Origin of the sequence: Vibrio panuliri, from assembly GCF_009938205.1 — a bacterium.
In the GTDB taxonomy this organism is placed as follows: Bacteria; Pseudomonadota; Gammaproteobacteria; order Enterobacterales; family Vibrionaceae; genus Vibrio; species Vibrio panuliri.
Window position 1 is genome coordinate 3114102 of the sequence record NZ_AP019654.1, and the last position, 57671, is coordinate 3171772.

42 protein-coding genes and 5 tRNA genes (2 of these 47 cut by a window edge) are annotated in these 57671 nt (G+C 44.8%); 20 read left to right on the plus strand and 27 right to left on the minus strand.

What is annotated here, in order from left to right; all coding sequences use genetic code 11:
• The 3 genes from GZK95_RS14355 to recQ all read right to left on the minus strand — a co-directional run.
• On the minus strand, nucleotides 1–555 hold the 5' portion of the coding sequence (locus GZK95_RS14355) for a 7-cyano-7-deazaguanine/7-aminomethyl-7-deazaguanine transporter (protein ID WP_075706358.1). It extends 114 nt beyond the left edge of the window; 555 of the gene's 669 nt are visible here — the first part of the coding sequence; it begins with the start codon at nucleotides 553–555; its stop codon lies beyond the left edge, outside the window.
• Between the two features lie 207 nt (nucleotides 556–762).
• The gene (locus GZK95_RS14360) at nucleotides 763–1083 is read right to left on the minus strand and encodes a DUF3630 family protein (protein ID WP_075714793.1); all 321 of its coding nucleotides are present in this window, start codon (nucleotides 1081–1083) and stop codon (nucleotides 763–765) included.
• On the minus strand, nucleotides 1076–2914 hold the full coding sequence (gene recQ / locus GZK95_RS14365; RefSeq protein WP_075714795.1) for an ATP-dependent DNA helicase RecQ: 1839 nt from the start codon (nucleotides 2912–2914) through the stop codon (nucleotides 1076–1078). The genes GZK95_RS14360 and recQ overlap by 8 nt, the downstream gene beginning before the upstream one ends.
• A 136-nt stretch (nucleotides 2915–3050) precedes the next feature.
• Between recQ and rarD the strand changes: the two genes are divergently transcribed.
• The 3 genes from rarD to GZK95_RS14380 all read left to right on the plus strand — a co-directional run bounded on the left by rarD (nucleotide 3051) and on the right by GZK95_RS14380 (nucleotide 5640).
• Entirely contained in the window at nucleotides 3051–3974 is a 924-nt protein-coding gene (rarD, locus tag GZK95_RS14370; RefSeq protein ID WP_075714797.1) for an EamA family transporter RarD, read from the plus strand.
• A gap of 84 nt (nucleotides 3975–4058) precedes the next feature.
• Complete coding sequence (locus GZK95_RS14375; protein ID WP_075714830.1) at nucleotides 4059–4856, plus strand: helix-turn-helix transcriptional regulator; 798 nt, start codon at nucleotides 4059–4061, stop codon at nucleotides 4854–4856.
• A gap of 106 nt (nucleotides 4857–4962) precedes the next feature.
• Entirely contained in the window at nucleotides 4963–5640 is a 678-nt protein-coding gene (locus GZK95_RS14380; protein WP_075706363.1) for a LysE family translocator, read from the plus strand.
• Between the two features lie 905 nt (nucleotides 5641–6545).
• On the opposite strand, the gene uvrD is transcribed toward GZK95_RS14380, so the two are convergent.
• Nucleotides 6546–8720: a DNA helicase II gene (gene uvrD, locus GZK95_RS14385; RefSeq protein ID WP_151148782.1), complete on the minus strand. Its 2175-nt coding sequence runs from the start codon at nucleotides 8718–8720 to the stop codon at nucleotides 6546–6548.
• Nucleotides 8721–8975: 255 nt separating this feature from the next.
• Between uvrD and GZK95_RS14390 the strand changes: the two genes are divergently transcribed.
• From GZK95_RS14390 to GZK95_RS14405, 4 genes are all read left to right on the plus strand, one after another.
• Nucleotides 8976–9230, plus strand: coding sequence for a BufA1 family periplasmic bufferin-type metallophore (locus tag GZK95_RS14390; protein WP_075647746.1), 255 nt, complete (start codon nucleotides 8976–8978; stop codon nucleotides 9228–9230).
• A 76-nt stretch (nucleotides 9231–9306) separates the two neighbouring features.
• Nucleotides 9307–10164 carry an MNIO family bufferin maturase gene (gene bufB / locus GZK95_RS14395; RefSeq protein ID WP_075714832.1) on the plus strand — a complete coding sequence of 286 codons (858 nt, stop codon included), beginning with the start codon at nucleotides 9307–9309 and terminating at the stop codon, nucleotides 10162–10164.
• A complete protein-coding gene (locus tag GZK95_RS14400) occupies nucleotides 10161–10934 on the plus strand; it encodes an HvfC/BufC N-terminal domain-containing protein (RefSeq protein ID WP_075714802.1) in 774 nt (257 codons plus the stop codon). The genes bufB and GZK95_RS14400 overlap by 4 nt, the downstream gene beginning before the upstream one ends.
• A gap of 10 nt (nucleotides 10935–10944) precedes the next feature.
• Nucleotides 10945–11394: a DoxX family protein gene (locus tag GZK95_RS14405; RefSeq protein WP_075706367.1), complete on the plus strand. Its 450-nt coding sequence runs from the start codon at nucleotides 10945–10947 to the stop codon at nucleotides 11392–11394.
• Between the two features lie 256 nt (nucleotides 11395–11650).
• Here GZK95_RS14405 and prlC read toward each other — a convergent pair whose 3' ends face one another.
• Nucleotides 11651–13693 (minus strand): oligopeptidase A, encoded by a 2043-nt coding sequence (gene prlC, locus GZK95_RS14410; protein WP_075706368.1) that lies wholly within the window; start codon nucleotides 13691–13693, stop codon nucleotides 11651–11653.
• A 258-nt stretch (nucleotides 13694–13951) separates the two neighbouring features.
• On the opposite strand from prlC, the gene GZK95_RS14415 reads away from it, so the two are divergent.
• The 5 genes from GZK95_RS14415 (at nucleotide 13952) to GZK95_RS14435 (ending at nucleotide 23389) form a co-directional block, all read left to right on the plus strand.
• On the plus strand, nucleotides 13952–14791 hold the full coding sequence (locus tag GZK95_RS14415) for a 23S rRNA (adenine(2030)-N(6))-methyltransferase RlmJ (RefSeq protein ID WP_075714804.1): 840 nt from the start codon (nucleotides 13952–13954) through the stop codon (nucleotides 14789–14791).
• Nucleotides 14792–15033: 242 nt separating this feature from the next.
• Entirely contained in the window at nucleotides 15034–16389 is a 1356-nt protein-coding gene (gene gorA / locus GZK95_RS14420) for a glutathione-disulfide reductase (protein WP_075706370.1), read from the plus strand.
• Between the two features lie 282 nt (nucleotides 16390–16671).
• Entirely contained in the window at nucleotides 16672–18618 is a 1947-nt protein-coding gene (locus GZK95_RS14425; protein WP_075714806.1) for a methyl-accepting chemotaxis protein, read from the plus strand.
• Between the two features lie 149 nt (nucleotides 18619–18767).
• On the plus strand, nucleotides 18768–20243 hold the full coding sequence (locus tag GZK95_RS14430; protein WP_075714808.1) for a hypothetical protein: 1476 nt from the start codon (nucleotides 18768–18770) through the stop codon (nucleotides 20241–20243).
• A gap of 380 nt (nucleotides 20244–20623) precedes the next feature.
• On the plus strand, nucleotides 20624–23389 hold the full coding sequence (locus GZK95_RS14435; protein WP_075714810.1) for a hypothetical protein: 2766 nt from the start codon (nucleotides 20624–20626) through the stop codon (nucleotides 23387–23389).
• Nucleotides 23390–23441: 52 nt separating this feature from the next.
• On the opposite strand, the gene GZK95_RS14440 is transcribed toward GZK95_RS14435, so the two are convergent.
• The 11 genes from GZK95_RS14440 to GZK95_RS14490 all read right to left on the minus strand — a co-directional run bounded on the left by GZK95_RS14440 (nucleotide 23442) and on the right by GZK95_RS14490 (nucleotide 33551).
• A complete protein-coding gene (locus GZK95_RS14440; protein WP_225623931.1) occupies nucleotides 23442–24494 on the minus strand; it encodes an SPOR domain-containing protein in 1053 nt (350 codons plus the stop codon).
• Nucleotides 24495–24670: 176 nt separating this feature from the next.
• The gene (locus GZK95_RS14445; RefSeq protein WP_075714812.1) at nucleotides 24671–26317 is read right to left on the minus strand and encodes a phosphoethanolamine transferase; all 1647 of its coding nucleotides are present in this window, start codon (nucleotides 26315–26317) and stop codon (nucleotides 24671–24673) included.
• Between the two features lie 350 nt (nucleotides 26318–26667).
• Nucleotides 26668–27606, minus strand: coding sequence for an ABC transporter permease (locus tag GZK95_RS14450; protein WP_075706376.1), 939 nt, complete (start codon nucleotides 27604–27606; stop codon nucleotides 26668–26670).
• 2 nt (nucleotides 27607–27608) lie between these two features.
• Complete coding sequence (locus tag GZK95_RS14455) at nucleotides 27609–28586, minus strand: ABC transporter permease (protein WP_075706377.1); 978 nt, start codon at nucleotides 28584–28586, stop codon at nucleotides 27609–27611.
• Between the two features lie 151 nt (nucleotides 28587–28737).
• Nucleotides 28738–30288, minus strand: coding sequence for an ABC transporter substrate-binding protein (locus tag GZK95_RS14460; protein ID WP_075714816.1), 1551 nt, complete (start codon nucleotides 30286–30288; stop codon nucleotides 28738–28740).
• Between the two features lie 85 nt (nucleotides 30289–30373).
• Nucleotides 30374–32089, minus strand: coding sequence for a dipeptide ABC transporter ATP-binding protein (locus GZK95_RS14465; protein ID WP_075714818.1), 1716 nt, complete (start codon nucleotides 32087–32089; stop codon nucleotides 30374–30376).
• A gap of 768 nt (nucleotides 32090–32857) precedes the next feature.
• A tRNA-Pro gene (locus GZK95_RS14470) sits at nucleotides 32858–32934 on the minus strand.
• Nucleotides 32935–33004: 70 nt separating this feature from the next.
• Nucleotides 33005–33080: transfer RNA gene (locus GZK95_RS14475), tRNA-His, on the minus strand.
• Nucleotides 33081–33125: 45 nt separating this feature from the next.
• A tRNA-Pro gene (locus tag GZK95_RS14480) sits at nucleotides 33126–33202 on the minus strand.
• 164 nt (nucleotides 33203–33366) lie between these two features.
• A tRNA-His gene (locus GZK95_RS14485) sits at nucleotides 33367–33442 on the minus strand.
• Nucleotides 33443–33474: 32 nt separating this feature from the next.
• A tRNA-Arg gene (locus GZK95_RS14490) sits at nucleotides 33475–33551 on the minus strand.
• Nucleotides 33552–33842: 291 nt separating this feature from the next.
• On the opposite strand from GZK95_RS14490, the gene GZK95_RS14495 reads away from it, so the two are divergent.
• Nucleotides 33843–34256, plus strand: a complete 414-nt coding sequence (locus GZK95_RS14495; RefSeq protein WP_075706380.1) for a c-type cytochrome — start codon at nucleotides 33843–33845, stop codon at nucleotides 34254–34256.
• A gap of 62 nt (nucleotides 34257–34318) precedes the next feature.
• Here GZK95_RS14495 and rep read toward each other — a convergent pair whose 3' ends face one another.
• The gene (gene rep / locus GZK95_RS14500) at nucleotides 34319–36334 is read right to left on the minus strand and encodes a DNA helicase Rep (RefSeq protein WP_075706381.1); all 2016 of its coding nucleotides are present in this window, start codon (nucleotides 36332–36334) and stop codon (nucleotides 34319–34321) included.
• Between the two features lie 219 nt (nucleotides 36335–36553).
• On the opposite strand from rep, the gene GZK95_RS14505 reads away from it, so the two are divergent.
• The 4 genes from GZK95_RS14505 to ubiK all read left to right on the plus strand — a co-directional run bounded on the left by GZK95_RS14505 (nucleotide 36554) and on the right by ubiK (nucleotide 41810).
• Entirely contained in the window at nucleotides 36554–37132 is a 579-nt protein-coding gene (locus GZK95_RS14505) for a TetR/AcrR family transcriptional regulator (protein WP_075706431.1), read from the plus strand.
• Between the two features lie 18 nt (nucleotides 37133–37150).
• A complete protein-coding gene (locus GZK95_RS14510) occupies nucleotides 37151–38257 on the plus strand; it encodes an efflux RND transporter periplasmic adaptor subunit (protein ID WP_075706382.1) in 1107 nt (368 codons plus the stop codon).
• An 11-nt stretch (nucleotides 38258–38268) separates the two neighbouring features.
• On the plus strand, nucleotides 38269–41391 hold the full coding sequence (locus GZK95_RS14515; RefSeq protein WP_075714820.1) for a multidrug efflux RND transporter permease subunit: 3123 nt from the start codon (nucleotides 38269–38271) through the stop codon (nucleotides 41389–41391).
• A 167-nt stretch (nucleotides 41392–41558) separates the two neighbouring features.
• Nucleotides 41559–41810 carry a ubiquinone biosynthesis accessory factor UbiK gene (ubiK, locus tag GZK95_RS14520; protein ID WP_075647726.1) on the plus strand — a complete coding sequence of 84 codons (252 nt, stop codon included), beginning with the start codon at nucleotides 41559–41561 and terminating at the stop codon, nucleotides 41808–41810.
• A gap of 722 nt (nucleotides 41811–42532) precedes the next feature.
• On the opposite strand, the gene ilvC is transcribed toward ubiK, so the two are convergent.
• Nucleotides 42533–44017 (minus strand): ketol-acid reductoisomerase, encoded by a 1485-nt coding sequence (gene ilvC, locus GZK95_RS14525; RefSeq protein ID WP_075714822.1) that lies wholly within the window; start codon nucleotides 44015–44017, stop codon nucleotides 42533–42535.
• A gap of 145 nt (nucleotides 44018–44162) precedes the next feature.
• Between ilvC and ilvY the strand changes: the two genes are divergently transcribed.
• Nucleotides 44163–45053 (plus strand): HTH-type transcriptional activator IlvY, encoded by an 891-nt coding sequence (gene ilvY, locus GZK95_RS14530; RefSeq protein WP_075714824.1) that lies wholly within the window; start codon nucleotides 44163–44165, stop codon nucleotides 45051–45053.
• Nucleotides 45054–45115: 62 nt separating this feature from the next.
• Here the strand turns inward: ilvY and hemN are convergent, their stop codons facing one another.
• From hemN to GZK95_RS14555, 5 genes are all read right to left on the minus strand, one after another.
• Nucleotides 45116–46504 carry an oxygen-independent coproporphyrinogen III oxidase gene (gene hemN / locus GZK95_RS14535; RefSeq protein WP_075706386.1) on the minus strand — a complete coding sequence of 463 codons (1389 nt, stop codon included), beginning with the start codon at nucleotides 46502–46504 and terminating at the stop codon, nucleotides 45116–45118.
• 222 nt (nucleotides 46505–46726) lie between these two features.
• On the minus strand, nucleotides 46727–47215 hold the full coding sequence (locus GZK95_RS14540; protein ID WP_075714826.1) for a DUF2489 domain-containing protein: 489 nt from the start codon (nucleotides 47213–47215) through the stop codon (nucleotides 46727–46729).
• Nucleotides 47216–47231: 16 nt separating this feature from the next.
• The gene (yihI, locus tag GZK95_RS14545; protein WP_075714828.1) at nucleotides 47232–47804 is read right to left on the minus strand and encodes a Der GTPase-activating protein YihI; all 573 of its coding nucleotides are present in this window, start codon (nucleotides 47802–47804) and stop codon (nucleotides 47232–47234) included.
• Complete coding sequence (locus GZK95_RS14550) at nucleotides 47804–48442, minus strand: class I SAM-dependent methyltransferase (RefSeq protein ID WP_075706389.1); 639 nt, start codon at nucleotides 48440–48442, stop codon at nucleotides 47804–47806. Before GZK95_RS14550 ends, yihI begins: the two co-directional genes overlap by 1 nt.
• A gap of 755 nt (nucleotides 48443–49197) precedes the next feature.
• Nucleotides 49198–49815: a c-type cytochrome gene (locus GZK95_RS14555; RefSeq protein ID WP_075706390.1), complete on the minus strand. Its 618-nt coding sequence runs from the start codon at nucleotides 49813–49815 to the stop codon at nucleotides 49198–49200.
• 148 nt (nucleotides 49816–49963) lie between these two features.
• On the opposite strand from GZK95_RS14555, the gene yihA reads away from it, so the two are divergent.
• The gene (gene yihA / locus GZK95_RS14560; RefSeq protein WP_075706391.1) at nucleotides 49964–50629 is read left to right on the plus strand and encodes a ribosome biogenesis GTP-binding protein YihA/YsxC; all 666 of its coding nucleotides are present in this window, start codon (nucleotides 49964–49966) and stop codon (nucleotides 50627–50629) included.
• A 474-nt stretch (nucleotides 50630–51103) separates the two neighbouring features.
• Here yihA and GZK95_RS22555 read toward each other — a convergent pair whose 3' ends face one another.
• From GZK95_RS22555 to hemB, 3 genes are all read right to left on the minus strand, one after another.
• The gene (locus GZK95_RS22555; protein ID WP_438356636.1) at nucleotides 51104–51151 is read right to left on the minus strand and encodes a hypothetical protein; all 48 of its coding nucleotides are present in this window, start codon (nucleotides 51149–51151) and stop codon (nucleotides 51104–51106) included.
• A gap of 192 nt (nucleotides 51152–51343) precedes the next feature.
• Entirely contained in the window at nucleotides 51344–54139 is a 2796-nt protein-coding gene (gene polA, locus GZK95_RS14565; protein WP_075715996.1) for a DNA polymerase I, read from the minus strand.
• A 799-nt stretch (nucleotides 54140–54938) separates the two neighbouring features.
• Entirely contained in the window at nucleotides 54939–55985 is a 1047-nt protein-coding gene (gene hemB / locus GZK95_RS14570; RefSeq protein WP_075706393.1) for a porphobilinogen synthase, read from the minus strand.
• Nucleotides 55986–56133: 148 nt separating this feature from the next.
• Between hemB and GZK95_RS14575 the strand changes: the two genes are divergently transcribed.
• Entirely contained in the window at nucleotides 56134–56895 is a 762-nt protein-coding gene (locus GZK95_RS14575) for a TatD family hydrolase (RefSeq protein ID WP_075715997.1), read from the plus strand.
• Between the two features lie 40 nt (nucleotides 56896–56935).
• Here the strand turns inward: GZK95_RS14575 and tatC are convergent, their stop codons facing one another.
• A protein-coding gene (gene tatC / locus GZK95_RS14580; protein ID WP_075706395.1) for a twin-arginine translocase subunit TatC crosses the window boundary here: on the minus strand, nucleotides 56936–57671 show its 3' portion. 17 nt of this gene lie beyond the right edge of the window; the window shows 736 of its 753 coding nt (coding positions 18–753); its start codon lies off the right edge, out of view; the stop codon is at nucleotides 56936–56938.

Genomic DNA, 57671 nt, shown 5'->3' on the forward strand with positions numbered 1-57671 from the left:
GAATCCGTAATCCACTAACGCAATTTCCATCCAGTGCTCTGCCATAAATGGATCTGGGCTCTGGTAAAAAGCAATGGCAAAGAAGGCAATGGTATCAAGTGCATTACCAAACAAGGTTGAACAGGTTGGCGCGACCCACCATTGCTTCATTTGGCGCAGGCGGTTAAATACGTGAACATCCATAATCTGACCAAGCAGATACGCCATAAAGCTTGCGGCGGCAATACGCGCAACAAACAAGTTAAACTCACCTAAGTGTGCAAAACCTTGGAACTGACCTTCAAAAAACAGCACGGATAAGCCATAAGAGACAGCTAAAGCAGGAAGCATCACTAAGAAAATGATTCTACGCGCCAACTGAGCACCAAAAATACGTACGGTTAAGTCAGTTGCCAAGAAAATAAACGGGAAAGTGAATGCACCCCATGTGGTATGAAAACCCATGATGGTAAAAGGAAGCTGAACTAGGTAGTTACTTGATGCAATAATGATCAGGTGGAACAGAACTAGATAGATAAGGGCGTTGCGCTGCTGCGCAGGGGTAAAGTTACTCATGCGATACCTTTTTAGTTTGGTTTGGGGGTGAGGGAACCCAAATCGAATCAACTCAGTCGCGTCTCTGCGACAAGCAACTAAGTGAACTCTTACCAACAATGTTAAAAAAATGGCTTAATCCGCATCTATGTGCGTCATCAAGCAAGGCGGGCGATTATACATTAACCAAATTGTGCTGCAAGATGGTTTTTCGTCCTCGTCCCAGAGTTAATGCAAGTCAAAGCCTGCATTAAACAAACCGGCTAAATAATCGAGTTCTTCACTGCTTGTCGAACCAGCCAGTGACTCTAGCCAGATACTTTCCGAGTAATGCTCTGCTTTTAAAAACAGCTGATAGCCTTCAAAGTCGATTAACCAAGAGTGGATATCTGCATCACATTGCTTTTCAATTACACTGGCCGACAACGTCGCCAGTAGACGCTCACCCAGTAAAGGGAACGTGTCAAAGTCGAAGCGAGGGGCTCGTAATATGATTCTTCCTTGTGCCACTTGATACTCAATCAAACCAAAATCCTTTTGCTTAGCCATGATGCGTAATGTGCTCCTGAATTAAATCTAAGAATGGATCTGCGTATTTTTCTAACTTACGTTGCCCTACACCATTAACAGCCAGCATTTCTCCGTAAGAGGTCGGCAAAATTTCAGCCATATCAATCAGGGTGGCATCACTGAACACCACATAAGGTGGCAAACCATCTTCATCCGCAATCGACTTACGCAATTTGCGTAACTTCGCGAAAAGCTTTTTATCGTAGTTTTTACTGGTGAGTTTATCTGATCTCGCTGCTCTAACCGCGGTATCCAAACGTGGGACAGCTAACTCTAAGCTCATATCCCCACGTAGAAGTGGGCGCGCTTCTTCCGTTAACTGCAACGTTGAGTTACGAGTGATGTTTTGAAACAACATGCCTTTGTGGATCAACTGACGGAAAATACTCACCCAGTAGTCGTGGCTGTGGTCTCGACCTAGTCCATACGTCGAGATTTTGTCATGACCGTGCTCGCGAATGCGGATGTTCTGCATACCGCGCAGAACTTCCACCACGTAACCAATACCAAAACTTTGATTAACACGGTAAACGCAAGAGAGTGCCTTTTGTGCCTCTTGTGTCGCATCAAAGTGCTTTGGCGGGTCTAAACAGATATCGCAGTTCCCACAAGGTTTGTCGCGATACTCACCAAAATAGTTCAATAACACCTGTCGACGACAAGTCTGAGCTTCAGCAAAGGCGCTCATTGCATTGAGTTTATGCGCTTCAACTTGCTTCTGCGGCCCTTCATCTTTTTCATCAAGCATACGGCGCAACCAGCCAATGTCCGCAGGGTCATAGAGCATCATCGCTTCAGCGGGCAAACCATCACGCCCTGCTCGCCCTGTTTCTTGATAGTAAGATTCAATATTACGCGGAATATCAAAGTGCACCACAAAACGTACGTTTGGCTTATTAATCCCCATGCCGAAGGCGACTGTTGCCACGACAATTTGAATATCATCACGCTGAAATGCTTCTTGAACATAGGCACGTTCATCTGCTTCCATACCTGCGTGGTAACTGGCTGCACGAATATGGTTGTTACACAGTTTCTCCGTCAACATTTCCACTTTCTTGCGGCTACCACAATAGATAATGCCGCAATGACCTTTCTGCGTATCAAGGTAGCGGATAATTTGTGAAACTGGCTTATGCTTTTCCAGCAAGGTGTAACGAATGTTTGGACGATCAAAGCTGCCCAAATAGATATGCGGTTCAGCCAATTGTAAGCGACTGGTGATATCAATACGTGTTGCATCATCCGCTGTCGCTGTCAGCGCCATTACCGGCACATGAGGGAAATATTGCTTAAGTTGCCCGAGAGCGGCGTACTCCGGACGAAAATCGTGTCCCCATTGAGAAATACAGTGCGCTTCATCAACCGCAATCATACTCAGCGGCAAACTCTCAAGACGCTCAATAAAATCTCGCATGAGTACACGCTCTGGCGAGACATAAACCAGCTTCAGCTTACCTGTGTGCATACGGTTATAGACCGAAATCAGTTCTTCGCGAGGCATTGTCGAGTTAACGCACTCAGCCGCGACCCCATTCGCCTTAAGTTGGTCAACTTGGTCTTTCATTAATGAGATAAGCGGTGAAATCACTAGCGTAATACCACTACGTACCAACGCCGGGATTTGATAACAGAGAGATTTACCACCACCTGTCGGCATAATGACCAGGCTGTCACGCCCAGCAATGGCTGCATCAATCACTTGCTCTTGCCCAATTCGGAATGTTTGATAGCCGAACACTTGCTCAAGTACACTTTGTGCAGTGATTGGCGACTGTTCGTCAGTTTGGGCAAGCAATGTTGAGCTCATTGATTCTCTCTATTTTCTCATAATGAGGTTGGGGGCACATTGTAGAGGGGAATGGTGGTGAATTAAACTGCAAATTAACTAACCGGATCTTATACTGCCCAATCCTTTCTTATCTTTTCCAACTAGTGATCTTTGTATGACAACCGAAGAAGAACAACAACGATCGCGCCAAGGCGTTTTACTGGCGATCGGTGCCTACACCATGTGGGGAATTGCACCGATATACTTCAAAGCCTTAGGTGCCGTTCCCGCATTAGAAATTTTGAGCCATCGTGTTATTTGGTCGTTTTTTTTACTGGCTGCGTTACTCCATTTTGGTCGCCATTGGCGATCGGTTCGAGACATTTTTAGCGACAAACGTAAGCTAATTTATTTAACTACATCCGCGATTTTAATTGGCACTAACTGGCTGATTTTTATCTGGGCCGTCAATGCCAACCATATGCTTGATGCCAGTCTCGGTTACTACATTAACCCATTGATTAATGTTTTATTGGGGATGTTATTTCTTGGCGAAAGGCTAAGAAAACTGCAATGGGTCGCTGTTGCACTGGCTGCCACTGGCGTAATCATCCAACTGGTTGCCTTTGGCTCGGTTCCATTAGTTGCTATGGCGTTGGCCGGCACATTTGGCTTTTATGGTCTATTGCGTAAAAAAGTCAGTGTTAATGCCCAAACAGGCCTGTTTGTCGAAACTTTAGTATTGATGCCTGCCGCTCTGATTTATGTGTTATGGATCGCCAACTCTGCCACATCAAACTTTGCCGACAATGCGACAAGCTTAAACTTGCTACTGGTTGCCGCAGGTGTGATCACCACCTTGCCATTACTCTGTTTCACTGGTGCTGCGAATCGCTTGAAACTATCGACGTTAGGTTTTTTCCAGTATATCGGACCAAGCTTAATGTTTTTACTTGCAGTGGCGGTGTACGGCGAAGCGTTCTCACTCGATAAAGCCATGACCTTTGTCTTTATTTGGGGTGCATTAGTTGTCTTCAGCTTTGACGGCTTACGCAATAATCGCCGCAACAAAAAACACTCACAGACCAGCAGCAAATAACTGTCTTAATGGTTGATCGTTTTTTACAAGACAAACCAAACCTTCAACGTTAAGCTTGGTGAAACATTCACCAAGCTTTTTGTTATGGAACACGCCAATTATCGCAACACCATCAGTGAGTCGATAAACCTAATTGACGCACATTACCAACGCTTTAGCTTTCAACGTCATTATCATCTCGACTTTCATATTGGCTTGATCACTCAAGGCGAACAAAAGTTCCAGCACAAAGGCAGCACGCATCACGTGCAACAGGGTCATGTTGTGATCATGCAGCCCGACGAGTTGCATGATGGCCACTCAGTACTTGCCAGTGGTTATCAAACCAAAGTGTTCTCTCTTAACCCACAATGGTTATCAAGTCTCGCCAATGAAAGCAACTCGCATAATATGGTTAGTTTTCGTCAGCCGGTACTTAGTGACCCAGTAATTTTCAGACAGCTTTATCAACTGCACCAACTGCTCGCAGGGCAAAATCTCAGTCAACTCGCAAAAGATTGCTTACCTTTGGAGGGCTTTGAGCGACTATTCAAACACTATGGTCAAACGCAAGCTCCCACGATACATAACTTAGGAACCCAATCGACAGAAATACTTAAAGAGTTTATTTGGCACAATATTGATCTGCCAATTAGGCTCGAGCAGTTGGCGAGCTTGTGCGATCTTACTCCGACTCAGTTCCAACGCCATTTCAAAGCGACTATGGGAATGAGCCCTTACGCATGGCTCAGTCGACTGCGTCTTGAATACGCAATGAAGTTGTTGCGTGAAGGTCATAGTGCCACACAAGTCGCGTATCAAGTTGGCTTCTACGATCAGGCTCATTTCACTAAAGCATTTAAAATCAACTTCGGTATTACGCCGAAGCAAGCCTCGCTTTAATCTCACCAGTGATCAAAATTTACAATGATTCCACTCCCTAGCGCTCAATAATAGTTTGGTATTTACTTCACCAAGCAGCACAGACTGCAGACTAAGAATCATTGCTATGAACGAATTAACAATACTTGCCACACTGGCTTCTATTCACTGGGTTGCGCTGATGAGCCCAGGTCCTGATTTTGCTTTGGTGGTGCAAAACACCACACGCTATGGTCGACAAACTGGTCTTTACATAGCATTAGGGCTTTCTTGCGGTATTTTGCTGCATTCCATATTAAGCCTTACCGGTGTTAGTTACCTTGTTCATCAACACCCAGGACTATTTGCCATGGTACAACTGTTGGGCGGCAGCTATTTACTTTATTTGGGGATTGGTGCTTTGCGCGGGTTATGGTTGCGCCGGTATGCCGACCATTCTGATAAAAATGCCACTCAACAAACTGGTGATTTCCTACTGGCAAGCAAACGCCAAGCATTCTCTCGCGGTTTCGCCACCAACATACTCAACCCCAAGGCACTGGTCTTTTTTATCAGTTTGATGTCGAGTTTGGTGCCTGCAGGTATGTCACTTGGGGGCAAAGGCGCAGCTTTAGTCATTTTGTGGGCGCTGTCGTTTCTCTGGTTTGCTCTATTGGCTTGGCTACTTTCGAGCTCAAAACTACAAAGCAAACTGCATAATGCAGCAAAATATATCGATGCCGCGTGTGGATTTATCTTTTCGCTGATTGGTTTTACTATTTTATTAAGCTCATTAGCAGATATCACCATGATGCTGCTTGAATAGACGATCATCGATCATCCCGAACGCTTGTGAGAGATCTCTTACAAAAGGATACGGATATTTCGTATAGTCGCGCAGAAAAGAGAAAACAGCCACACGTAAGCTATTGTTATAATTACACTTGGTCTAAATTTGAACAATTATTAAGAAAAATAAGCGATTTTGCTAGATTGTTCTAAAGTGAGAAAGACGTAATATTAAACCTGTCGGAAGGATACTGACATGGAACAGGAAATTACCACGGATTAGGTAATCTTCAGGAAGAAGATACGGTTATTCAGGATGAATAGTCGGCATGGAAAGCAAATTGGACATTGAACGGACGCAATAGTAACTAGGATGGTTGCTACTAAGGATGGGAAATGGACACCTCTGGACGAGGCAAGGACTGAACATCAGGATGATGTCATGGACACCGCTCAGGGACCAAGTGATGAGAGCTAACGAGGATTGTTAGTGGACCAGGATAAGGTCAAGGACACCGCTAGGATGGCGACGAAAGGAATACGCTGAAGGAATACAGCACACTATCATGGATTTGATGCATGGAGCACTTTTAGTAGCCGGATTGCTGCGAGTAAGACTATAACCCCGAAGGGCCTTGGCCCTCGGGGTTTTTCTTTTCCTTCTGCATAGAGCACAACTCAAACTCTCTCTACTCTGAATAGTCATCTTCTGCCATAAACCGTCTCGATACGACATGCCTAGTCTGTACAGCTAACAATATTCTTGTGCAAAATAAGCGGATTCACACCGCTAGAAGCAAAGATAATTAATTTATAAATAACAATGCCTTATTTGACACTAACTATCTAATGTACAGCTTTTTAAGCTTTTGGACACCGATAGGCCAAATACTAAAAAGGCGTACCAAAGCACGCCTTTTGAACTCAGTTTTTATTGGCTAATTAGAGTTTTTCTAATCGCGCATAAGCGGTGACGAGCCACTTGATACCTTCACCATTAAAAGCAACTTGTACTCGGCTTTGTGGACCACTACCTTCAAAGTTGATAATAGTGCCCTCACCAAATTTTGGATGCAGTACGCGAGAGCCTAAAGTGAAACCTGTTTCGTTAAAGTTTTCCTTTACGACCGTTTGACTAAAGCGACCTGCGCTGGTTGGACGGCTCACTTGCGCTTTCATACGCACCTCATCCAAACAAGCTTCTGGCAACTCTTTAATAAAACGCGACGGTTTGTGGTACTTATCCTGACCATACAAGCGACGCATCTCTGCATAGGTGATATAAAGCTTTTCCATCGCACGCGTCATGCCTACATAGCAAAGACGACGTTCTTCTTCCAAGCGGCCTGCTTCTTCAGCAGACATTTGGCTTGGGAACATGCCCTCTTCGACGCCCACCATAAACACCAGTGGGAACTCCAGACCTTTTGCACTGTGTAGCGTCATTAGCTGCACCGCATCTTCAAACTCGTCCGCCTGACCCTCGCCAGCTTCTAATGCAGCGTGAGTCAAGAAAGCGGTTAGCTCACTCATTTCATCCGCTTCTTCCGGCTTTTCAAACTGACGCGTTGCGGTAACCAGTTCTTCCAAGTTCTCAATGCGCGCCTTAGATTTTTCGCCTTTCTCTTGCTCATACATTGCAAACAAACCCGAGGATTTGATCACATGGTCTGTTTGTTGATGCATTGGCATTTCACAAGTGTCATCTTCCAAGGCATTGATTAGCTCAATAAAACGACTTAACGCTCCCGCAGCACGCCCCGTCAGCACCTGCTCGTCAATCAGTGCGATACTCGCTTCCCACAAAGTGCAACCACGATCACGAGCGGCAAAACGCACTGTTTCCAAGGTCTTATCACCTAAGCCACGCGTTGGAGTATTCACGATACGTTCAAATGCCGCATCATTGTCACGGTTATTTATCAAGCGCATATAACCTAACGCATCACGGATCTCTTGGCGCTCGAAGAATCGCATCCCGCCATAAATTCGATATGGCAAGCCCGCTTGCAGCAACGCTTCTTCCAACACACGTGATTGGGCGTTATTGCGGTACAGCATGGCAGTATCGTTCAGCGCGCCACCTTTGTCTTGCCACTCTTTAATTTTGCCAACCGCAAAACGCGCTTCATCCAACTCATTGTAAGCGGCATAAACAGAAATAGGCTCACCCACATTACCATCAGTCCATAGCTCTTTACCCATACGCTCTGTATTGTTGGCAATCAGCGTGTTAGAGGCTTCTAGAATGGTTTTAGTCGAGCGGTAGTTTTGCTCCAAACGAATCGTATTAACACTAGGAAACTCGAGGGTAAATTTCTCAATGTTTTCAATTTTAGCGCCACGCCAACCATAAATTGATTGGTCATCATCACCGACGATCATTACGCGCGTATCAACCCCTGCCATCATACGAAGCCAAGCGTATTGGATATTGTTGGTATCTTGAAATTCGTCAACCAAGATGTGTTTAAAGCGAGCTTGGTAATGCTCTCGAATCGCCGCTTTATCACGCAACAATTCATGTGCTCTTAATAAAATTTCAGCAAAATCGACTAAACCTGCTCGGTCACAAGCTTCTTGATAAGCGCTATAAAGCTGCAAATAAGTTTTGGTAACTGGATCATGGTAAGCATCTATGTGCTGCGGGCGCAGACCTTCATCTTTCTTGCCGTTAATCCACCAGCAAACTTGGCGAGGTGGCCACTGTTTTTCATCAAGATTCTGTGCTTTGATCAAACGTTTGAGCAAACGCTGCTGATCATCGCTATCAATGATTTGAAAATCTTCCGGCAGCTTAGCATCAAGATAATGTGCACGCAGAATACGGTGACAGATACCATGGAAAGTCCCGTTCCACATTCCTGACGCACTGCCCATCATCAACTCTTCGATACGACCTCGCATCTCTGCTGCCGCTTTGTTGGTAAAGGTAACCGACATAATTGAAAAAGGTGACGCTTGTTCTACGGACATCAGCCATGCGATGCGGTGCACTAGCACGCGAGTTTTACCACTCCCTGCCCCAGCAAGAACGAGCAGGTTTTCAATTGGAGCAGCAACGGCTTCACGCTGTTTATCGTTAAGACCGTCGAGGAGTAAAGAGGGATCCATCATGACTAAGCTACTGGTTATTTATACATAAAAGTTGATTATAACCTAAACAGCTTGGTGATATGAGCAGAAAACCGAGAATTTTTTACCAATTTTTATCGCTTACACATCAAACAATTACATAACAAATAAGCATCATTTTTCGATCAAATTCAGATTTTATGAAATTTTCTCTGCTGCTTTTCTATCCTATTAAGTGAGCAAACTGTTGAACAGTCTGCCAAATTTAATCAAGGAAATCAGTCTGAGGAATCTACTATGAAAAAATCTAATCTAGCTGTAACTGCTGCAATCACGGGTCTACTGGCTATGGGTACGCTAACGGCAGCACCAGCAGTCGCTGCTGAAAAAGAGAAATGCTATGGCGTGTCTAAAGCAGGTAAAAATGACTGCGCAACCAAAACGAGCTCATGTGCTGGTACTGCTAAAGAAGATGGTCAGAAAGATGCATTCGTGGTGGTTCCGAAAGGTCTATGCGAAAAACTGGTTGGTGGTAGCACTGAGTCAGCTTAAGTCTTGTATGACGCGCTGAGCTCAACAGCGCGTCATCTCTTTTTCACGACATTTCTGCTAGGGATCAACCGTGACGATTAAACACTTTCACCCATCAATCGGGGTTGGATTACGCTCACCACATATCGACTATTTTCTAACTGAGCCTACACCACTATCTTGGTTAGAAATCCACAGCGAAAATTACTTTAAACCCGACTCGATTGCTCGCCAGCAACTGCGCCAAATCCGTCAGAATTATCAAGTTAGCTGTCATGGCATTGGTTTATCACTGGGTAGTGTTGAACGTGTAAATCCGCTGCATATCAAACAGCTATGCAATTTAGTTGATGACGTGGAACCTATCTTAATCTCTGATCATTTGAGTTGGAGTGAAAACGGTGGGCACTATTTTAACGACCTACTTCCTCTTCCATACACAGAAGAAGCCTTAACCGTGTTCTGTCGGAATGTGCTTGAAGTGCAAGACGCACTTAAGCGCCCATTGTTGGTCGAGAACCCATCGAGCTATGTAAAATTCGCCCACTCCACCATTACTGAATGGGAGTTTCTCGCCGAAGTGCAACGCAGAACCGATTGCCGATTGCTGCTCGATTTCAACAATATCTATGTCTCCGCATTCAACCACGGCTTCGACTGTAAGGAGTATTTACAAGGTATTCCAAGCCATAAAGTCGATGAAATTCACTTGGCAGGTTTTACCGTAAAACAACTCGAGCAAGGTGAGATTTGGATTGATACTCATAGTCGCCCAGTGAGTGATGAGGTATGGCAGCTGTTTCACGAGTGGGTGACAAAAAATGGTACACGACACACATTAATTGAATGGGATTTAGATATTCCGGCTCCAGATGTTCTACTCGGCGAGGCAAGTAAAGCGAGCCAAATCCTAACTGGTGGCGAGGTTAAATACTCAGTCAAGGAGGCATTATGAAGCTTGCGGAGTTGCAACATCAATTTGCCAGCGCCCTGCACTACCATGCGAAAGGTGAAGAGTGCCACATTGTCAGTGACCACTTTAGTGCTGACGAACGCATGCAGATCTACCGCAATAACTTTGTCATCAGCTTGAGCGAAGTCCTTGAGGCGACTTACCCCATGGTGAAAGCACTTTTAGGGGATGAATGCTTTGCGCCAATCGCGCGCCACCATGTGCTTAACCACCCTTTGACCAGTGGTGATGTTACCCATTATGGCGAACATTTTGACCAGTCACTCAATGCATTTCCTGCGGTGATTCAAGCCGCCCCTTACATTGAAGATGTCGCTCGCTTTGAATGGGCATTGGATTTAACGCAGCAACGTTACTCACGCCGACCGCTTGGCAGTCACACTCTCGACCAACTGGCCACGTTACCTGTTGAGCAGCATGGTCAAATACGCTTTCAGCTCTATCCCGATGTCGTGCTATTTGCTAGTGGTTATGCCACTTACGCTTTACATCAAGCCATCAACGAAAACCCAAGTGCACTCTCCCATCTGGATATTCAACAGCCACAACAAGGTGTGTGTGCATGCAATCACGCTGGAGAAACTTGGTGCCTTGCACTTGAAGAAGAGGTTTATCAGTTGCTTAGCAACATCGGCAAAGGGCTCACCTTACAAGAAATCGCCCCCTCTTATCTCACCGCCCTCAATCAACTAATTGAACTTAATTTGATTGCTGGATTTAGCTTAAAACAATCGCAGCCGGAAGACAGATAAGGAGAATATTATGACAACCAAAACCATGCTTGATACCTATGACGCTCTGATCGGCAAATTGCAATGTGTGTTTGTCCCTCTTCTGCTGTTGTTTTGTCGTTTGTGGGTCGCTTGGGTATTTTTCAACTCTGGTCTGATCAAAATCAGCTCATGGGATAGCACTCTCTACCTGTTTGAACTGGAATACCAAGTACCTTTATTGCCTTGGGAGCTAGCCGCATACATGGGTACTGCCGCAGAGCTTATCTTGCCAGTATTTCTTGCATTCGGTTTAGTCACTCGCCCCATGGCAGCCATCCTGTTTGTCTTCAATATTATCGCGGTAGTTTCTTACCCATTGCTATGGGAGAAAGGATTTTATGACCACCAGCTCTGGGGGCTAATGATCTTAATTGTCATCGTTTGGGGGCCTGGTCCAATATCCCTCGATAAGCTGATCAAATCCAAGCTACAAAGCTAATTCCCTAACCACCAAATACAACAAAGCCTTCCAACCGGAAGGCTTTAATATTTCTGCAAGATAAATCTCTTCCAACCCTTCTCAATGCAATTGAGCGTTTCTGCTAGGCACTCACTCTGCTATGTACCTTGTACAAACCCAAACTAGTTGGCGTTGTAGCTAGGCGTCCAAGGAGCAAAGCCTCTGAACATAGACAAACTATGTGATGAGGTTTGCGAGCGCAGGACAACAACGCTACAGCGCCAAATAGGCAGGATTAGGCTAGGATGCCAGAATGACGTAACAACGCATCAATCTCTGGCTCTCTCCCACGAAAACGCTTAAACAGCTCCATCGGCTCTTCACTGCCGCCCATCTCTAGGATGTTATTAAGGAAGCTTTGTCCGGTTTCTTTGTTAAAGATACCTTCCTCTTCAAAGCGTGAGAACGCATCTGAAGAAAGCACTTCTGCCCATAGGTAGCTGTAGTAACCTGCGCTGTAACCACCTGCAAAAATATGGCTAAAGCTGTGAGAGAAACGGTTCCACTCTAGGCCTGGTAGTACGGCGACTTTCGACTTCACTTCGGCTAGGGTTTCTAGCACGCGAGGGCCCACTTCTGGGTCATACTCTGTGTGTAACGTGAAATCAAACAAGCCAAACTCTAGCTGACGCAGAATAAACATCGCGGATTGGAAGTTCTTCGCCGCAAGCATTTTATCGAGCATCTCTTTTGGTAGTGGCTCGCCAGTCTCGTAATGACCTGAGATAAACGCCAGCGCTTCTTCTTCCCAGCACCAGTTTTCGAGGAACTGACTTGGTAGCTCTACCGCATCCCATGGCACACCATTGATACCTGATACTGCACCAGTATTTACTTGAGTCAGCATATGATGAATACCATGACCAAATTCATGGAATAGCGTCACTAGCTCATCATGGGTAAATAGCGCGGGCTTATCACCGACTGGTTTATTGAAATTACAGGTTAGGTAAGCCACTGGGGTCTGTAGTTCACCATCCAAAGTAATTCGGCGACCACGACAGTCATCCATCCACGCACCACCGCGTTTATGTTCACGCGCGTACAAATCAAGATAAAAACTACCACGCAGCGTACCTTCGCTATCAAAGATATCGAAGAAACGCACTGACTCATGCCAAGTGTCGACACCTTGACGCTCAGTCACTGTCATACCAAAGACGCGATTTAATACTTCAAACAGACCACTAACGGCTTTTTGCTCAGGAAAGTAAGGACGTAGCTCTTCATCAGAAATTTGGAATAAGTGCTGCTTCTGTTTTTCGCTGTAGTAAGCAATGTCCCAAAGGTTAAGCTCGGAAACACCAAACTCACTTTGAGCAAATTGACGCAACTCTTCCACTTCACGCTCGCCTTGTGGCTTGGCTTTGGTGGCTAGGTCATTGAGGAAGCCCAAAACTTGATCGGGTGTCTCTGCCATTTTTGTTGCCAGAGACTTTTCGCTGTAAGTGCCAAAACCCAGCATACGAGCGACTTCGTGGCGCAGTTTCAGTTTCTCTGCAATGATTTCACTGTTATCCCACTTGCCGGCGTTTGGACCACGATCTGAAGCGCGCGTTACATACGCTTCGTACAACTCTTGGCGTAGTGCTTGGTTGTCACAGTAGGTCATGACTGGCAGGTAAGAGGGAATATCAAGGGTTAGCAAATAACCATCAAGCTCTTTGGCTTGAGCCGCGGCTTGAGCTGCTGCCAAAGCAGATTCTGGCATACCGGCTAAATCTTTTTCGTCTGTGATGTGCTTGGTCCAACCCATGGTTGCATCCAATACATTATTTGAGAATTGCGAACCTAGCTCTGACATGCGCTTACTGATTTCGCCATAGCGACGTTGCTCTTCTGCAGGCAAACCGATACCTGACAACTCAAAGTCACGTAGAGAATCGGTAATGGTTTTTTGCTGCGCTTGAGTGAGTTCCGCAAATGCCTGACTACTCTTAATGGCTTTATAGGCTTCAAATAGGCCTTTATGTTGACCTACCCAAGTACCGTACTCAGATAGAATTGGCAGGCAGCTCTCATACGCTTCGCGCAGTTCATCACTGTTTACCACAGAGTTCATATGGCTCACTGGTGACCAAATACGACTTAGGCGATCATCCACCTCTTCGATTGGTGCAACGATAGTTTCCCATGTAGGCTCAGCACTTGTAGCCAATACTTGTTCAATTTTATCGCGACAATCACTAATCGCTTGCTCGACTGCAGGCTTAATATGCTCAGGTTTAATCTGAGAGAACGGCGGTAAGTCGGAAAAGGTAAGAAGCGGATTAGACATAATGCATTCCTTATGTTTGCACAAAGCGAACTGACGAGCTCGACACTGAATTCAGAGTTATCTCCCAGTTAAATATAGGTAAGTTAAGTGATTTTCAATAGTCATCTCGATGATTATGCTCACAAGCCAAGCGAAATAAGGGCGCTAACTCAATAAAAAACCATCCTAGGTCGATTCGCCAATACTGCCCCTCTCTCTCACTTAGGTATATACTAACCCCAATTGTAATCCCTAGTATGACCGTATAGAGAGTATCCCTTGCTGAGTTATCGTCACAGTTTTCACGCTGGCAACCATGCCGATGTCGTTAAGCACATTGTGCAAAGCCTTATCCTTGATGCCCTAAAGCAAAAAGATAAGCCTTTTGTTTACCACGATACCCACTCGGGTGTGGGTCGTTATGATCTAACCCACGAATGGTCAGAAAAAACTGGCGAATACAAACAAGGTATCGCACGCATTTGGGACAACCCAAATATCCCTGAAGATATCAAAAGCTACATTGAGTCAATCAAAACGCTTAATAACGGGGAAACTCTGCGTTACTACCCTGGCTCACCGCGAGTCGCACGTGCTCAGATCCGTCAACAAGACCGTATGGTGTTAACCGAGCTTCACCCAAGTGATCATCCATTGCTTGAACAAGAGTTCGAACGCGATCGCCAAGTCAGCATCTACAAAGAAGATGGCTTTAAGCGTCTAAAAGCGAGCTTGCCGCCACAAGAACGTCGCGGCTTAGTACTGATCGACCCACCGTATGAGCTAGCAAAAGAATACCGCGATGTGGTTCAAGCGATTTATCAAAGCCACAAGCGCTGGGCGACTGGCATTTACGCGATTTGGTATCCAGTGGTCAATCGCTGTGATATCGAAGATATGATTGAAGGTTTAGAAGGACTTGGCATTCGCAAGATCCTACAAATTGAACTGGGTGTATCACCAGATACCAACGAGCGTGGTATGACCGCATCAGGCATGATTGTGATTAACCCACCTTGGAAGCTAGAGAGCCAAATGCAAGAAATCTTGCCATTCCTGCAAGAAGCAATTGCTCCCGTGACTGGTCATTGGAAAGTAGACTGGATAGTTCCTGAGTAAAGATAACGCCGAAACAGATAGAGTAACGCAGCGACAATTCTCGCTGCGTTTTTGTTTGCCTTATTCCGCTTTGCTATCCTTTCATCGCTATTTGTCATAAGCAAAGTCACTTTTTCCCATTTAGCAAATTGCTAGACTCGATTTATGATAGGGGCATAGGATAGGCATGGTGATCGTGTTGAGTTGTTCACTCGTCACCCCAATGTATCTGTTATTAGATTAATAAGCTTTTGGAGAAAGTAATGGCGACTCATTTTGACTATATCTGTATCGGTGGCGGCAGCGGCGGCATTGCATCAGCAAACCGTGCAGCTATGTACGGCGCAAAAGTAGCTCTAATTGAAGCGAAAGACCTAGGTGGTACCTGTGTAAACGTAGGTTGCGTACCGAAGAAAGTGATGTGGCATGGTGCACAAATTGCGGAAGCCATGAACTTATACGCTCCAGATTACGGCTTCGATATCGATGTGAAAGGCTTCGATTGGAGTAAACTGGTTGAAAATCGCCAAGCGTATATTGGTCGTATTCACCAATCTTACGATCGCGTGTTAGGTAACAACAAAGTCAATGTCATCAAAGGCTTTGCTAAGTTTATTGACGAGAAAACGGTTGAAGTTAACGGCGAACTATACACAGCCGATCACATTCTTATCGCAGTGGGTGGTCGCCCTACTATTCCAAACATTCCAGGTGCAGAATACGGCATTGATTCAAATGGCTTCTTTGATCTCGCAGAGCAACCAAAACGTGTAGCGGTCGTTGGTGCAGGTTATATCGCGGTTGAAATTGCGGGAGTACTGAGCGCACTTGGCACTGATACGCACCTATTCTGTCGTAAAGAATCTCCTCTGCGTAGCTTTGATCCAATGATTATCGAAACATTGGTAGAAGTGATGAACGCAGAAGGCCCTACACTGCATACCCACTCTGTACCAAAAGAAGTGGTTAAAGAAGCAGATGGCAGCCTGACACTACACCTAGAAAACGGTGAGAGCCAAAACGTTGACCAGCTAATTTGGGCAATTGGTCGTCATCCCGCAACCGATGCGATTAATCTAAGCGCTACTGGCGTTGAAACCAATGAACGCGGCTACATCAAAGTAGATGAGTTCCAAGCAACTAACGTAGCGGGTATCTACTGTGTTGGCGATATTATGGAAGGCGGTATTGAGCTAACGCCTGTTGCGGTTAAAGCAGGCCGTCAGCTTTCTGAGCGTTTGTTCAACAATAAACCAAATGCGAAGATGGACTACGCACTCGTCCCTACCGTGGTATTTAGCCATCCACCTATTGGCACTATCGGTCTAACTGAGCCAGAAGCGATTGCACAATATGGTGAAGGGAACGTGAAAGTCTATACGTCTGGCTTTACTGCGATGTACACGGCGGTTACGCAACATCGTCAACCATGCAAAATGAAACTGGTTTGTGCGGGCGAAGATGAGAAAGTCGTCGGCCTACATGGTATCGGTTTTGCTGTTGATGAAATGATTCAGGGCTTTGGTGTGGCAATGAAGATGGGCGCAACAAAAGCAGACTTTGACTCTGTTGTCGCCATCCACCCAACGGGCTCAGAAGAGTTCGTGACAATGCGTTAATTCGCGCTCGATAAGCAGATAAAACTAGCCACGCTTTCAATGAGATAGCGTGGCTTTTTTGTTCAACACCTTCACTTTTGACTGATCATTTACTTCCTTCTGAATTTCGAACTGCAAATATGCAACACGACTAGTACTTTAGTGCGAGTTATTTCATGTATCCACTCTAAAGTCTCAACTTGTCATATTCTCGCAAGCTCTCCGTTCTTAAACTAATAAGCACTCATTTACATATCAAATATTAATGATATGTCGCGTATACATTTGCTTAGGGAGAGCTTTATGCGTAATTGGAGTCACGTGTCGATTCGAATTCGGATATTCGTAACATTTTCTTTGCTGACGCTGCTCAGTATTGCCAGCGTATCTTTATACCTAGCTAATCACGATTTCAAGCAACAAAAACAAACCCTACTTCGAGAAACCATTCCTGCACACCTAGACAGTCTTGGCGCAAAAATATCAACCTCACTGTTACCCTCTATCAATCATGCACAAGCATTAACAGAATCACTCGAGATCGTTCGCTGGCTCAACTCGCCAAGTTCAGTTGCGGATACCTCTGCGCTACAAAATGGATTTACTCAAATCAAAAATCTTTCTGATGCTGACATTCTCTTTCTAAGCGCAGAAAGCGCATATGGTCAAGAGTACTTTGTTGAGGCCGGTGGTCAGTTTAAACGAATGCTACTGGCAGACTATGTTAATGGTTACTTCTATCAGGAGTTTGTTGATACGAATCAAGAGTATGAGCTCAACCTCGACGAGGTCAATGGCAATAAATTTATGTTTATCAACTACCGAAGCAAGCAAACAAAAGCGGACGGCAAAGAGCCGTTGGTCGTTGCTGGGCTTGGAGTCAATGTCAACAATATGGTAGCGATTGTTGAGCAGCAAGTGATAGGACAAAGCGGTAAAGCGATGTTAGTTGATGAACACGGTCATCTAGACGTGCTTCCTAAAAATACCATTATTAACTCGGAGTCAAGCCAGCAAGCTCTACAAGATATGTTGGATAAAGAACAGCCCTACCAGATTACCACTCGCACCGTAAATGGAACGGAACTGTTCATTGCTAGTAAATGGGTTCCAACTATCAAACGCTTCGTTGTTTTGGAAACCCCTACAGCCGAACTGATGGCACCAATGAAGACTATGGCTTGGAAAGTTCTCGCAGTTTCTTTGATCGTTGGTTCTATAGCGATGGTCATCATGTACTGGCTGGTCAATGCGCTAGTACGACCACTACGTCAACTCACTGAAGGGATAGAACATACCGCAAGCCAATTGCACTTAGGGAAACATGTAGACGTTGATGACAACGCCGAAATCGGTGATGTCGCAAAGCAGTTCAACCATTTTATCGACTGTTTACAAAGCGCCATGCAAAAAGTCAAAAACACCACAGAAAACTCGACCCAAGAAGCCCTAACTCTTAAAAGTAACTCCGAACAAGTTAACCGCGCTTCACACGATCAGCAAGATTCTATCGACAACATTGCCACAAGTACTCAGCAAATTAATGTTGCTTTAGATGGACTTGCGCATTTTTGCGACGAGATAAAATCGGTGTCTGAAAACGGCCAGACCTCTTTAAGGCAAACCGAAAACATTATGGGTCACAGTGTCTCAAGTACTCAAGCATTGCAAAATGACATGATAAAAAGTCAGAAGGACCTCCATGATCTTCACACTCATACAGAGCGTATCTTGAAAGTCCTTGAGGTGATCAGTGCAATTTCAGAACAAACCAATTTATTAGCCCTCAATGCAGCAATTGAGGCGGCTCGCGCTGGTGAGCATGGTCGAGGGTTTGCCGTCGTTGCCGATGAAGTCCGAAGCCTATCCCAACGAACCCATGATTCGACTACTGAAATCCAAGAGATCATCAATAATCTGATGACTGCTTCCACCAATGTCACCGAGCAGATGACATCTATCCACCAAAGCAGTGAAAGTAGCCTACTTGAGCAAAATCAAGCAGCAGAGTCACTCGCCATATTGAGAACGGAGTTAATTAAGCTGTTTGATATGAATGCAAAAATAGCCCAGGAAACACGTTCGAGCAGCGACAGCCTCAATGATATTAGCGGTCACATCAAGAACATCGCAGTACAAGGCCGAGAAAGGGAAGCGTTGTTAGCCAATAGCCAGCAAGCATGCAACACCATCGTCAGTTCGATGCAAGGGTTAACACAAGATGTCGCCAGATTTAAAGGTATCGGATAAGTACTCACTACTTTTCTAACCCGTTTACACCTAAAACCGCAAAATAATTTGCGGTTTTTTATCGCCTTAACGTCCCTAACACCACTAGCGATTCCAGCGCACACTGCTCACAAACCTCAGAGGTAAAATACTTAAGGGATGATTCCAGAATGAAAAAACTGAGTTTACTTGCAGCGTCAATTGTCATCGGCCTTACTGGATGTGGTGGCGATGGTGAAGAGTCCGGCTCTTCAAGCGCCTCTTTTACCTTAACAGCCTTTGACGGCTATTTAAGCAACGCAATTGTATTTATTGATAGTAACGACGACAGTTCTTGGAGCCGTGGTGAAACCATTCTTGGTCTTACCAACCAAGCAGGACAACTGTCACTCGCTACGCGCCCTGAAGGCGTTATTGCGGTGCAAACGCTCACTCCAAATGGTGTCGTGCAACAACGCTTAGTCAGTGATCATCCCGAGTACGAAGGCATCTATACGATTGATATGGATAGACCCGCTCAACCAATGCAACAAGAGGTTGTTTTAAAAACCACAGCCTCCGCTAACGTGGTATCACCTCTTACAGATTGGATTGTCATTGCAATGGAGTCGGGTCAAAGTGAGCAGCAAGCGATAGAGAGCCTGACTACAGCGCTGGGTAAACCTGTCTCGCCATTTGATAACTATTTATCAGGCAATACCACCGACTCTGAACTGCATAAACTGGCACAAATATTAACCGAGACCAAAGCCAACAACGATATTGCTCAGTACAAACAAAATCGTGAGGCTGTGGTAACTAAGGCTCAAGATTTGGTGGATACCATCATCAGCGATCCCAACCTAGACGTCGACAATAGCCATTATATTCCAACAATAGAGATTGCATTGGACAATACATTAAGCAGCAAATCTAACCACCTTATCGTAGTCAACCAACACGTTGCGGGCGCAGTACAACAGACACTATCGTCACTGATGATTAATGACAGCTTTTCAGGGGTAACCATCCCATTAACCAAGTCAATCGATGGCATTGATACTGAGCTGTTCCAAGATGCCGATCAAACAGGCAGCATTGTCCCATCATTAGCTAACTCAGCGGAGCTGAGTGCAAAAGGGCTTAATGCGGTTATCGTCGCGGGGGCGTTAGAGATTACGCCAAATGGAACTTCACTGGTTTCTGGTGAGTATCAAATCAACTTGCAAGCAAGCGACCTAGATAGTGGCGGTAACTTAGTCACGCATGGTCAAGCCTTGTTTCCTGTCACCATTCAAGCTGCCAGTAATAACCAGTTACCCATCGCTGATGATAAGGTAAGTCAATCCCTTCAGGGGCAAATCACCGCCGATTGGAGCTTCCAAGTTGGCACTCCAATTAGCAATATGACACTCGATATTAGTAACCTATTTAATGATCCGGAAGGTGATAAACTGAAGTTTGGCACCCGACCAAGGCTCAGTTATCACTATTTGGAGCGTGGGATTGATGTGGCTTACTCTGCAGATTTTTCAACCTTGACCCTTTCGGGGACACCAACCGGTACTGCCAGTGATGGCACTATGTCGATTGATGTGCAAGATCACTTCCATGGTTACGGCGAATGGACAACGGTGGAACTTAAGTTGCCCGATATTACTCAGTAAAATCACCATACAAAAAGCCAGTCGAGAATCGACTGGCTTTTTCTTTAAATTTTCGCGACTTAGTTCTTTTGCATTGTGATGGGTGAAACTCCGAGGCGAAGTCGCTTGAACAGCCATTCACCTTCATACGTTTAATGACGAAAAGGCCAACTCTATACATAGCTTGTTCAAAACTACCCTTCAAAAATGAGACTTACATTCCACTTTAATCGGAAAAGAGCATAAATAATCATCTATTTGTCAGAAAAAATTGACTTTTTTGTGATTTAAAACACGTTTCAATTAAACTCAGATATACAAACCATACACCATTCCGTGAAAATGCGCCGCCTTTCGGCAAATTTTATAAATAAAACAAATAATAAGAAGGAATTTGTGTAATGAATAAAAAGTTGACCCTTTTGGCAACTTCAGTTGCACTAGCTCTAGCTGGTTGTGGTGGTTCAGATGGCTCTGCTGATAAAACGGCTCAAGCAGACAGTGTCGTTATCACTGGTTTTGATGGCTACTTTAAGAATGCTGTTGTATTTGAAGATCGTACACCCAATGGCAAACTCGACACAGATGAGCAAATTTTCGGTTTTACTGACAGCAAAGGTAATCTCGCGATCAATAAAGCAGATTTACCTCAAAATGCTGTACTTGCCCTGCAAACAATTATTCCTGGCGGTAACGTACAAAAGGCACTTATTGCTCGCGATCCCGTCATGTTTAGTGGGCAGTTTACTACGGATATGGATCATCCAACTCAAGCAATGAGCCATGAGGTTGTTTTACGCACACTCCCTGGCGAATCGATTATTTCTCCATTGACCGACCTTGTTGTCGTTCAGGCTGGGGCAAATCCCACACCTCAAGCCATTGAGGCCGCTAAAGACAAAGTAAACGAAAAGCTAGGTATTGAAGGCGATACGGCATTCAGTGATGTAATTGCATCACAAAACCATGCCTTGCATAAAACCGCACAAATTCTTACCGAATCAAAAGCAAAAGCTGGTGATAAATACGATGCCAATACGGCAATGACTATCGCTCAAGAAGCGACAGAGATCGTCAACAAACCAGAAAATAAAGAGTTACTCGATAAACCCGACTTTAAACCTTCGGTAGAAGTTTCAAGTGATGGTAGCGCTACGGTCAAGGTCAACAATAAACTAGAAATCAACAGTTCCGTTGTTGATGCAATCAAACTTTCACTTGAGCCAGTACTAGAGTCTCACGACATTCAGCTAACCATCGATCTATCGGCTGAGGAAAATGGCAAAAATGTCATGTTATTCAGTGATAAAGACAATAATCTTATCAACGTCACTGCCGAAATTATTGATATCCCAACGAATGCAATCATCATGACTGCGCGCGTCGACAATGGTGGTCAACTTGTCTTGAATGGCGATCTAACCGAAAACGGTAAGTTTGCTAAGCGTCAATCATACATGCTCAAAGTTAGCGCAGATGATCTAGATACTGAGAAAACGTCTGTTGGTGCGGTAGCCTCAATATTTACCTTACGCGTTGAGCTACCAAATACTGCACCGCAAGTTGTTTCACAACAACAAGCACTGCTACAAGACTGGATTGGTAGCATTGAGTTATTTGCCAATGTAGACGTTGACGCTCACGAAAAAATGTCAATTGCAGACCTGTTCATTGATGAAGAACAGACCAACTTGCAATACTATGCAAAAACCTCTGTTAGTGGTTTAAAGGCTGTTATTAACGAGCAAAATGAGCTGGTAATTTCTGGCAAACCAAACAAAGAATATGCCGGTGGTGAAACCATCACGATTACTGCATTTGATGGAATTGAGTATGCTGAGCAAGAATTCACACTAGCAGCAATCGAAAAGGCACCACTACCAAGCTTTAGTGTCGATACCCAGGCTTTAAGCAAACTGCAAAGCGAAATCAACAGCCAACTTGGTCAATTAAAAGTGAATCAGCCGATTGGCTCAGTACAGTTTGAAACCACTCTGGCAAGTATTTTCCCAGCTCACAACCCACATGGTCCAATTGAATACTTTGCTGGTTTAAAAGGCTCTGACTCTAACGGCCAAACGTCTATTCCAGGTCTTATGGTAAACGTCGACGACTCTACTGGCACTCTAACTATTTCTGGAACTCCAACTCAAGCTGTCAATAATGGTGATTTCTACGTTGCAGCCGGCATCACCCCTGATGCAGTCGACGGCATCACTTCGGAAATGAAGCGTATTACATTACCTAACGTACAAGGTGATGAGACTACGGCTCCAGTGGAACTGAGCTTTACTGAAGAGCACTTTAATAACCAGCTCTGGAAAATGGGTAGTTTTGCCCGTAATGACGGTGAAATTGCTTACGCCATGCTACGTAACTTAAATGGCACTCTAGCAATCTGCTGGGGACTAGACTTTGAAGAAGGTTCATCTCAAGACCCGTACAAAACCAATATCAGTCATCAAGGTAGCGATAAAATCCTGTCTATTTTACAGAACCTAGATAATCAAAGTGATTATGATAAGCAGGAGAATAAAGATTGTTGGGATGTCACCATTAACCCAAATGGTACATTAACTGAAGTAACGGCATCAGAGGATGGTCATCGCTACTCTTACCAGATGCTATATCAAAACAAAATAACATCGGGTGAAACACCTCAATACCAAATTATCTTAAAAACGGATGACGAGTTATTCTGGCTAGATTCAACAGACACTCCTTTTGCAGAAGTTGGAGCAATCGAAAACAAAGTGACTCTTGGCGCTAAAGAGTATGAGCTTGGTGTGGAAAGTCATAGATTCGGGGATGACACGATTCTAAGCTATACATCAGGTGAGTATCACTACACCAGCGAAGACCAATATTCGTTTACTTCTATTGCACCTGAAGGCTTATATACTCTAGGTTCATGGCTAGTAGAAGATAACAACGGTTACTCAAAACTTAAGGTTGTTGAAGCCGCAGGCGATCCTGAACTAGGTACTGAGTCAGATGAAAAAACGCGTTACCGCTATGTTCAGCGTGATTTCGGAGACTTCTACATTGGCATAAACTGGGACATCGCTAAGTCGAGCAACAGTGCAAATATTCAATATGCACTTTACTCAGACAAGGCTGAATCAATGAAACAGATTACTGACAATCTACCGATTGCCGAAGACTAAGCTACCTCACCATACCCCAGTTCAATACTGGGGTATGTTTTATAAGTCACTCTTACTTCACACACATCACATTCAGTAGCGATTTACCGGATGTTTGAGTGACTCTTCCACTTGTAAACAACGCAGAGTTATCAGCCCCCCAATATGGTAAATACATTGGCCATTGGTGACTCTTCATCACATCAGCAGCCAGTAATGTTTGCCATTGCTGTGGATTTGGCACTTCCATACCTAACACCTGACAAACATGGTTCGCTCTGGCAAAGTCAAGGCGATTCCACGGAATGTCGTATTCCATGTAGAACTGATCATCACTAAACGGTAGATATGGTACTTTGAAATGTAGGTTGCCTACTTTAAGTTCACGACGAATCGAAATTTCCAACTTATCGGACTTAGCAGCAGCCTTTTCTGGCACTGTTTTTATTGGTTCGATCTTCGCTGAACTGGCGGGCGGAATGATAGTTGTAGATTGACGAGCAGGCGTCGCGGCTTTAGGTGTAGACGACTTACTTACCACCGCTGGCGCGAGCTTGGTTTTCTCAACAACCGGAGGAGCACCTTTGACGACTTCACGCACAAAGGCTTCTTTGTATGGTTGCAGTTTCTTAACCGCTTTAAGCTCTTTATTTGCAGTACTAAAATCCTGATAAGGTCCGATCAAGCAACGCGCATTTTTACCTTCAATTTTCGCCCATACATCCGTCGATATGTGCTGATAAATTAACTTCGCTTCATCTACTGATAAGGGCTTGGACAACACACCACACTGAATCCAAAACGTAGACTGATCGCCTCGTGGTTGCTGCTTACCCCATAGGCCTTTGCCGATCGGGCAAGAAGAAGCCAGCAGCGGCAATTCTTGAGCAGATGCCTGAGTTGCGTCACACAGAAATGCCTCTGCACTGACAGGCAAAGTAAAGCAAGCGCCACCCAGCGCCATCATCGTCAGTAATTTGGCGCGTGTAGCAGAAATCGGCAGCATTTTAATATCCATATAGGTTGATTGACCTTTGTTGTATTGTATCTGGCGTTGGCGATTGACGAACGGAAAAGCGCCAAAATTAGAGCGACTTATTAGCCATAATTTGCTAATCAAACTCATCCACACCTCCACCAACAGTACCGCTAAAGCAAGAATCACAATCCTACTAGGGTAATTTAATCTGTGTTGAGAAAATGTGGATGCAAAAAAAGAGCCGCTTTAATAAGCGGCTGTTAGTTTAGGAAGTTTGCACTGTGTAAATCTTAGGTATAGATCACTATTTGGAGTCTAAATAACTAATTTGCGACCCGACAGCGAGAGAAAATATCCAACTTAGGTTGATAAACCTGCGTGCTAACATCCATGATTCCCAGTAAAGAGTGGAATAAGTTGTCATGCGAGTGCGTTTTCTTCCGTTTAGCGACTTGCTTTAAACAATCGTAGTCTATCTGTTTTACTGCTTGAAACTCTGGGGACAACCAAACAATGAACGGCACTGTCGTTTGATAGTCAGGGGCAATCGCATATGGCGCACCATGCAAAAATATGCCGCCCTCACCCAGTGACTCACCATGATCAGATAAATATATTAGGGCTGTGTTGTACTTATCTTCTAACTGACTCAAGCGTTCAATCAATTGACTCAACACATAGTCAGTGTAGCGAATCGTATTGTCGTAACTATTCAGAATCTGCTCTTCTGTACAGTTTTCAATATCAGCACGAGGGCAGTCAGGTTGAAAAACGGCCATTTCTGGAGGATAACGCTTATAATAGGTGGGTCCGTGACTGCCGATTAAATGTAAAGCAATCATACGATTGCCCGATAACTTAGCGACATTCTCATCGAAGTTTTCCAATAAAACCATGTCATAGCAAGTATCCCCATCGCACGTTGCGTCAACTCGATGACGATTCATCATCTGACGAGCAATATGGTCGGCAACGGTCTTATCTCCGCCATCATCATCTTCCCATACCATGCCAATCCCTGCTCGTTTAAGGATATCGATAACGTTATCTTGGTTTACTGCCACATCATGATCATAGTTATCATGAGTCAATATCGAGAACATGCAAGGCAGTGAAACTGCAGTTGCCGTACCACACGAACGTACGTCTTGAAATGACACAACATCCAATTTATCGGTATACGGGTTGGTAGGTCGTGAATAGCCATTTAATTGATAGTTTTGCGAGCGCGCCGTCTCTCCAACCACCAACACCAGCAGCGTCGGTTTGTCCTTTGCTTGGGTTAGTGCTTGAGACGATTGATGCGCATCCAAGCCAATATTCTTATAGACGATTGGGGTATTAAAATACGTCTGCTTAACATATTTTACTGTCGCCCCTACAAACTGAGTTGGGATAATCACATGCTTTAAGTAGCTATTATTTCGACCAACTGAGGCGTAATCCTGAAAATATAACCCTGCAATCGCGACAATAACCAAGACTGAAATCAGTATTGAAACTAACTTTAGACCAATCAACTTTAACCAAGACTGAGCTTTGATAGGCACCGACATCAGCCCAATAGCAGGTAATACTCCTAAGACAAGCAACCAAACGACCGAATAGACACTTAAGTAAGCACTTGCCTCACCACTATCCGTTTGCATGATATTGGTGATCATGTTGGTATCAAAGATAGTACCGTAGTTAAACCCAGCGTAGCTGACTAACGCAGATAGAATCAGCAAGATAGAAAAAAACGGCTTGGTGATGTAAGGCCAACTAAACAGAGTAAAAATAAGGTTAAGCGCCGCCCAGAAGAAAAAAGGAATGGAAATGATAAACCCCAGTTTCACCGTTTCCATCTGACTAAATATATGCTCTAACTCTTTGTAAATTGGTAGGTTAAGCACAACAGCAAAGTAGAATGCGAGCAAACATGTCACGGAAAAATATGAAAAAGATAAGCGACTTATACGTTTCTTCATTTATTTCTCTCCGATAAAGACAGCTCAAGCAATGCTTGTAATACACCCTCTTGGCCAAATTCAGCTTGGCTTGACCACACTTCATTGGTCCCTTTCCATACAGAACCGTCTGCGTGGATTGCTCTTATTGAGCCTGATTTTTCTAATTTCACGTCATACCTTTGGTTCAAGTTGCACACTAGCGCTCAATTTAAAAGCTGCCTATAAGACAACAATTTTTACAACTTTTCGAAACAAGACGGCAAAAACAAAGATTCCATATTTACAGCATAAACAATAGACGCAAAAAAACCGCGTAATTACGCGGTTTTCTTGTGGAAGACTAACTTGTGCTGGTTAAGCGTGAATTATTAACCCTTATAGATTTTGGGGTTAAATACATCTCGTAGCCAATCGCCTAATAAGTTAATCACCAATACTAACGTCACCAACACAATTCCTGGGAAGGCAGTAATCCACCACGCCCCCGAGAAGATATAGTTAAAGCCGATACTGATTAGCGCCCCCAAAGATGGTTGGTCAACAGGTAAACCTAACCCGAGGAAAGAGAGTGCCGCTTCCGACATAATGGCATTTGCCACCTGAACGGTAGAGATAACTAAAATCGGCGATAAGCAGTTAGGTAAAATATGGCGGAACATAATACGTGGTGCTTTAAAGCCCATCACTCGAGCGGCTTCAACGTACTCTTTTTTCTTTTCTGCTAATACTGACGCTCGAATTGTTCGCGCATATTGTGGCCATTCAGCGATACCGATGATCACTACCAACATGACCACCGCATATTGGCTGTAAAACTCACTACCAAAACTGGCTTTAAATATCGCCGAAACAATAATCGCCACCATCATAGTAGAAAAAGACAACTGCACATCGGCGAAACGCATTAAGAAGCTATCTATTCTTCCGCCAAAGTATCCTGCGGATAGTCCAATCACAATTCCCAGAATCAGTTGTAAGCCAACGGCTAAAAAGCCAATCGTCAATGACAGACGTGAACCATAAAGAATCGTTGATAGAATATCGCGCCCTTGCTCATCGGTTCCGAGCACAAAACGTTCATCGCCCTCTTCCATCCATGATGGGGGCAACTCGGAGTCCATAATATCGATGGAGCTCAGATCGTATGGGTCAGTCGGAGAAATGATCGGTGCCGCAAGTGCTAACACCAAAAACATCATAAACACCGCAAAACTAACCATCGCGACCTTATCGCGAAGGAAGTAGTAAAGAAAATCTGATTGCTTAAATCGCTCCCAACGAGAAGGAGCAGTGACTGTTTGATCCATGGTTATGCTCCTTTTCCTGTTAAGTTAACCGTCGGGTTAATCAATCCATACAGCAGATCGACAATAGTATTGGTCACCACAAAGATTAAACCGACAAAAATAACGTAAGCGGTAATCAGTGGTGTATCGACACGGTTAATCGCCTCAAGGAACAAAAAGCCCATACCCGGCCATTGGAACACGGTTTCCGTAAGAATGGTGTATGCCACCATAGTACCGATTTGCACACCGCCGACAGTGAGAACTGGTAGCATGGTGTTCTTCAATGCGTGCTGATAGTAAATTTTCTGCAGATTCAGTCCTTTCGCTTTAGCAAATTTAATGTACTCAGAGCTTAAAACTTCCAGCATTTCTGAACGCACTAAACGGATAAACAGCGGCAGCATAATCGATGCGAGAGAGATACATGGCAGCACTAAATGAGCGAGACCATCAACAGTAAAGTAACCGGACTCCCAGCCCAGTACATTGGCGGTTTCCCCACGCCCATACGAAGGCAACCAACCTAACTCAATCGAAAAAACGTACATCAGCATGATGGCCGTCAAAAACACAGGAATGGAGATCCCTACACTACTCATCGCCATCACCACTTTTGTAAAGAAGCTCTTAGGATGAATAGCTGAATAGACCCCGAGCGGTATAGAGAGCGCGACAATAATCACAGCAGCACCAAATACCAGTTCAAGGGTAGGAACTAACTTATCGAGAATAACGTCCGCGGCAGGACGTTTAAAAAAATAGGATGTACCCAAATCGCCCTGTAGTGCATTACCAACAAAGCGGGTGTATTTTGTAATGAAGGGATCGTTCAAGCCGAGCTCGTCACGTAAGGCTTGGCGTTCGGTCTCTGAAACCGATTGACCGACAAGCTCACGTAGCGGATCACCCAAGTTATCTTGAATGGCAAACGCCACTAAACTGATCACAAACATCACTATCAGTGCCTGAAACAGGCGCTTGACCAGAAACGAAAACATTCCTTGCCCCTTTCTCTTTCCATAGAAATCTAACTGCGCTTATGGCAGTTAAATAATCAGTCTGTTAGCCAGTACCTAGCCCGACTGATGCAAAGCTAGGTACCTGCAAGGCTGAGCATCAGTGCTCAGTCTTATCTCATCATCGACAGATCTACTTAACCACTAGGTCGCCGAAGTAAGGGAAGTTCATACCATTGATAATTGGTTGAATATCCACGTTGCTCTTAGCTGCCCATGATGGATCTTGCCAATGTAGAGGAACAAATGCCGCCTCATCATACAACGTCGCTTCTACCTGTTTTAGCATCTCACCACGTTTCACTAGATCCGTTTCTGTGTTCGAATCTTCAACCAATTTGTCCACTGCTGGGTTTGAATAGTAACCACAGTTGTATTGCCCTTTACCAGTCTCCGCATTGCGTGTCATAGTCAAGAACTCGGTGAAGTTACCTGAATCTTCAGTATCTGGGTGCCAACCAATCATCAGCATGTCAGCCGCACACTTATCAAACTCAGGCCAGTATTGCGCTTTTGGCATGGTTTTTAGGTCAACCTTAATACCAATTTTCGATAGCATTGCTGCTGATGCTTGAGCAATCTTGTCATCGTTCACGTAGCGGTTATTCGGTGCCATCATCGTTAGCGTAAAGCCATCTTCGTAACCAGCTTCTTTCATTAACTGTTTGGCTTTCTTCAAGTCATAACGTGGTTTTAATTCCTCGTTATAACCAGCATAACCAACTGGACTCTGTTGAGAAGCAGCGGTCGCAGCTCCCTTCATGATTTTCTTAACAATACCTTCGTTATTGATCGCGTAGACAATCGCTTGACGCACTCGAACATCTTTCAAAGCAGGGTTGCTGTTTTGGTTCATTTGGAAGGTAATCACACGCGTGCCCGGCATGGTGTAAAGATCGACACTTTTCGCATCCTGAATGCGCTTGTAATCATTGGGTGAAACTGGAGCAATCATATCTACATCACCGGACAGCAAAGCTGCAACTCGAGTGGCGTCTTCTTTGATTGGCACTAACGTAATTTTGTCGACATTGCCGGCGTCTTTGTCCCAGTAATCCGCGAAACGCTCAAATTCGACCTTAACGCCTTGCTCACGCGATGTAATAACAAACGGACCAGTACCTGATACATTCGTCGATGCAAACGAGTTACCGTGTTTGACTAGCTCTGCTTTGTCTTTGCCGTCTGCTGTTTTGCCTGAGTAAAACTTGCTATCCATTGGGAAGATGTAAGTTGCGACGTTTTCAATCAGTGGATAAGTGCCATCTGTCTTAACTTCTACTGTGTAATCATCAACTTTGGTTAGCGAGACCAATGGACCAAAAATACCTTTGAAATCTGGTGAGCTTTTCAGGCGGTTAAATGTCCAAACAACATCATCAGCGGTTAGCTCATTACCTGAATGGAACTTCACCCCTTTACGTAGGTTAAAGCGCATTGTTTCATTATCCACACGCTGCCAAGACTCAGCCAAACGCGGCTCAAATTTCATCTCTTGGGTAAAGCGTACCAGTGGATCAAACACCATGTGTGACATTTGCAGTGTACCGCCTGACAATTGCTCATGTGGATCCAAGGATACTGGATCAGCGTCATAAGCGACTGTGATGTCCGCTGCGGCTGCACTAAAGCTCAAGCCAGCAGCCATTAAAGCGACTGCGATTTTGCTCTTCATGGTTTTCATTGCATAACTCCTTATGCGGGATTTCAATCCCTCGTTGTGTTGTGTTTGCATCTAATAAGTAACCAACAGCTTGGTTACCCACGACTTATGCCGTTTTTACTTCTTCTCTTAGGCCAGTAAACTCCGGCATTAATGAAATAAGTTGTTTGCTGTACTCATGCTGAGGACGAGTAAAGAGTTGTTCTGTTGGCGCGACTTCCAATAGCGTTCCCATTTGCATCACCCCGACTCGGTCGCACATTTGACGAATCACTGGTAAGTCGTGGCTGATAAACAACATGGTCAGATTTAACTCATCTTGCAGATCTTTAAGTAAGTTGAGGATTTGTGCCTGCACAGACACATCCAATGCGGAAGTTGGCTCATCACAAATCAACAGACGTGGCCGCGTAGCTAATGCACGGGCAATTGAAATACGTTGACGTTGCCCACCAGAGAACTCATGTGGGTACTTAACACCTGCCATCACGCCCAAACCGACGTGATCCAGAAGATCGTTAACGATCTGTCTTGTTTCTGTTTCATTGTGAGTAAGCTTATGAAATCGAATCGGCTCTGCGATGATATCGAACACTTTCATACGTGGATTCATCGAAGTATATGGGTTCTGGAAGACCATCTGCATTTGACGGCGCATCGGACGACGCTCTTTCTCTGAGGTCAATGATGTTAAGTCGATACCTTCAAACGTAACGCGCCCTGAGTTAGGTTGGTATAAACCCGCAATCACACGAGCGATGGTCGACTTACCTGAACCAGATTCACCAACCAAACCAAACGTCTCACCTTCAAATACCTCAAAACTCACATTATTTGAGGCTTGAACATACTCTCGGCGGCTTTCAAACAAAGAATCCTTGGTAATGAAACGCAGGTTAACATTATCAACTTGCAGTAGAGCACCCGTATAATCACGCTGATCTTGGCTTTGCCCTAACCAGTGGTTCTTAATATCAAGCGGTTCAAGCTCACTCGCTTCCTCGATATAGCTCACCAATGGGAAACGGTCGAGCTTAACGTCTGAGCGTGGGACAGCAGAAATAAGGCTGCGCGTATAGGCATGGTCTGGGTCACCCAGAACTTTACTTGTTGCTCCAAACTCGACAAGCTCACCACGATACATTACCGCGACGCGATCAGTAACGTTAGAAACAACGCCCATATCGTGAGTCACTAACATGCAGCCTACATTGTTCTTTACACACAACTCTCTGATAAGGCTAAGTATTTGATCTTGGATAGAAACATCCAGTGCTGTCGTAGGTTCGTCCGCGATGATCAAATCTGGCTCACCCGCTAAAGCGATAGCAATCACCACGCGCTGGCGCATACCACCAGAAAATTGGTGCGGGTATTGCTTTAAGCGATTTTCCGGTTGCGGTATACCGACCTGCTGCATCAAAGAAAGCGCTCGCTGATAAGCCTCTTCATCGGACACATTCATGTTGGCGTGGATGGTTTCTTTAAGTTGATGCTCAACGGTAAAAAGAGGGTTGAGCGAAGTCATCGGGTCTTGGAAAATAAAGCCAATTTTCGAACCGCGAACTTGACGCATCTTTTGCGGTGAAAGACCTGAAATTTTCTCACCATCGAGAAAGACTTCACCACCAGCGACGGTTCCTGGTGGACTAAGTAGATCAATAACCGCGTTACCAACCGTTGACTTACCCGCCCCAGATTCTCCAACAACACCAACAATCTCACCACGCTCAATATTGAACGACAATGACTTTACTGCGGCGTGCACCCCGTGACGAGAAGGGTATTCAATACGAAGATTTTTTACTTCTAAAAGCGACATTACCAGACCTCTACTGCTGCGGCAGATCCCTGCCCTGTCTGTAAAATTGATTCCATTCAACTGCCAGCATGCTGTTCTGGTAGTTACAAGCTGTTCAATTTGGCAAATATTTCACACAATTGCAACAAAGACAGAATAAAAAGTTGTCTTTGCTCATATTTTAAGCAAGTCGTAATCTTGCCAGTGCATAAATATCTAGTCAAATAGAATCTCAAACTAAATACATCAATATAACCAGCCAACCTCATCCGATAGTTATTGAATATTTAGTCACAATTCACTTTTAACAAATACAAAACAAACAACCACCACAAGTTATTATGAGAGCCACTAAAATTAAAATTTGTTAGAAAAGCAGATGGATAAACCACACTCAAAACACATAATAGTCTTAATGACTTTATAGTTATTACCGAGTTATGTCGGCGATAGGCACTAAACAAGCACTGTTAATTGAGTAACTCAGGCGGATAAATGGGGACAATCAGTTGAGGTCTTAAGTGGTAAATAGTGAAGAGAAAAGCGATAAGTTAAGTTTCGGAGGGTTGGCATATTTGCCGCTTTCGCCAAACTTTAGATGTGAAAAAGCCCTAGTCTTTTGTCGGGGACGCCCAGTCTAGGGCTTCGTATAGTGGTCGGTGAAGAGGGATTCGATTGGACTGGCACTCCATTGGACTGGCACTCCAGACCCCGACTCAGCATGTGCAGACTTAGCTTTATGCTGTAAATGCAAAAAGGCCCCGTCATTTCTGACGAGGCCTTGAATGGTGGTCGGTGAAGAGGGATTCGAACCCCCGACCCTCTGGTCCCAAACCAGATGCGCTACCAAGCTGCGCTATTCACCGACGATGTTTTATCTCAATTCTTCATTAAGAAAGGAAGCTAAGCTACCTGAACCATTTTCATAAAGAAAAATGGGGTGGCTAACGGGATTCGAACCCGCGACAACCGGAATCACAATCCGGGACTCTACCAACTGAGCTATAGCCACCATCAAGTTGTGCTGTTTACCGTTTAAAAACGTTAAACTAAATAGTGGTCGGTGAAGAGGGATTCGAACCCCCGACCCTCTGGTCCCAAACCAGATGCGCTACCAAGCTGCGCTATTCACCGACAAGTTATTTTTTTACTTGGTTTGCGTTGAGGGTCAACCCTCTGGTCCGCTTATTCCAAGAGCCGAGATGCGCTACAAGTAACACGATTCACCGACGATGTTTTATCTTAATTCTTCATTAAGAAAGGAAGCTAAGCTACCTAAACCATTTCCATAAAGAAAATGGGGTGGCTAACGGGATTTGAACCCGCGACAACCGGAATCACAATCCGGGACTCTACCAACTGAGCTATAGCCACCATTGTTTTTTCACCGATTACCTCCAGGCATATGGCGCGCCCGAAAGGATTCGAACCTTCGACCTTTGGCTCCGGAGGCCAACGCTCTATCCAGCTGAGCTACGGGCGCATGCCCCATCGGCGGAGTGGAATAATACGGATATCACACTATTGCGTCTAGTACTTTTTCAACTTTTTTTATCGTTTGACGCCTTTTTCAACAATAAAGGTCAAATAAAACGCACATTAGCATGTGATGTACCCCCGCTCGTTGTGAAGTTATTGTTTATTGCAACAACTTATCGAGATATAATCACCCACTGTTTACATTGATTTAACAGTCAATTTGGTCTGTTTGTCAAATGACACTCTAATTAAAAGGTAAGCATGAACTTACCCTCAGGAATGTATAGTGAGTTTAATGGATATGTCTCGAAAAATCTTAACCGCTTTGATCGCTGCAGCAACATTTTCTAGTGCGACTTTTGCAGCCAATGTAAGCCAAGAAGAATATGATGCAATTGCAGAAAGGATTAAACCTGTGGGTGATGTTTACCTTGCGGGCAGTGAACCCGTAGCAGCAGTACCTACTGGTCCACGTGATGGCGCCACCGTCTATGGTACTTTCTGTACAGCTTGTCACTCTACTGGCGTGAGCGGTGCACCAAAAACAGGTAATGCCGACGACTGGGCTCCTCGAATTGCCCAGGGTCGCAGTGTATTGAACGATCATGCCATCAACGGCTTCAATGCCATGCCAGCAAAAGGCTCATGTATGGACTGCTCTGACGATGAAATCATCGCGGCTATTGACCATATGATTGAAGGTTTATAATTCGGTGTAAATGCAAAAAAGGCTTGGGAAACCAAGCCTTTTTATTATCACTCAAAGCACGATTATTTCTTAAACATCGCTCTAAGGTTCGCGATATGTGCCTGCCCTTTAGCCATACGCTCTTCTTGGGTAACCGGCTTTTTGGTTTGCTCCCATTCCACATCATCAAATGGCAGCTCATCTAGGAAACGACTTTGGGTTGGTTTAAGCAACTCACCAAACTGACGACGCTCACGACACATCGTAAAAGTTAACTCTTTCTGCGCACGAGTAATTCCCACGTACATCAGACGGCGCTCTTCTTCAACATTGTCTTCATCAATACTGGTTTGATGCGGCAAGATCCCTTCTTCGGTACCAATAAGGTAAACGTACGGAAACTCCAAACCTTTTGATGCATGCAACGTCATCAACTGCACAGCATCGCTGTCGTCGTCCTCTTCACCTCGCTCCATCATGTCGCGTAGTGTGAGTCGCTGCACCACCTCTCGCAAGGTCTTCTCTTCCTGGTCATAGTTGTCTCCTTCAAGATCAGAAACAATCCAAGAGTAAAGGTCGGAGACATTCTTCATCCGCATCTCGGCCGCTTTCGGGCTAGCTGATGTTTCGTACAACCAATCTTCATAATGAATGTCACGCACTAACGAGCGCACCGCTTCAACCGTGTCGCCACGCTCAGCTTGATCTGCAATTGCCACTAACCAAGTAGTAAAACGACGAAGATTTTCTAAACCTCGACCAGAGAGATGTTGCTCTAAGCCCATTTCAAAGCTCGCCTCAAACAAGCTCTTTCCGCGCATATTGGCGTAACTGCCGAGTTTTTCTAACGTAACAGGGCCAATCTCACGTTTCGGCGTATTCACAATACGCAAAAACGAGTTGTCATCGTCTGGGTTCACCAACACTTTTAAGTAGCCCATGATGTCTTTTATCTCAGCACGAGCAAAAAACGAGGTTCCACCTGAAAGTTTGTATGGTACGCGGTTTTGCATCAACGACTTTTCTATCAGACGCGACTGATGGTTACCACGATAGAGAATGGCGTAATCACGATAATCGGTACGGTTTAAAAATTTATGAGCGATAATTTCACCCGTCACCCGCTCCGCTTCATGATCTTCATTTTTTGCCATCAATACTTTGAGCTTCTCACCATCCGGAAGCTCTGAGAACAGAGACTTCTCATACACGTGAGGGTTGTTGGCAATCAGGATGTTGGCACAACGCAAAATGCGATTGGTAGAACGGTAGTTTTGCTCAAGTTTTATTAACTTGAGGCTCGGGTAATCCTCACCAAGCAGCACTAAGTTTTGTGGCTTTGCACCACGCCAAGAGTAGATCGACTGGTCATCATCACCTACCACGGTAAAGCGCGCTCGTTCACCTACAAGCAAACGAACCAACTCATATTGGCTGGTGTTAGTATCTTGATATTCATCCACCAGCAAGTAGCGGATCTTGTTTTGCCATCGTTGACGAACTTCACTATTGCCACGCAATAGCAAAACCGGCATCAAAATTAAATCATCAAAATCGAGCGCGTTATAAGCTCGCATTTGCTTCTGGTACATCTCAAAGCAGAACGCAAATAGCTGCTGTTGTTCACCTTGAGCTCGAGCCTTCGCTTCATCTGGTGACAACATGTCATTCTTCCAGTTTGAGATCGTACTCATTAGTTGACGAAGCAAGTCTTTGTCGCCATCTAGCTGTTTCTCAGTGAGGTCTTTCAACAGTGCGAGTTGGTCTTGATCATCAAACAGAGAAAAACCAGATTTTAAACCCAGATGCTTATGTTCACGTTTAATGATGTTAAGACCAAGCGTATGAAAAGTTGAGACCATCAAACCTTTCGACTCTTGCTTACCTAACGTTTGCCCCACGCGCTCTTTCATTTCGCGTGCCGCTTTATTGGTAAAGGTTACTGCAGCGATATTGCGGGCTTTATAGCCGCATTGCTGAACCAGATAAGCAATTTTGTTCGTGATTACACGTGTCTTACCTGAGCCGGCGCCTGCTAATACTAGGCACGGGCCTGACACATACTTAACCGCTTGGTCTTGTCCGGGGTTCAGCTTCATGGTGGTCTCATCCAGAAAAATTAATGGCGCCTATAATAATGGTGCAACACGACGATTGCTAATATTTAAGTCATAGGGTCAATGTGGGTAATTGCGATACTTCCACCCTTAGCGAGTTGACAAGATTTTTACTTAATAAGTGCAATACTTTATTGAACTTTTGGCGGCAAACTAGTCTATAATGAATGAACGTTCATTCATTGGCGGTTTAAATTGAATATCAATAAACCTAGTGTAGATAAAAGACAGCAAATACTCGAAGCCGCAGAAACTGTCATTGCGGAATCAGGATTTCATGGCTTATCAATGCAGAAAGTCGCTAAACAAGCTAGCGTCGCTGCAGGCACTATCTACTGTTACTTTTCTGATAAAGAGCACCTTCTTGCTGAGGTTCGCCTTAACGTCACTCAACGAATCGCTGACGCGGTTCAGGCTGGTATCGAAGGCGATGAACCTCTGAAAGATCGTTACCGAATTATGTGGTTAAACACTTGGAACTTAGCGCTATCAAACAAAAACGCGCTTAGCAACCAAGTGCAATATGATTCGCTCCCTTGCAATACCGATATCGAAATTCGTGCGCAAGAGAGACAAAAATTTCATCAAGTACATAAGTTATTCGAAGACGGCAAAGCACAAGGTTTGTTTAAACCAATTGCCAATGAAGTTTTGTCAGGTTTGACATTTGAGGCGTGTGTAGCACTTGCTCGTAAACATGCGTGGGGGTTTTACCAATTGGATGATGACGCTATTGAAGCCGCCATCAATGCCAGCTGGGACGCAGTAATTAATCACTAACTTGGAGTTCTAATAAGAATGAAAAAGTGGACTTTCTTCATGATTGTCATCGCCTTGCTACTGTTTGGTAGCGTGATCGGTTTCAATCTATTCAAACAGCAGAAAATCGCTGAGTATCTCGCCAACCGACCAGAGCCGGAGTTTCCGGTCACGGTAACCGAAGTACAACCGGTTGATTGGGTACCGGTTATTGAAGCGATCGGTTTTATTGAACCTAACCAAGGGGTCACCGTTGCGAACGAAACTAGTGGTGTGATCGACAGCATCAGTTTCGAGTCCGGAACTCAGGTTGAAGAAGGTCAACCACTGGTCAACTTAGACTCGGAAGTAGAGAAAGCCAATCTAAAGAGTGCACAAGCGAAACTGCCAGCCGCGCAAGCAAAATATAAACGCTACCAAGGGCTGTATAAAAAAGGCTCTATTTCGAAAGAAGCTTATGATGAAGCAGGCGCTAACTACTTCTCATTGCAAGCCGAAATAGAGAGCTTAAAAGCATCGATTGATCGACGTGAAATCAAAGCACCATTTGCAGGTGTGGTGGGTATTCGTAACGTTTACCTAGGTCAATACTTGCAAGCAGGTACAGATATCGTTCGTTTAGAAGATACCACCGTAATGCGTCTACGCTTTACTGTACCGCAAACCGATATCTCTCGTATCCAGCTCAAGCAAGAAGTTGAAATCTTTGTCGATGCTTATCCTGAAACACCTTTCATGGGGTCTATTTCAGCTATTGAGCCAGCAGTCAATGTGCAAAGTGGTCTGATCCAAGTGCAAGCTGATATTCCAAACAGCGACGGAAAACTTCGCAGCGGTATGTTTGCCCGCGCTAACATCGTTCTACCTAAACTTTCTGATCAAGTCACGCTGCCACAAACAGCAATCACCTATACGCTTTATGGCGACAACGTCTACATCGTGACCGAAGAAGATGGCGCAAAACGTGTTCAACAGCACGTGGTTAAAGTCGGTGAACGCGTAGCGGATATTGCCCATATCCTCGATGGCGTAAAACCGGGTGACGTGGTGGTGACCACAGGTCAAGTCCGCCTAAGTAATGGTGCTAAAGTTCGCGTTGTTGAAAGCGATGCAACGACACCACCTGCTGAAACACCAATGCTGTAATTGGAGGATTCATGCGCTTTACTGATGTTTTTATTAAACGTCCAGTTTTAGCGGTATCGATCAGCTTTTTGATTGCGTTGCTTGGTCTACAAGCCGTATTCAAAATGCAGGTTCGCGAATACCCTGAAATGACGAACACAGTAGTGACGGTTTCCACCAGTTACTACGGTGCCAGTGCCGACCTTATCCAAGGCTTTATTACACAGCCTTTGGAGCAAGCCGTCGCACAGGCTGACAATATCGACTATATGACTTCTCAATCCGTATTGGGTAAATCAACCATTACGGTCAATATGAAGCTCAATACCGATCCTAATGCCGCTCTATCGGATATTTTGGCGAAAACTAACTCGGTTCGTTCCCAATTACCGAAAGAAGCAGAAGATCCAACGGTAACTATGTCGACCGGCTCAACGACTGCGGTGCTGTATATCGGTTTCACCAGTGACGAGCTCTCTTCAAGCCAGATTACGGACTATCTAGAACGTGTAATCAACCCGCAGTTGTTTACTGTTAACGGCGTTTCGAAAGTCGACCTTTATGGTGGTATGAAATACGCCCTGCGCATCTGGCTAGATCCTGCCAAGATGGCGGCGATTAAGATGACGGCAACTGACGTGATGAACGTCCTAAATGCCAACAACTATCAGTCGGCAACGGGTCAGGCTATTGGTGAGTTTGTTCTCTACAACGGTAGTGCAGATACCCAAGTATCCAACGTCGATGAGTTATCGAATCTTGTCGTGAAATCGGATGATGGTGAAGTGATTCGCCTTGGCGATATCGCTAAAGTCACACTAGCGAAAAGTCACGATATCTACCGTGCAAGTGCGAATGGACAAGAGGCCGTAGTAGCGGCTATCAACGCGGCACCTAGTGCAAACCCAATCAACATTGCTGCGGATGTGTTAGAGCTACTGCCACAACTTGAACGCAACCTCCCTAGCACCATCAAAATGAACGTGATGTATGACTCGACCATCGCAATTAATGAGTCGATTCATGAAGTTGTAAAAACCATCGTTGAAGCGGCAGTCATCGTACTGGTGGTCATTACTCTGTTCCTAGGTTCTTTCCGTGCGGTAATTATCCCAATCGTCACCATTCCACTCTCACTGATTGGTGTGGCGATGGTGATGCAGGCAATGGGCTTCTCTTGGAACTTGATGACACTACTGGCAATGGTTCTCGCCATCGGTCTGGTGGTGGATGACGCGATCGTAGTACTGGAGAACGTTGACCGTCACATCAAACTCGGTGAATCACCGTTTCGCGCTGCGATTATCGGTACTCGCGAAATTGCGGTACCCGTTATTGCGATGACACTAACACTGGGTGCGGTGTACGCGCCGATCGCTCTGATGGGGGGTATCACTGGCTCACTGTTTAAAGAGTTCGCTCTAACGCTCGCCGGTTCGGTATTCGTGTCCGGTATCGTGGCACTGACACTGTCGCCAATGATGTGTTCAAAAATGCTTAAAGCGAATGAAGAGCCAAGCAAGTTTGAACAAAAAGTGCATCATGTTCTTGATGGCATGACCAATCGCTACGCGAAAATGCTCAAAGCAGTCATGGACCACCGTCCTGTCGTTCTCGCTTTCGCAGTGATCGTATTTGCCACACTACCAGTGCTGTTTAAGTTTATCCCAAGTGAGCTGGCGCCTTCTGAAGATAAAGGCGTCGTGATGTTGATGGGTACTGCCCCATCGAATGCAAACTTGGATTACATGCAAAACACCATGAACGACGTAAACAAGATCTTGTCTGATCAGCCAGAAGTGGCGTTTGCGCAGGTGTTTACAGGTGTGCCGAACTCAAACCAAGCGTTTGGTATTGCTTCGATGGTGCCTTGGAGTGAGCGTGATACTAGCCAAGCTGAGGTAACGAATCGCGTGGGTGGTTTGGTTGCTAACGTGCCAGGTATGGCAGTAACAGCCTTCCAGATGCCAGAACTACCAGGGGCAGGCTCAGGTCTACCAATCCAGTTTGTCATCACCACACCAAATGCGTTTGAGAGCCTATTTACGATTGCCACTGAGGTGCTGACGCAAGTGAAGTCTAACCCGATGTTTGTCTACTCGGATCTGGATCTGAACTACGATTCAGCAACGATGAAAATCAATATCGATAAAGACAAGGCTGGTGCTTACGGCGTGACGATGCAAGACATTGGTATCACGTTAAGTACCATGATGGCCGATGGTTACGTTAACCGCATCGATCTAAATGGTCGTTCGTACGAAGTTATTCCTCAGGTTGAGCGTAAATGGCGCTTAAACCCAGAATCAATGAATAACTACTACGTACGCGCAGCCGATGGTAAAGCGGTGCCTCTTGGTAGCCTAATTACCATTGATGTGGTTGCTGAGCCTCGCTCACTACCACACTTCAACCAGCTAAACTCAGCCACCGTTGGTGCCGTACCCGCACCGGGCACGGCTATGGGTGATGCGATTACTTGGTTTGAAGATGTCGCTGCCGATACCCTACCAAGTGGTTATAACCACGATTACATGGGTGAGGCTCGCCAATACGTAACAGAAGGTAGCGCACTCTACGCTACATTCGGCCTCGCTTTGGCTATCATCTTCTTGGTTCTTGCGATTCAGTTTGAATCAGTCAAAGACCCAATCGTAATCATGGTGTCGGTACCGCTGGCGATCTGTGGTGCATTGATTGCTCTGGCTTGGGGCGCGGCAACGATGAACATCTACTCGCAGGTCGGTCTGATCACGCTGGTTGGTCTTATCACCAAACACGGTATCTTGATTTGTGAGGTAGCCAAAGAAGAGCAGCTACACAACAAACTCAGCAAAATGGATGCGGTGATGGAAGCGGCAAAAGTGCGTCTACGCCCTATCCTAATGACGACTGCGGCAATGATTGCTGGTCTAATCCCGTTGATGTACGCCACTGGTGCAGGTGCGGCGCAGCGCTTTAGTATCGGTATCGTAATCGTGGCAGGTCTTGCCATTGGTACGCTGTTTACACTGTTTGTACTACCTGTGATTTACAGCTACCTAGCAGAGAAACACAAACCACTGCCTGTGTTTGTTGAAGATAAAGACTTAGAAAAGTTAGCCAGAGTTGACGAAGCTAAAGCGGCTTGTCGTGAGCTCGCCAAGAAAAGCTAATCTCTAGTCGCGCAACTACTCACTTCAAAAGGTCACCTCGGTGACCTTTTTTATGGCGTCACAATGATGATAAGCCAAGCGCAAAAGTCGCTTTTTTGCCCTACAACTAGCGACATTTGCGTATCAATTACATAAAATGACGCCAAAGATACAGGAGTGTTAACACCATGTTTGACCCAAAGAAATTAGAGCAAATCGCTAAACAGATTCATGAGTCAATGCCGCAGCCAGTGAAAGACCTAGGTGCAGACGTTGACCAAAAAGTTCGCCAAGTAATTCAAGGTCAGCTTAACAAGCTAGACGTAGTAAGCCGCGAAGAGTTTGATGTACAAACTCAAGTACTTCTACGTACTCGCCAAAAACTTACCGAAATGGAAAAGAAACTGGCGGATCTAGAAGCGAAGCTTGCGGACAAATAAGCGAGAAAAGCTGATGAAGGTTGATGTGAAAGCATCAACCTTTTTTATTGGCTCTTTTCCTTAATTATCCTTAAGAGCCCACTCTATTTCGTCATCCTCAAGAGCGAGGGACGAGCGAGTTGGGGATCTCATTCCCTCCCCAAAAAAGCAGATTCCCTACTCCCTTCGGTCTAGGGAATGACAAGGTTTGGCTTGCGTATAGCCACCACCTCATGATTACTTCCTGCCAAAAACTAACGACTAAACTCCATTGCCGTTCTCCTCAAGCGCTCGCTATACCCGTCATCCTCAAGAGCGAGGGACGAGCGAGTTGGGGATCTCATTCCCTCCAAAAAAAAGCAGATTCCCTACTCCCTTCGGTCTAGGGAATGACAAGGTTTTAGAAGCGGCAAAAATGGATAATAAAAACGACCAAACAAATAAAAAGGCTTACCCCAAATAGAGTAAGCCTTTCGATTAATGTTGTGTCTGTACTTTGTATTTTTCGACTCTGTCTAACAGAGCTCTTTAAAGCTAGTACAAATAAAGCCATCCCGCAGGAAGAAACCTTCTAATCCCTCATTTCAACGCGACAGTACTCAGCTCACGAAGGAAACCGTTCAGATCTCGCAGGGATAGGGCGATAAATTCTAGGATGATGCGCACATCAGATAGCTAAGATTTATTTCAAAGCTATAGCGCTTAAATTCCCAACAAAGAGGTTAAGCTCTAGAGCAAAGAAATTAGCCGCCCACGGCGATATGCTTCATATCCGTCATATACCCACGCAGCTCTTCACCGATGTACTCAACTGGGTGGTTACGAATCGCTTCGTTTACTTCAATTAGACGCTGGTTATCAACTTGGTTTGATTCAACTTGCAGACCTTTACCAATAACATCTGTGTTTACTGATGGCATAAACTTCTCACGCAGTAGCGGTGTTGCTACATTAGCGAACAGGTAGTTACCGTATTCTGCTGTATCTGAGATTACTACGTTCATTTCGTATAGACGCTTACGTGCTACTGTGTTCGCAATTAGCGGTAGTTCGTGTAGTGATTCGTAGTATGCTGACTCATCGATGATGCCTGATGCTGTCATCGCTTCAAATGCCAGTTCTACCCCGGCACGAACCATAGCGATCATTAGAATACCGTTATCGAAGTATTCTTGCTCGCTGATTTGAACGTCAGTCGATGGGTAGTTTTCAAATGCGGTTTCACCCGTTTCTGCACGCCAGCCTAGTAGATTCACGTCATCATTTGCCCAGTCAGCCATCATAGTGCTTGAGAACTCACCTTGAATGATGTCATCCATATGCTTGTTGTATAGCGGACGCATCAGATCTTTTAGCTCTTCTGATAGGTCAAATGCTTTAATTTTGGCTGGGTTTGATAGGCGGTCCATCATGTGGGTGATACCACCAAACTTCAGTGCTTCTGTGATGGTTTCCCAACCATATTGCAGCAGTTTACCTGCGTAACCTGGGTCAACACCTTCCGCAACCATCTTCTCGTAACACACGATAGAACCCGCTTGCAGCATGCCGCATAGAATGGTTTGCTCACCCATTAGGTCCGATTTTACTTCCGCAACAAATGAAGACTCTAGACAACCTGCGCGGTGACCGCCTGTTGCCGCTGCCCATGCTTTAGCAATATCCCAACCTTCACCTTTTGGATCGTTCTCTGGGTGAACAGCGATTAGTGTTGGTACACCAAAGCCACGTTTGTATTCTTCACGTACTTCGGTACCTGGACACTTAGGCGCGACCATCACGACTGTTAGGTCTTTACGGATTTGCATGCCTTCTTCAACGATGTTGAAGCCGTGTGAATAGCCTAGTGCTGCGCCTTGCTTCATCAACGGCATTACGGTTTCAACTACATTGGTATGCTGCTTATCTGGCGTGAGGTTTACGACCAGATCCGCTTGAGGAATTAGGGTTTCGTAACTGCCTACTTCAAAACCATTCTCTTTAGCATTTTTATAAGATTGGCGCTGTTCATCAATCGCAGCTTGGCGAAGAGCGTATGCGACATCTAAACCAGAATCGCGCATATTCAGGCCTTGGTTAAGACCTTGAGCACCACAGCCAACAATGACCACTTTCTTCCCTTTCAGGTAGTCAGCTTCGGTTGCAAACTCACTTCGATCCATAAAACGACAACGACCTAGTTGGTCCAATTGCTCACGCAAGTTTAGGGTATTGAAATAGTTAGCCATTGTGGGCTCTCCTTTAAGAATTTTGTCCATTGGGTCGGTAATATTGATTACCGAATAACCTGATACTAAAACAGACATTAGGTTGCTTAAAGTGATATATTCACAATTAGTTATTGCAATTTATGCAACATGGATGTGACAAACGATGAACATTAAGAGCCTGCAACTCTTTATCCATTTATGCGAGAGTAAGAGCTTCGCTAAAACCGCAGAAGCAATGCATATCAGCCCATCAGCATTGAGTCGCCAAATTCAAAAACTCGAACAAGAGACAGGACAAAGCTTATTTGTACGCGATAACCGTAGTGTTGAACTGACCTCAGCGGGAAAAAAACTGTTGCCTGTTGCGCTAAATATTCTCGGAGAATGGCAAAACTACCACGCGCAGTTTGCCGATTCTGATAATGAACTTAAGGGCGAAATTCGGCTTTTCTGCTCAGTAACAGCGAGCTATAGCCATTTACCAGAACTGCTGTCGGAGTTTCGCCTCCAGCATCCCTTTATCGAGTTTAAACTCTCCACTGGCGACCCTGCACAAGCTATTGAGAAAGTGCTCTGTGATGAGGCCGATATCGCCATCGCCGCCATGCCAGATCACCTTCCTTCACGGGTGGCTTTTGAAACCATCAGTGAAATTCCCCTATCCGTTATCGCACCTTCGGGGATCAGTAACTTTGCTCAAGAACTACAAAGCGACAACCCCAATTGGAACTCACTCCCTTTTATTGTCCCGGAAGCGGGCACCGCTCGTGAGCGCGCCAATACATGGTTTAAAGCAATGAAAATTAAACCCAACATCTATGCTCAAGTTTCAGGGCATGAGGCAATTGTCAGCATGGTGGCGCTCGGTTGTGGTGTGGGAATTGCGCCAGATGTGGTGATCAATAACAGCCCTGTAAGAGATAAGATCGAGCGTTTAAAAGTTGCGCCTATCGCACCATTTGAGCTTGGCGTATGCTGCAAACGCTCACAACTTGAGAACCCATTGGTGAAAGCACTGTGGAAGGTCGCACAGGATAAATACATCACCCTTTAACTGGCGGATAGCAAATACAAAAAAGCCACGCTTAGCGTGGCTTTCGAGATAACGGCAATCCATTAAATAACGCGGGAAAATTGCTGCTGACGAGCACGGTCACGCAGATATTTATCAAAGCACATACAAATATTACGGATCAGCAAACGACCACGTAAAGTGACGCGAATTTCGCTTTCATCTACTTCCACCAACTCGTCATTGATAAAGGTTTGTAGTAACTCTAAGTCTTGAGCAAAGTACTGATTAAAGTTGACCTTAAACTCGCGCTCAATAAAGACTTTGTCGAGTTTAAAGTTACAGATCAGTTGCTTAATGACTTCACGGCGAACTAAGTCATCACTATCCAGAGAGACGCCTTTCCACAGAGCATGGCGCTGCTCGTTCACCTGCTCATAGTACTTCTTCAGCTCTTTCTGGTTTTGTGCGTAGGCATCCCCAATCATAGAGATAGCAGAAACACCAAAGCCCATTAAGTCACATTCACCTTGGGTTGTGTAACCTTGGAAATTACGGTGCAAAATGCCATTACGCTGTGCGACTGCCAGCTCATCATCAGGTAGAGCGAAGTGATCCATACCGATAAACTGATAACCAGCACCAGTCAAAGTGCCAATTGTCTGCTGTAGAATCGCCATCTTTTCAGTTGCTTGTGGCAAGTCTTCATCTTTAATCTTGCGTTGTGCAGCAAAAAGTTGCGGCATATGCGCATAGTTAAACACTGATAAACGGCCAGGCTGCATCTCAAGTACTTGTGATAGTGTCTTGGCAAATGACTCTTGAGTTTGTTTTGGCAAACCATAGATAAGATCAAGGTTCGTAGAGCGGAAGCCAAGGTCTTTTGCACGCTTAACCATAGCGATAATAAACGCTTCATCTTGCTCGCGATTTACCAGTTTTTGCACTTCTTTATTAAAGTCCTGCACACCGATACTTAAACGGTTAAAACCTTCTGCGCGCAAGTGATCAAGCATATCAAGCTCGATTTCACGGGGATCGACTTCAATGCTGATTTCAGCCGACGCTTCGAAGTCAAACTCGCCTCGTAGAATCGCCATGATGCGGCTAATCTGCGCCTTGTTTAGGAACGTTGGCGTACCACCGCCAAAGTGCAGTTGCGTGACTCGTCGCTCTTGCAGCAAACCTGCACGAGTACGGATTTCTAACTCGAGTACATCGAGATACTCATCAGCTTTGTGGGCGTGACGGGTAATCACTTTGTTGCATCCGCAGTAGTAACAAAGCTTATGACAGAATGGAATATGAATATAAAGCGACAGTGGTCGTTCTGGGTACGCCGTGCACGCCATATCAAAGTCTGCCACGGTAAATGCTTCGTGGAACTCTAATGCGGTTGGGTAAGATGTGTAACGTGGACCGGAGTAGTTGTACTTATCCAGAACTGTTTGATCCCACTCAATTTGTTGGCTTGCTACGACTTGCTGCGACATGGTGCTCTTTCCATTCTTTTGACTGAAAGGTCATGGTTACAATAACGGTCTATTTTGCCATAGGTACCTGATTGAGAAACCTCGGCTTACCGCTTTTTAAGTACAAAACTCAGAACTGATTCCAGAACTGATAAATCGATCACTCACATTAAGTGTAAGTGATCGATGCTCAGTTATCAGTTTGAGTTGCTCCCCAATACTGACGGGGATAGGTAATGATACCTATAGCATTTGGATATTGATTTGATTGTTGAGCGGCTGCACTTTTTGCTGCAACACTTTTAATTCTTCCACAATCGCATCTTGCAGACGTGATTCTGCTTTATGACGGGCGAGGTTTTGTTGCATGCGTTCTTTTTTACTTAACGCTTGGCGATCTTCGCCACGAGCCATGTCTTTCACTACATGGTACAACTCAGAGGTCGCTGGAAACTCTTTATCAAAGTCGAGACGCTCATCACCCTGAACATAATCCATAATGCAGTAAACGCGAATACTAATCTCAGATAGGTCGCACTGACCTTGAATACCCGCAAGGCACAAGGTGTGCACATTTTCGAAGATATTCGCGTTGCGCTTTTCAATCGCCAACTGCTGATGCCTAAGCTGCAACTCCTTTTGCTTCTTCAGTTGGAGAAGAAGGTAACCTGCATATGACGCTAAGCCGAGAATAATGACTCCACCCGCAATGGCTAACAAGGTTACATTCATATCTTACTGTTATCCTTTATTTGTATTGGTTGATATCTAACGACTCAAACTGAGACAGCAGATCATCATCCGACGCTGGTTTTTTCTCTGTATTGCTCTCTACAGAGTACTCTTCATCGTCATAGTACGCCTCTTCCGCGTAATCGTCAGCCTCTAGGTCTTCTTCATAGATACCCAGTTGCTTCATCAGCGCTTCAATGCGTGCCAGTTTTTCGTCTACATACTTCTGTAGACCCGCACCTAATTTTTCGCCTTCATCAATACGATCAAGCAATACGTTAAGTTGTGCATCATTTTCCAGCATCTCAAGCTCTTTTTCAGCACTTAGACGACGCTCTACTTTGGTTGGCTTCTTAACTGCTTCAACAATCAATGGAATAGGCTTTTTGCTACCTAAACGCGGATCGCGCTTTTGACCGTTAGTGAACTCTTTGCTTGCTTTCGCTTCTGAGTTACGGCTGCCGGTTTTTAGACCTTTGCGCTTCTTGTCTCTTTTACGTAGACGTCCTTCAACGTCTGATTGTGTACGGTTACGAACAACAATAACGTCGCCGTTACCACCAGATCTGGATTTTTTGCTACGACTCATTACTGGGTTTTCCTCAGCAAAATTACATCTTTTCCAACAAATTCAAGTTCGAGCTGATCCCGCTCTGCCAAGTACTCAAACGTTGCTCGGCTAAAAAAGATCACGTGAGTGAGATCGTTTTTGTAATGCCATGTCGCGAACGCTTCAACATCGATTACCATCTTGGTCATGATACCAAGCCAGCCATCGGGCTTAACTAAATTCAACCATTGCTGCCACACCATATCCGGCTGATATAAGTGCTCAATCACTTCCGTGGCAGTGACGAAGTCGTATTGTTCATCCAATACCGAGTTATCTGGGTGGTAATAGATGTCATACAACTTCATTGTGTGACCCTGTTCTTGCAACATTAGTGACAATGTTGGACCTGGGCCACAGCCAAAATCTAACCCTTGAGATTTCGGGGCGACTCGCTGACAAATCGGCTCTGCCATACGCGATAGAAAGCGGCGATAACCTTCATCACTGGGATCATTCTCATGGAGATCATAGTGTGCTTTCTCTGTCTTTGCATCAAGGCGCTGGTCAGGATTCACAAACACAAGCGCACAGTTCGAGCACTCTAAATACTGACGATGCTTATCTTCAAAGTAATGATGGGTGTGATTGCTTTGACAAAGCGGGCAGTTGTGCATTGATACATCCTTCTTACAGGGGATGCGAAACATACCAGAAACTGCCTTGAGAGTGGAGTACTATTGTGCAATAAATCATCAAATCGTCAAAAATAGATATAAAAAAAGCGATAGATTGACTATCGCTTTCTAAATGCCATGATGGCTAAACTGTGTTGTACAAATAATGTACTACAAATTTCCTTTTGTTTTTCGAGCTTTCCCTGCCAAAAAGGTGTTGTTTGTCATCATCCTAATGAATTTTGGTTATCCTTCTACTTCCTGTAGCTGAGCTCTTCCTAAGCCTGATCCTTTTCGCTGCCTGTACCATCAGGCGAGTTAACCATCCGTGTTTGCGTAAACATCCTGTTTACTGCTATTCCTTTATTCCATCAATCAAGTAGTCCTTACTTGCATCCATGGAGACTTCCCTAGTCTTTTATCCTGTACCACATCGTGTGGATGTAATTACTTTACTATTCGAGCGACGAGAAACAATATTATCTATAAAAAAAGCGTGAACAAATAATAACCAACAGCTCAAATGTATGTTTTTTATTGTATTTATCTCTCACGCCACCCGATCTGCCAATCTATGTATGGCAAATGTCTCACAAAAAGATGAGCAAGATAGCGGATACAAGCCAAAAGCAAGGCGTGACCAAGTTCACAGTAATTTAGCCAAGCATGCCATCAATCATTATCAGAATACCAACGACAAAAAGCCATGTTAGAAAACATGGCTTTTGACGAGTCTTACTGGAAGATAAGTGTTGTTAGTGAAGACCACCTACGTACTTAGATAGCACGTCGATATCTTCATCAGTCAATTTCTCAGCTACATCACGCATCATCGCGTTCATGTCATTGTTACGATTACCGTCTCTAAACTTCTCAAGCTGCAGCTTAATGTAATCCGCATGTTGACCTGAGATTTTAGGGAATCCGGACAATTCGGTACCGTTACCACGCGGGCCATGACAGGCAATACATGCCGCTAAACCACGTTCGGCATCACCAGCGGTATAGAGCACTTTACCTTGCTCCACCACGTTTTCTGGCGTTGTATTGTGCGCAAGCGGCAATGAAGCATAATAAGCAGCAAGATCTGCCATATCTTGTTCATTCAGTGGCATCGCCATACCACTCATCACAGGGTCATAACGACCTTGTTTACCACCACTCGTCATTCCAAGTTTCAGGTCTTTCAGCTGCTTCTCAATATACTTCGCATGCTGACCGGCCAGTGAAGGGTACATTCCAAGTAAACTGTTGCCATCTGCTCCATGACATGCAACACAAGTTTGAGATTTTGCTTTACCAGCTTCTATGCTGCCTTGGGCCCATACGGAGCAGCTGGCCAAAAGACTCACAATTAGCACTAATTTCTTCATGACATTCCATTATAATTATCAAGCTTCCAGTACCACTCTGCATTGCCACTCATGGTACAATAGGCGACCTCATGCCGAGTACGGTTATTTTACACAATTTCACAAAAAAGTAATCAATTGACTACACAAAGTCGAGATGGAGTTAACAGTGAGCGTAAAAATTAATTACCAAAACACCCATTTCATCACAAGTGCGCCTGATATTCGCCACTTGCCAGAGGATGAGGGCATTGAAATTGCGTTCGCTGGACGCTCAAATGCCGGGAAATCGAGCTCTCTTAACCGTTTGACCAACCAAAAGAGCTTAGCGAAAACCAGTAAAACACCGGGTCGTACCCAGCTAATCAACTTGTTCAAAGTTGCTGATGGTTGTCATATCGTCGACTTGCCAGGATATGGTTTTGCTCAAGTTCCACTAGAAATGAAGAAGAAGTGGCAGAAATCTCTTGGTGAATACCTACAAAAGCGCCAATGCCTAAAAGGCTTGGTGGTTTTAATGGATATCCGTCACCCGATGAAAGATCTCGACCAACAGTTGATCTTCTGGGCTATCGATAGCGGTATTCCCGTGCAAGTACTGCTCACTAAAGCGGACAAATTGAAGAGTGGCGCACGTAAAGCCGCTGTTCTTAAAATTCGTGAAGATGCCAAAGGCTTCGGTGGTACTGTAAAAGTGGACGCGTTTTCATCACTGAAAGGGTTGGGTGTAGACGTACTGCGCAACAAGCTGGACGAGTGGTTTGCCCCTGCTTTTGCCGAGCTAGCTGAAGAAGATTTCGATGACGATATTGAGTCAGATATCGATGGCGAATAACCGCCTTAGCTAAGAAGAAGCCTCGCATTTGCGAGGTTTTTTTATGCCTCTATGCGCCAAGCAAAAGAAAAAGCCTCACCAACTTGTGAGGCAACGGGAGAGAATTATCAGTTGTTATAGTTATGTTATTTAGTCTTCCGCAATTCTCGTGACTTTTCAACTTCCGCTATCTCTACCTTGTTTTGAGCAAGCATCAAGCTTTAGCCTAATAAATAAAAGGCTTAAAACAGAACTCTTTAACTCAAACAGTTAAATTATAAGTATTTATTTTTTATACGAAATAACAAAAATGTGATGAAGGAATATTACAGGTTTGCACCACTTAGTACCCGATGAACTCAGCAATATGCGGTTATGGTGAACGTGGTAGTCATACAAGAAAGTGAAGAAGAAGCGAGAGAAAACGAAGGATTGAAAAGTTTTCTTTGCCACAAGAAAAAACGCCCCAGCCAAACACTGGCTGGGGCGGCTGAATCAGCCTAATCCAATAACGTGAAACAAAAGGTCTGAAAGATAGAACATCTTACCTCTGTACCCTACGTCGATTAATGTACAACAATTGGTCAGAAATTCAAAGTTATTTTGTAAGTTTTTTTCACTAAATTTAGTAAAAACTACACACAACCCTTTTGCCAATTAACTTTTTAACCATAAAAAAAAGCCAGCATTTGTGCGCTGGCTCATAATAAATTCTAGAAATTGGTTATTTTATGTCTAGTGCGCCTGTTCCCAGTTGTCACCATGACCTGCTTCAGCAATCAATGGAACTTCCAGCTGTGCTGCAGATTCCATCAATTTTTGTACTTTTGTTTCAATTTCGGCTAAAGCCGTCTCTTGAACCTCAAAGACCAGTTCATCGTGCACTTGCATCAATAGTTTGACGCGACCATCACCCTCTTTCTCAATCCACTCATCCACCAGTAGCATCGCCTTCTTAATGATATCCGCTGCCGTTCCCTGCATTGGAGCATTAATCGCTGCTCGTTCGGCAGCTTTGCGGCGCATACCATTGCGAGATTGAATTTCAGGAAGATGCAGTCGACGACCATAAATCGTTTCCACATAACCCTTTTCTGCGGCGGTACTACGAGTATCTTCCATGTACTGCATCACCCCTGGGTAACGCTCAAAATACTTATTCATATACTCTTGAGCTTCACCGCGAGGAATACCAAGTTGCTTAGCCAAACCAAACGCACTCATACCATAGATCAAACCAAAGTTAACTGCTTTAGCACGACGGCGTTGCTCAGAGGTAACATTCTCAATGGTGGTTCCCATGATTTCCGCCGCAGTTGCCGCGTGAATGTCTTTGCCGTCACGGAAAGCGTCAAGTAGAGCTTGGTCTCCCGATAGGTGCGCCATAATACGCAGTTCGATTTGTGAATAGTCGACCGCCATAATCTTATAGCCATGTGGCGCGACAAATGCTTGGCGAATACGACGCCCCTCTTCGTTACGAATTGGAATGTTCTGTAAGTTAGGATCAGTCGAAGACAGACGACCAGTCGCGGTAACCGCCTGATGATAAGAAGTATGAACGCGCCCCGTTTCTGGATTGATCATTTTCGGCAGTTTATCGGTGTAAGTCGACTTCAGCTTAGCTAAGCCACGGTACTCCAAGATCAGTTTTGGTAGTGGATAGTCGAGCGCTAACTCTTGCAACACTTCTTCATTGGTTGATGGTGTACCTGAAGGCGTTTTCTTAACAACTGGCAACCCCATCTTTTCAAATAGAATGGCTTGCAACTGCTTAGGAGAGTTCATGTTGAACTCTTGCTCAGCTAACTCATACGCTTTTTGCTCGAGTTCATCCAAACGAACAGCTATTTCTTGAGATTGAGCAGATAGCATCATGTCATCAATCAACACACCTGTACGTTCAATACGCGACAAGACAGGAACGAGTGGCACTTCGATTTCTTGATAAATTCGATTGAGTTTTTCGTCTTGCAGAAGATTCTCGTTAAGTCGATTGTGCAGACGTAAAGTTACATCAGCATCTTCTGCAGCGTAAGGTGCTGCTTGTTCTAAATCAATTTGGTTAAATGTTAGCTGGTTTTTACCTTTACCCGCTATTTGCTCAAATGAGATACAACTATGCTGAAGGAAGCGCAATGCTAAGCTATCCATATCATGCTTGCCACCTACGCTGTTGTAGACGTAGGACGCTAGCATAGTGTCGTATTTAATGCCGCGCATTTCGATACCATAGCGAGCAAGCACGCTGGCATCATATTTCAGATTTTGCCCAACCTTAGCTTGATTATCATCTTCAAGAATTGGCTTTAGCTGCTCAAGTACCCAATCACGGTCAAGCTGCTCAGGGGCATCCAAATAGTCGTGCGCGACGGGCACGTAAGCCGCCTCGCCTTCTGCTACAGCAAATGACAAACCAACTAAGTTCGCCACCATATAATCCAAACTGTCTGTTTCGGTATCAAAAGCGAACACGTCAGCGGCTTGGAGTTTTTCTAGCCATTTCGCAAAGGTCTCTTGATCAAGAATGGTTTGGTACTGGCTACGGTCAATTGTCACCGCAGAGGTATTAATTTCTGCTTGGTTACTCGACTGGGAAGCTGTCGCGATTGCACCCGATTTCTCATCGGCCTCAACCACACCATTACCGCCTTCAAGTAGTTCATTCAACCAAGATTTAAATACCAACTGACCAAATAGTTGAATCAGTTCATCTTTGTTTGGTTCTGCTTTGACGAGTTCTTGCGGTTTAAACTCCATCTTTACATCAAGTTTAATTGTCGCCAGCTCGTAAGACAGCAGCGCATTCTCTTTGTTATCGACCAGTTTTTTCGCCATGGTTTTCGAACCACGGAAACCAAGCGGAGCGATATCATCCAGGTTTTCAAACAACTTGTCTAAACCACCAATGCCTTGCAGCAAGGCAGTCGCTGTCTTATCCCCGACACCCGGTACACCCGGAATGTTATCCACTTTATCACCCATAAGCGCAAGGTAGTCGATGATCAGCTCTGGTGGGATACCAAATTTCTCAATCACACCTTCACGGTCAAGAACCACGTTGGTCATGGTATTGATCAAGGTGACGTTCTCATCAACCAACTGAGCCATATCTTTATCGCCAGTACTGATCAAAACTGGAATGCCTTGCTGAGACGCTTGATGAGCCAAAGTGCCGATCACGTCATCGGCCTCAACACCTGAAATGGAGATCAATGGTAGCCCCATCGCACGAATTACATTGTGCAACGGCTCTATTTGGCAGCGCAGATCGTCCGGCATTGGCGGTCGATTAGCCTTATACTCTGGATACATATCATCACGGAAAGTCTTCCCTTTCGCGTCAAAAACAACCGCAATTCGATCAGAAGCAAATTGACGCATCATGCTACGCAGCATATTCACCACACCATATACTGCATTGGTCGGTATATCACCGTTACTCATGGTGCCAGGATAGGCGTGAAAAGCACGATATAGGTAAGAAGAGCCATCGATCAAAATCAGTGGATTATCTGGAATGCGAGCCATAATCTTATTGTTTCCAAACAGAGTGAAAGTTAGATCTGCTTAGGATGCCACGACTGAGTCGACGATGCCATGCAAACTCTGTGAAGTCTCTAACGACATTTGTTGAATATCCCATCAGCGGATCCTCTCACCTGTGGATAACTCTGTTTATAATAATTATCCACCGATGTTGACGCAGGTCACACTTTTAAAGAAATAAAATATAAGTAGCTGTATTTAAAAACAAAAACAAAAGATCGATGATCGTTTTAGCGATCCAGAAACGATCCTTGATTGTGGAAAAGAGTGCTGGTGTCCTTTTGCTCAGGACAAATGAAAAGAGATAAAAAAAGCGACATCTTTCGATGTCGCCTAGCAAAAAAGAGGTCAAAGCTGTTCATGTCAAACATGCCGCTTTGCCAAAAAGCTATAAATTACACTGGAAGCAATGTGAGCAATGTCGTGTCAAAAAGAACTTGTGCAAGTTCAAGAAATTCAGCTTCATCACAAAATCCAATCGGTTGAATTTGTCAATCAACGTCCTTGTGAACTTCCTCATTCCCTAAGACGAGATTAATAATAATGATTCTCATTTAACCAGTCAACACCTAAATGAGAAAAAATCTCATTTATTTTTTGATTGCATATTAACCGTTTGTTATAGAAGAATTTTTACTTTTTCAGCAGCTGAGCTAAGCGATACGATTCCGTGATGATCTGTTTGAAATGCTTGTTATCGTGATTCATAACAATCGAGCTAAGTCAGTGCCCTGAGCTAAAAAAGGCCAGCAAAGCTGGCCTTCAACGTCATATGTAAGACTTACTCGTTATCTCTTAGATGTTGAGCCGCTTTACCATTGTCTTCAGCTAACCACTCTGCCACGTCTTTCGCAAAGTAAGTCAAGATGCCATCTGCACCTGCTCGTTTGAAGCACAATAGTGATTCTAATACCGTTTCACGCTCTTTTAACCAACCGTTTTGGATCGCCGCTTTGTGCATCGCATATTCACCTGACACTTGGTAAGCAAAAGTTGGCACTTGTAACTCAGACTTCACACGACGGACGAGATCAAGATACGGCATACCCGGTTTTACCATCACCATATCTGCACCTTCATTGATATCCATTGCCACTTCATGAAGTGCTTCATCACTGTTTGCTGGATCCATTTGGTAGTTTTTCTTGTTACCACCTTTTAGGTTCGAAGCCGAACCCACTGCGTCGCGGAAAGGACCGTAATAGCTTGATGCGTATTTCGCTGAATAAGCCATAATTTGCGTATTGATATGACCAGCCTCTTCGAGCGCTTGACGAATTGCACCAATGCGCCCATCCATCATATCCGAAGGTGCCACGACGTCTGCACCAGCCTCTGCGTGTGATAACGCCTGCTTGATGAGAACTTCCGTCGTTTCATCATTTAATACATAGCCGTCTTCATCAATGATGCCGTCTTGCCCGTGAGTCGTAAACGGATCAAGTGCAACATCGGTAATAACGCCAATTTCTGGTACATGCTCTTTCAATGCACGTACCGTGCGCTGTACCAGACCTTCTGGATTGTATGCCTCAGCAGCGCAAAGGCTCTTTGCATCTTGATTAACAACTGGGAATAGAGCGATTGCTGGTACACCTAGTTGTGCTAGGTACTGTGCTTCTTCAAGTAGCAGATCAATCGACAAACGTTCAATGCCCGGCATAGACTCAACTTGCTCTCGACGATCCTTACCCATAAGAACAAACATAGGATAAATCAGATCATTCACTGACAGTTGGTTTTCTGCCATTAGACGACGACTGAAATCATGTTTACGCATACGGCGCATACGACGTGCTGGAAATTGACCTTGGATGGAAACTGACACTCTATTCTCCTTCAATTTGGTGAAAGTGCTGCAGAGAATGATATCACTCTGACACCTTCACGCTAGCGCCAATAACGAAAAATGCAAAAAATGATCTTGCGTTCACACTGCCGTATACTCTAGCCAACCGTTTCAAATGAGTACTACCATGATCGATACCCATGCGCATATTTACGCGACTGAATTTGACAGCGATCGCGATCAAGTGGTTGAGCGCGCCCTTGCCCAAGGCATCAATAAAATTCTATTGCCCAATATTGACCTAGAATCCATTGAACCAATGCTGGCAACTGAAGCTGCTTACCCTGATATTTGCCGTTCCATGATGGGCTTACACCCTTGTTATGTCGATGGCAATGTGGAGCAAACCCTCGCAACCATTCATCACTGGTTTAGTCAGCATTCATTTATCGCTGTCGGTGAAATTGGTATCGATCTCTACTGGGATAAAACCTATCGGGCAGAACAGGAATTTGCCTTTACCACCCAACTCAACTGGGCGAAAGAGATGGATTTGCCGGTCGTTATCCATACTCGTGACTCTATTGAAGAGACATTAGCTTTACTAAGTAAAGAGCAAGATGGCTCGTTAAGCGGGGTTTTCCATTGTTTTGGTGGCAGTATTGAAGAAGCGAAAGCAATCAATGATCTTGGTTTTCATTTAGGGCTTGGCGGCGTATCGACGTTTAAAAATGGCGGAATGGATCAGGTAATTCCTCACCTTGATATGAACTACGTAATTTTAGAAACCGACTGCCCTTACCTCGCGCCAGTACCACACCGAGGTAAACGTAACGAGCCAGCCTACACCCAGCTCGTTGCACAACGCGTTGCTGACTTGCGTCAGATATCACTCGAAGAGGTCGATACCCTCACCAGCAGCAATGCAACCAAGCTATTTAAGCTTTAATATCCAGAGACAAAAAAGGTTGGCAATGCCAACCTTTGTTTTATTCTTCCGTCTGCTCTTGTTCGTCTTCATCTTTACGGACATAGAAACGCGCAAAGAAGAGTCCCACCTCGAATAGCAAACACATCGGGATCGCCAATAGGGTCTGCGAAATCATATCTGGTGGCGTCAGTAGCATACCAACGATAAACGCAATCACAATGATATATGGGCGTTTCTCACGAAGGCTGTCAGGGTCGGTAGCCCCTGTCCAACAGAGTAGAATAATCGCAACCGGCACTTCAAAGGCAATACCAAACGCCAAAAACAGCGCTAGGACAAAATCCAAATAACTCGAAATGTCAGTAGCAAACTCTACACCGCCCAGTGAAATGGCCGTAAAGAAGCCAAATACTAGTGGGAATACCACAAAGTAGGCAAACGCCACGCCAGCATAAAAGAGTAATGAGCTTGAGAACATCAGCGGCATAATCAAACGACGCTCATGCTTGTACAAGCCAGGAGCCACGAATGCCCACACCTGATAAAGAATAAATGGCACCGCAACAAATACGGATGCAATTAAAGTCAACTTCAGCGGGGTAAAGAATGGTGACGCAACATCGGTTGCGATCATCGTCGCCCCTTCAGGCAACTTATCAACAAGTGGTCTAGAAACAAACTCGTAAATGTCATTCGAGAAGTAAATTAGGCCAATAAACACCACCAATACCGCTAAGATCGCTCGCAATAAACGATTTCTTAACTCCAGTAGATGGCTGATTAAAGGTTGTGTC

What these genes read in the sequence shown, in the direction of transcription:
- GZK95_RS14360 (WP_075714793.1), bottom strand. Translation starts at nt 1,083, where the DNA reads ATGGCTAAGCAAAAGGATTTTGGTTTGATTGAGTATCAAGTGGCACAA.
- recQ (WP_075714795.1), bottom strand. Translation starts at nt 2,914, where the DNA reads ATGAGCTCAACATTGCTTGCCCAAACTGACGAACAGTCGCCAATCACT.
- rarD (WP_075714797.1), top strand. Translation starts at nt 3,051, where the DNA reads ATGACAACCGAAGAAGAACAACAACGATCGCGCCAAGGCGTTTTACTG.
- GZK95_RS14375 (WP_075714830.1), top strand. Translation starts at nt 4,059, where the DNA reads ATGGAACACGCCAATTATCGCAACACCATCAGTGAGTCGATAAACCTA.
- GZK95_RS14380 (WP_075706363.1), top strand. Translation starts at nt 4,963, where the DNA reads ATGAACGAATTAACAATACTTGCCACACTGGCTTCTATTCACTGGGTT.
- uvrD (WP_151148782.1), bottom strand. Translation starts at nt 8,720, where the DNA reads ATGATGGATCCCTCTTTACTCCTCGACGGTCTTAACGATAAACAGCGT.
- GZK95_RS14390 (WP_075647746.1), top strand. Translation starts at nt 8,976, where the DNA reads ATGAAAAAATCTAATCTAGCTGTAACTGCTGCAATCACGGGTCTACTG.
- GZK95_RS14400 (WP_075714802.1), top strand. Translation starts at nt 10,161, where the DNA reads ATGAAGCTTGCGGAGTTGCAACATCAATTTGCCAGCGCCCTGCACTAC.
- GZK95_RS14405 (WP_075706367.1), top strand. Translation starts at nt 10,945, where the DNA reads ATGACAACCAAAACCATGCTTGATACCTATGACGCTCTGATCGGCAAA.
- prlC (WP_075706368.1), bottom strand. Translation starts at nt 13,693, where the DNA reads ATGTCTAATCCGCTTCTTACCTTTTCCGACTTACCGCCGTTCTCTCAG.
- gorA (WP_075706370.1), top strand. Translation starts at nt 15,034, where the DNA reads ATGGCGACTCATTTTGACTATATCTGTATCGGTGGCGGCAGCGGCGGC.
- GZK95_RS14425 (WP_075714806.1), top strand. Translation starts at nt 16,672, where the DNA reads ATGCGTAATTGGAGTCACGTGTCGATTCGAATTCGGATATTCGTAACA.
- GZK95_RS14430 (WP_075714808.1), top strand. Translation starts at nt 18,768, where the DNA reads ATGAAAAAACTGAGTTTACTTGCAGCGTCAATTGTCATCGGCCTTACT.
- GZK95_RS14435 (WP_075714810.1), top strand. Translation starts at nt 20,624, where the DNA reads ATGAATAAAAAGTTGACCCTTTTGGCAACTTCAGTTGCACTAGCTCTA.
- GZK95_RS14440 (WP_225623931.1), bottom strand. Translation starts at nt 24,494, where the DNA reads ATGAGTTTGATTAGCAAATTATGGCTAATAAGTCGCTCTAATTTTGGC.
- GZK95_RS14445 (WP_075714812.1), bottom strand. Translation starts at nt 26,317, where the DNA reads ATGAAGAAACGTATAAGTCGCTTATCTTTTTCATATTTTTCCGTGACA.
- GZK95_RS14450 (WP_075706376.1), bottom strand. Translation starts at nt 27,606, where the DNA reads ATGGATCAAACAGTCACTGCTCCTTCTCGTTGGGAGCGATTTAAGCAA.
- GZK95_RS14455 (WP_075706377.1), bottom strand. Translation starts at nt 28,586, where the DNA reads ATGTTTTCGTTTCTGGTCAAGCGCCTGTTTCAGGCACTGATAGTGATG.
- GZK95_RS14460 (WP_075714816.1), bottom strand. Translation starts at nt 30,288, where the DNA reads ATGAAAACCATGAAGAGCAAAATCGCAGTCGCTTTAATGGCTGCTGGC.
- GZK95_RS14465 (WP_075714818.1), bottom strand. Translation starts at nt 32,089, where the DNA reads ATGTCGCTTTTAGAAGTAAAAAATCTTCGTATTGAATACCCTTCTCGT.
- GZK95_RS14495 (WP_075706380.1), top strand. Translation starts at nt 33,843, where the DNA reads ATGGATATGTCTCGAAAAATCTTAACCGCTTTGATCGCTGCAGCAACA.
- rep (WP_075706381.1), bottom strand. Translation starts at nt 36,334, where the DNA reads ATGAAGCTGAACCCCGGACAAGACCAAGCGGTTAAGTATGTGTCAGGC.
- GZK95_RS14510 (WP_075706382.1), top strand. Translation starts at nt 37,151, where the DNA reads ATGAAAAAGTGGACTTTCTTCATGATTGTCATCGCCTTGCTACTGTTT.
- GZK95_RS14515 (WP_075714820.1), top strand. Translation starts at nt 38,269, where the DNA reads ATGCGCTTTACTGATGTTTTTATTAAACGTCCAGTTTTAGCGGTATCG.
- ubiK (WP_075647726.1), top strand. Translation starts at nt 41,559, where the DNA reads ATGTTTGACCCAAAGAAATTAGAGCAAATCGCTAAACAGATTCATGAG.
- ilvC (WP_075714822.1), bottom strand. Translation starts at nt 44,017, where the DNA reads ATGGCTAACTATTTCAATACCCTAAACTTGCGTGAGCAATTGGACCAA.
- ilvY (WP_075714824.1), top strand. Translation starts at nt 44,163, where the DNA reads ATGAACATTAAGAGCCTGCAACTCTTTATCCATTTATGCGAGAGTAAG.
- hemN (WP_075706386.1), bottom strand. Translation starts at nt 46,504, where the DNA reads ATGTCGCAGCAAGTCGTAGCAAGCCAACAAATTGAGTGGGATCAAACA.
- GZK95_RS14540 (WP_075714826.1), bottom strand. Translation starts at nt 47,215, where the DNA reads ATGAATGTAACCTTGTTAGCCATTGCGGGTGGAGTCATTATTCTCGGC.
- yihI (WP_075714828.1), bottom strand. Translation starts at nt 47,804, where the DNA reads ATGAGTCGTAGCAAAAAATCCAGATCTGGTGGTAACGGCGACGTTATT.
- GZK95_RS14550 (WP_075706389.1), bottom strand. Translation starts at nt 48,442, where the DNA reads ATGCACAACTGCCCGCTTTGTCAAAGCAATCACACCCATCATTACTTT.
- GZK95_RS14555 (WP_075706390.1), bottom strand. Translation starts at nt 49,815, where the DNA reads ATGAAGAAATTAGTGCTAATTGTGAGTCTTTTGGCCAGCTGCTCCGTA.
- polA (WP_075715996.1), bottom strand. Translation starts at nt 54,139, where the DNA reads ATGGCTCGCATTCCAGATAATCCACTGATTTTGATCGATGGCTCTTCT.
- GZK95_RS14575 (WP_075715997.1), top strand. Translation starts at nt 56,134, where the DNA reads ATGATCGATACCCATGCGCATATTTACGCGACTGAATTTGACAGCGAT.